The organism is Robiginitalea myxolifaciens (assembly GCF_900115205.1).
Taxonomy (GTDB): domain Bacteria; phylum Bacteroidota; class Bacteroidia; order Flavobacteriales; family Flavobacteriaceae; genus Robiginitalea; species Robiginitalea myxolifaciens.
Genome location: NZ_FOYQ01000002.1, coordinates 285,899 through 343,569, shown reverse-complemented (window position 1 = coordinate 343,569; position 57,671 = coordinate 285,899). Strand labels below are relative to the sequence as shown.

The window sequence follows — 57,671 nt, the reverse complement described above, 5'->3', positions numbered from 1 at the left end:
GCAAAACAATCGAGAATGGGTTGTATCCATCCCTCGCAGACTTCGACATCCGAATTCAACAGGCAATATATGGGCTCTTCCACCGCTTTCAGTGCAAGGTTATATCCTCCCGCAAAACCTTCGTTGCGTTCGTTGCGGATAATTTGCACCTGAGGATAGGCCGATTTGATGAATTCCACGGAATCGTCAGAAGAGGCATTGTCGGCCACGTAAATCTTCGCTCCCTTGCTATGGGCAATTACCGATGGCAGGAACCGTTCGAGCAAGGAACGTCCATTCCAGTTTAGGATTACTACAGCAAGGTCTTCTGAATTCATATACAGCTGCCTGGGCGCGCAAAGTAAATAATAATTTCCCGCATGGTCAGGACTTTCTTGGATTCCCCTGGAAGAGTTCTGCTGCGTCGGGCAACTTTTTCAAAAAATGATAGGCGCCGGCCTCGTGATCCATCTGGCAGTAAAAATGAGTTAGCCCGTTGGTAACCATCAGATAATCAGCATTCGTCTGTATGTTATATCGGGCAATCTGATCGAAGGTCGCCTGGGTTATTGTAACTCCGGGCGCCTTGCACTCCACGAGAACCCGAACCTGGCCCTCAGCATCGCATACTGCCAAATCTACCCTTTTGTGTAGGCCTGCAACGGTTATTTCGCGTTCTACCAGCATCCTGCCTCCGGGATATCCAAGATCGGAAAGCAGGAAATGAATGCAATGCTGTCGCACCCATTCCTCGGGTAATAAGTGCACATACTTTTTACGGATTACATCAAAAACCAGCAGCTTATTTTCCCTATTTTTGATGCGTAGCGGATAGGACGGAAAATTCAATGCTTCCATGCCGCAAATTAGCCACTTTTTTTCCAAATGAACGAGGTAAAACAGCTGATCGCCAATATACGGGAAGGACGACTTGCGCCCTTTTATCTGTTGATGGGAGAGGAGACCTATTATATCGATAAGATCTCGGAGTACATCGCTGAGAATGTCCTCAGTGAGGAAGAGCGTGGCTTTAACCAGGTAGTCCTTTATGGCAAGGATGTCGGGGTTGCGGATATCATCAGCCAGGCCAAGCGTTTTCCCATGATGGCGGAGCATCAGGTAGTCATTGTCCGCGAAGCACAGCATTTGTCCCGTAATATGGAGAAATTCCTTCCTTATGTGGAAAACATGCAACCGAGTACGATCCTGGTCTTGTGTTACAAATACAAGTCGATCGATCGGCGCAAAAAATTAGCCAAGAAAATTACGGAGCACGGCGGGGTGGTTTTTGAAAGTAAGAAGCTTTACGAGAATCAGGTAGCCGATTGGATTCGGAAGGTCCTGTTGGGAAGCGGATATAAAATTTCTCATAAGGCAGCTGCCCTGTTGGTAGAATATCTGGGAACGGATTTGAGCCGTATTTCTAATGAGCTTGAAAAACTGAAGATTATTCTTCCAAAAGGGTCGGAGATAGACCCGGGGCATATTGAACAGCATATCGGAATCAGTAAGGACTACAACAACTTTGAATTGAAGAAGGCGATAGCTACCCGGGATATCCCTAAGGCAACACGGATCATTAAGTATTTTTCAGAAAATCCCCGGGAAAACCCCTTTGTGGTAACCGTGGCCTTGTTACACAATTTCTTCACACAGGTGCTGCAGTATCACGGCCTCAGCGATCACAGCCCAAAGAACGTGGCCAATGCCTTGCGGATAAATCCGTATTTCGTGGGCGAATACCAGGATGCGGCAAGGAACTATCCTATGAAAAGGGTAAGCCGTATCGTATCTACACTTCGTGAAATGGACCTTAAGAGTAAAGGAGTAGGGGCAACGGCATTGAACCCGCAAGACTTGTTGCGGGAGTTGCTTTTCAAGATCGTGTGAATGTCTTTATTTCCGGTCTACACTGAACTTGCCCGGACCTAGCAGGAAAATACAAATAAAGATCCCCAGGAAGAGTAGTGCTTTTTCTTTGACCCCAAATGGATCTGCAGCGTGGACAATCAAGGCAGCCACGGCCATAGTAATGATCACCGGAATAGCGGCCCAGCGTGTTTTCAGACCAATAAGTACTAAAACGGCACAGAGGAATTCTGCGAACACCGCCAGGAAAAGAGAAGGACCAGCGCCAATACCAATAGGATCCCCGAATTGGACGGGGCCTTCTGCAAAGAGCATGCTAAGTTTTGGAATACCATGAGTTAGCATTAAACCGGCACCCGTTACTCTGAGTAACAGGAGTCCAATGTCAGTTTGTAGGGAACTTTTCATAAAAGCATAACGTGGTTTAGTTATTGCTAAATTATCAATAATATGTTAAAACTGATTAATTTTTCTCATAACATTGTTGGTTTCCTCGACAAGTTGATCAGCATTTGCACGGTTAAAAACCAAGGGGGGTTTTATTTTCAGTACTGTGTTTCCAGGTCCGTCCAGGCCGGTAAGGATATGCGCGTTTCGCAATTCATTACACAGATAGGCAGCTAATTCTGTGGCATTTTGCTTTGGACCAGCTAAGCATTCAATGCCGAGAAATAGTCCGCTCCCCCGGACTTCTTTAATCCAAGAGTAATTTGCGGCCAGGCCTTCAAATTCATGGATTAAGTACGCACCGACGTTTGCTGCCTGTTGCTGTAATCCTTCCGCTTCCACAACTTCTAAAACCGCTTTACCGATAGCACAGGAAACGGGATTACCGCCAAATGAGCTGAAAAATTCGGGCCCCTGAGCAAAAGACTCGGAAATTTCCCGGGTTGTAACTACGGCACCTATGGGGTGGCCATTGCCCATTGGCTTACCCAGCACCACCATGTCCGGAAGGACCTGATGCATTTCGAAGCCCCACTTCCATTGGCCCAACCTCCCGAATCCTACCTGGACTTCATCACTGATACAAACCCCGCCAAAGTTGCGTATTTCTGTATATAACGCTTTCAGCAATCCCTCTGGCAAGGGCAGTTGGCCGCCACATCCCATGATGGGTTCGGCGATCAAACCCGACAAGTCGTTTTGGTTCCTTTGGATTAAGTTACGGTAGTTCTCCAGTAAATCCCCGTACCAGGAATCCCAATCCCTATTGGCGGGTTTCTTCGGAAAAGGACCGACTACAGCATTGGGGTACTCCTGATCCTTATGGTGCTTGTAGGGACTAATTTCAATGCCGGATTGTGTATTTCCATGATAGCCACGATCCAGACAAAGCATCTTATTTTTACCGGTGTGCGCCCGGGACATGCGTATCGCCAGGTCGGTGGCCGCACTCCCGGAATTGACGAAGTATACCTGGCTCAGGTGATCCGGAAACCAGGATAACAGGTGTTCCGCATAATCGAGGATTTCATCGTAATAATAACGTGTGTTGGTATTGAGGCGTCTTGAAGTACGGGCTGCAGCTTCGGTTACGTGGGGATGGCAATGCCCCACCAGCATGATGTTGTTATAGGCATCCAGAAAAGTATTTCCTGCAGCGTCAAACATATACTGCATCGCAGCCCGTCGCATGCCGATAGGTTGCTGATAACTAAGAGAAAGACTCTTACCCAAAACCCTTGACCTGCGTTCCTGGTATTCGCCAGCGGAAATAACCTTTTGAGCATGCAATCCTATGGCTTCCCGAAAGACATCGGCAGCCCGTTCCGGGGTGATGCTGATCCACCGGTGTAATAATTTCCGGGCCCCTGCTTCGCTAATTCGAATATATTCGGGGTCTTCACTACTGTCTGCTTTACTTGCAGAGTGGCATAAACTCATGCATAAGCGTCCGGCTATTAAATAGTACAACAAATCCATTTCCTGGCCGAGGAGTGGAAACTGTTGGTGGAATGCCTTTAGTGCGTTAGCGGCAACTTCAAGGGGATTTTCCTTGTCCATCAGCAGGTAAGTGAGCCCAACCGCAACCTCATTGATAGTCCATGAGTAGCACAAATCTCCGAAGTCTATAAGGCCGCTTACCTCATGCCCATTACAAAGGACATTCCAGTCATTGGAATCGTTGTGGATCACAGATTTGCGCAAGGCATATCGGCGGGGGAGGACTTCCTGCTGAAACTGATGCAAGAAATAGGAAATAACCCTACGATCTTCCGGAGCTGCTACAGCTGGCACAAGCGCCTGAACTTTCTCCAGGTGTTGCAGGTCCCAGGAGCGCTCCAGCGCACCAATATTTCCAGGGGGAAGGTCTGCGAGTTGCGCAGTAAGTTCCCCGAGAAAGGCTCCAAAGCTAGCTTGTAGTTCGGGGCTATGGTCGGTCTCCGCGAGGAAAGTCCCGGGAACAAAGCTCAGTAATCGAAAATACTGTTCGCCCAGGTCGAGCAAGGTATTTTCCTGAAGGTCCGGGATAATTACCGGGAACCGCGTGGGCAAAGTCTGCGATAGCCGCCTAAGCATTTGGCTTTCGACCTCCAGTAAATCCTTAACCCATGGTGCTTTGCGGTAGGTTTTGGCAATTCGCAACCCATCCTTAAGTCGAACCTTGAAGGTCCCGTTTTGATATCCCGCCTGGCGTTTGATCTCAAGGGGGTGGATTCCGTATTTTTCCCGGAGGAGTTGTTCAATAATCATTGTGTCAATCCCGATAATGGCACTGGGATAAACTTACGATAATTACCAATTCCAGGTACCGGATTACTATTCCACAACAACAGTAGCTTCTGGATTATTCCAAATGGTGGAATACCTAATTACTTGCGGTTGATACTCGAATTCGAGATTCCGATTATTTTGATTCGCCAGTTCATAACTGCCATCTTCGGCAACGAATTTAAAAGACATACTGCTGTGTCCGGTGTCGACCAGGACTTTGCCGGTGAAGATGCCATCTCCGTCGGGATCAGACAATTCAATAGTTTCATTCCAGGATAGGGGAGGAAGGGACCCGCGAATGCCCACCGCACCAATACTTTCATCCGATCCAGTATCGACCTGGAAATGGATTTCCTTGACATGGGTTTCCTGCACGCACGAAGTGGTAAGTACTAAGGCCAACAAGACGGTAAAGGATATAATTTTTGATTGCATGATATTTTGATTTAGTATTTACAATTAGGATTTGGCAGGGGATAGTTTCTTAGCCAGGAGATAATCAAGGCCAAAGCGACCGCTACCGAGGTAAAGGTTGTATAGGGCAACCCATAGAAAGCCCATTGCCGGAAGCATTCCCCAGGTGCCCATACCCCATTTCTGCATGAAAATCGCCGTAAGCATGGTACAGGTAATTAGGAAGGCTGCGACGCGGGTCTTTAAGCCAAAGGCAAGGAATAAGCCCCCAACCGCCTCACTGAAAGCGCCCATCCAGGCGAAGAATACAGGCATAGCGGCATAAATACCTCCGTAGGTTGCCACATCCTGGGGAAACCAGGCGGCGACTTCGAATAGGTCGAGGTTTTGGCCCTCCGGGGTCCAGGGCATTCCGAATTTACTGGCACCAAAATCTAAGGCCAGTAACATGCCACAGATAAATCGGATTGCGGCAAAAATCAGGTCAGCAAGCCAATGGGGTTGACAGATTGGAGTAATGAGGGATTTCAATAATAGTTTCATATCTAAAGGATTTCTTTCGAAACAAAACTGCGGCATTGCCCGCACCAAGCCGGCTCAGATCATAAGAAAAGGGTCTCAAATACGATTTGAGACGTATTTCAGGAGGATTTCAGGAGGATTTTAAGAGGATTTCAGGGAGTTCAAATAAGACGAAGGAGAATTCCCCTCGAGTTTTTGAAAAACCCGATTGAAAGTGGCTTTGCTATTGAAACCGGACTCAAAGGCCAATCCCAAAAGGGAGTGGTTGCGGTGATCTCCTTGTTTGAGGTGTTCCTTGAAACGGGCAATTCGGTAGCTGTTTACAAAATCGTTGAAGTTCATACCAAACCCCGCATTTATGGTTCGGGAAAGTTGGACCCGTGAGATCCCGAGTTCCGATGCCAATTCCTCCAGGTTGAGATCCGGCCGGAGGAAGGCTTCCCGGGATTCCATGAACTGGGTTAATTCTTGCTTGTCGGTAGCTATGATTTCCTCCCTGGGATACGTCTTGAGGTCGGAAAGGTTAAAATCCAGACCCAAGAGGCGATGCGGGGGAGTAAAGTAGCCCCGGATACCCATATAGAGTATTGCGACGGCTGCAAAGAAGTCCTTCCACCATTTCTGAATCCAGGTTAAGGATTGTATTTGTAAGTCCAGAAATTGCTGGATATTTCCGTAAAGAAAAAGCAGGATATAGATGAATAGAAAGTTCCGCATCCAACGCAATTCCAGGGAGTAGGTATTCGAGAAATAGTGTCTGAGCTTCTTGCGATAGGCATAGTATAATTGAAGGGAGAAGGCGAGGTAAATGGCCTGCTGAAGCGTTTCAATGATTGAGAAAAAGTTGCCCACCGCTCCCATATTCCAGTTTTGCATCAACACGCCATTCTGTTGCGTATCAAATCCGGGTTGACCGCTGTCATAAACCAGAATAAATATGCGGTAGCCTATGAAAACAATTAGCGGAATAAAGTGCAACCAGTCTGTTTTCCGGAATCGGAATGCCGAAGTTGTCACTGCTTTCAGGTAAAGATAAATAAGCGGTCCTACGGCAAAAGTCAGCGGAATCAGGTAATAGTTGATCTTGGTATTTCTGAATGTGTCGTACCATCCCATGAATCCAATGGTGTAGGTGGTGCGATGGTAGCAGGTAATCAACAGCAGGGTGCCCAACAGGAAATCGGATAATAACTGCTTGTTATAGGCCCGATAATACAATAATACCGCCAGAAGTATCCCCTGAGTTACCAGAATCAGGAGCGCGGTACTGTATATATTGAACTCAGGAAATGCGAGCAGGTAAGATCCCATAATCGCAAATCAAGGTAGTAAAAAGAATACTTTTAAAACAGCTTTGGGTACGCTTCAGGCTTGGCCTCGTGGAGTATGCTGTAGACCTTTTCGAAGATATCCTCCGCACTGGGTTTGGAAAAATAGTCTCCATCACTGGCATAGGCCGGACGGTGTGCTTTTGCAGTTAAGGTATGCGGGGGAGAATCGAGATAGCGATAAGCTCCCTGTTCTTCAATCACTTTCTGCAACAAATAGGCTGCGCAACCTCCCGGAACATCTTCATCGACCACGAGGAATCGATTGGTTTTGCGAATACTCTCTTTTACCTGATGCCCCAAATCAAATGGCAGCAGGCTTTGTGCATCAATGACTTCTGCCGAAATCCCTACCTCCTCTAATTCGGCGGCTACCTGGTTCACGATGCGCAAGGTGGAACCGTAGGAAAGGATGGTGATATCCGATCCTTCACGGATTACTTCCACCTGACCAATAGGGGTGCAGAGTTCTCCCAGGTTATTCGGCATTTTCTCTTTCAGGCGATACCCATTAAGGCTTTCAACGATCAGGGCGGGTTCGTCTGATTTCATCAGGGTGTTATAGAAACCTGCTGCTTTCGTCATATTACGCGGTACCAGGAAGTACATGCCACGCAACAAATGGATCAGGCCTCCCATCTGTGATCCCGAATGCCAGATTCCTTCGAGTCGATGCCCCCGGGTCCGTACGATAAGCGGTGCCTTTTGTTTTCCGACAGTGCGATATAAAAGCGTAGCTAAATCATCACTTAAGGTTTGCAAAGCATATAGCATGTAATCCAGATACTGGATTTCGGCAATCGGTCGCAAACCGCGTAAAGCTAATCCGATGCCCTGCCCGATAATCGTTGCTTCCCGAATTCCTGTATCGGCGATTCGCAAGGGCCCGAATTTTTTCTGTAAGCCTTCCAGTCCCTGATTAACATCTCCAATATTCCCACTGTCTTCTCCAAAGATGACAGCCTGAGGATATTGGGTAAACAGTTTCTCGAAATTATCCCGCAGAATTATCCGGCCGTCTACCATTTCAGCATCGTCGGTATACGCCGGAGAAATTTCCGGAATAGCCGTGGCCTTATTGTCCAGTTCAGAATACAAGTGTGAACTATACAGGGGTTGGGTGGAATTGCGGAAGGCTTCGATCCATGCGATTAACTGCTCGCGCTGCGGATGGGATTCGCCAACTAAAAAGCGCACTGCTTTACGGGATGCCACCATCAGGTCCTTCTTGAGGGGTTCCTCAATAGCGATCAGGTCGTTCTTGAGTTTCCGGATGAAGTTCCTGTTAGGGCTCGCATTTGCAGCAGCATCGAGCAGTTCCACCAATTCTTTTTGCTGGGCGCGATGCGGAGCCAAAAATTCGGACCAGGCCTCCTTCTTAGCCAGACGAACTTCCTTCTTAATGGACTTTTCCAATTGCGCCAACTCCTCCTCGGAGACAATTTCATTGGCCAGGATCCATTCCCTGAACTTTAAATTACAATCGTATTCGCGTTCCCAATTCAGTCGTTCTTCCGTCTTGTAGCGCTCGTGAGATCCCGAGGTGGAATGCCCCTGGGGCTGGGTGAGTTCCTGCACATGAATCAGAACAGGGGTGTGGGACTCGCGGGCAATATCGGCGGCATTTTCATAGGCATGGATCAGGGCCGTATAGTCCCATCCCTTAACCCGCATTATTTCGAAGCCAGCTTCCTTTTCGGTTCGTTGGAAACCCTTCAGTATTTCGGAGATATTCTCTTTGGTTGTCTGATATTCTGCCGGAACCGAGATTCCATAAGCATCGTCCCAGACGCTGATTACCATGGGAACCTGAAGGACGCCAGCCGCGTTGACCGTTTCGAAGAAATGACCTTCGCTTGTCGAGGCATTCCCAATGGTGCCCCATGCAATTTCGTTACCTCCATTTGAGAATCCCTCAGAAGGCAGCTCGTTAAGGTGACGGTATAATTTTGAAGCCTGGGCCAGTCCTAACAGTCGTGGCATCTGAGCCGCCGTAGGCGAAATATCAGCGCTGCTGTTCGGTTGTTTGGTAAGATCCTTCCAACTGCCATCTTCATTCAGGCTATAGGTAACAAAGTGACCTCCCATTTGCCTTCCGGCGCTCATGGGTTCCAGACTAATGTCGGTTGTAGCATAGAGCCCGTGAAAGAAGTCTTTGGGACCTAAGAGGTCGAGCGCCATCATAAAAGTCTGGTCGCGGTAGTAACCACTTCTGAAATCCCCATCCCGGAAGGATCGGGCCATTGCGAGCTGTGGCAATTCTTTGCCATCCCCAAAGATTCCGAATTTTGCCTTTCCGGTGAGCACTTCACGCCGACCTAAAAGACTACATTCCCGACTCAGTACAGCAATGCGGTAATCCCGCAGGATTTGCTCTTTGAAGTCGTTAAATGAAATGTCTTTTTCCGGATCTAGTTCCACCTTCATCTTTAGGTAAATTGCGTTGTGGCAAAAGTAGTCAAAACAGCCCTCGATAGCAATGCCGGACTTTGAAATAATTACCGATTATTCAACAAATTTGTTTTAAAACGAAAATTTGTCAAGAATAATGCAAAAAAATGCCTGTGGAGTAAGAATTCGTTAACTAATTAGCCGGGTGGCGCTTAAAACCAACGCCGTGTAAAGAGGCCGGTAAGCGTACGCGGGCTTATGGTAATGATGAATCTGATTCGCTCATCGTAATTGGGTTGCGCAATTTCCCAACCGAGATTGGAGTAGAATGGAAAGTACAGCTCAAAGTAGTCGGTAACCAGATTCAATCGTATTCCAGCGTCATAGACAAATCGGGCATTGCTGCCTGTATTCTTTAGAAATCCAATATCGCCGTAAACTTCGATCCAGCGCCAAAGGTTAAAACTCGCATTACCGGTTAGCATCCAATCATTGGCAAAGGCATCAGGTAACTGGGATTTAAAGCCACCTTCGGCAATTATAATTTGCTGACTGTAAATACCGCTATCCTCAGATCTTCCCAGGTAGTTATAATCGAAAAGGTAATCCGTAGGTCGGTCCAATGCAAAACTAAAGAAGTCCGAATCCGTCTGATTTCTCAGGAAAAGTCCTCCGAACATCCGAAGATTCAATTGTCGGTTACTATTAAATAACCGGCGGTACTCCACGTTGAGTGCTACCTTGGAAAAATCGGATGCGTGCTGCGCATCGGCAAACCAGGAAAAGTAGTTGATAATATGGTTGTCGCGATAGTTGTAGCGCAAATTCAAAACACTGTAATCCGGGTCTGTTTCCAATTCCCCCAAAGTCGGGTCTATATTCCGGAAAACATTGATATATCGCAACAGAAGACTGGACCGTACATTTGAGGTGAGGTCGTCCGGACGCCATCCAAAAGATACTGAAGGGGTAAGGGTAGAATATCTCGAATTTGTTTGAAAGTGGGAGGTGGAACCCCTCAGGCTGTAGTTGGTTACATAAAACCCGCTTTTACCGTGGAAATGCTGATAACGCAAGCTTGCATTTCCGACCAAAGCCCGTTCCCGGGTGGCATAGGTCGGTGCTACATCGAATACAAAAGGACGTTGTAAGAGGGTTTTATTGGTCAGGCGGAGCCCCGGTGAAATCCCATCGTAGATATTGAAATTTGCTACGGGCATGTAAAATATCTGATTGTAATAGGGGTTCTCCGCATCCCTGAAAAACTGGATTTTGAGTTTCTTGTTCCCTGAGAAAAAACCGCCCAGGGTTTTCCAGTTATCCCGCTGGTTGAATTCCGGGATATTCTGGTCGTAATTCAATACCAGTCGTTCCTCCGTACCTCGTGGAATTGCAAACTGAGCCGTGCCTTTGACCCCGGTAAACCAATATTTAGATACTACGGAATCCTCTGCTATCCCGAATAGAGATATGGGTACTTCTACGCCCGTTTTGTTCTTCAGGGTTACATAGAGAGAATCAGGGGTTTTTTCTACCTTCTTGATTTTGTAATCAATCTGATCGGTCGTTGCGACATAGGTATCGAAAAACCAATCGATATTCTTCGGGGCGCCTTCTTTCAGGGTCTTTTCAAAGTCGGCAGCGCGAACGGGTTGCAGGCTGTAGGTCTTGTAGAATTCCTTTATGGCGGCATCGATGTGGCCCTGATTCAGGTAATCGGCCAGGTATTTCATTCCCAGTCCTGCCTTGTAGGTGTTTGCGATCTTCTGATTGAATTTTATCAAGGAATCATTGGAAGTCACTAAGGGCTGATCCGTATTCCTGCGCGCGGCGAACATGTAGAGGAATGAATACTGTTCATTAAAATCCATTTGAGCAAGGGTAAACCGCTTTACCGGCCAGATATCCGCAAGCTTCCCGAGTAGTTTCTGATCCGGATAATACTCCTCCACATACCGTATCATAAGGTAATTCACGATGGCATCACTTACCCATTTCTCTTTTCTCGGATCCAGAAAAATGGTTTCCCGCATATAGCTGGTGAGTGCTGTCTTCAGGAATTTTAATTCGAACTGAAACTGTTCTTCATAAGGCCGGATAAAGGAAGGCAATAAATTCAGGCCGTACAGCGGATTCTTGTCAAAGTCAATCTCGCTGACCAATAGCTGTTCATAGGGAAAATCCCCAAGGTTTTCATGGATAAAACTGGTAATACGGTCTATGGAGATTCCCTGCAATACCTCCGGATATCCCCGGGATTGAATATCCGTAACTACAAACAGGGTAGAAGTGAGGTGTTTTTTGAAGGGTCTCGAACGATTCAAGATAACATCGCAGTTTTTGCGCTGGACACCGCGTAAGGTGGCAAACTGACCACCCGGGTAGGCCGAAACACTCATGTCTACATAATTCGTTCCCAAATACAGCGAATCGGGAAAAATGAAATTGATCTGGGTGTCAGAAATATCTGTGTATAGGTCTTCCAGGTTTTTATTGGAATACAATTTCCAATCCCCATCGTAAACAGCAGGAGTTAAATACCAGTCTTTCAAGTAGAAATCCCCCCTGGGGCTATATCCGTAAGGGGTGTATTTATTAGGGGGAAGTTTTACGGTGTAGGTCAGAAACAAGGTTGTGGAATCGCCTGGAGCTATCGGGCGGTCCAAATCAAAGCGAACCAGGTCCTTACCCGAAAGCCGCTCAAAAGTCACATTACGAAATACTTCGTTTGAACTGTTCAGGATATTTGTGCGGCCGCGCTCATTGTCCTTGGCCAGGTGGAGGGAGCGGTTAAACTCTTCTGCAAAACGGCGGGCAAGAGCGGTATTCTTATCGGAATAGGCATTATTCCAATCGTTGAAGTAGAGTACGTTCAGCGTGTCTTTGGAATCATTCACATACCGAAACTCCTGTTGGATCTCCAGTACTTTGGATTCCTCGACAAGCGTCGCTTTTATGTTGTTGGTATGCTGTGCCTTCACCCCTGAGATTCCCAGGAGTGCTATAAATCCTGCCCTTAGGAGCAAAAAGCATCTACCGGCAGGCCTATCCATTAAAAGTTCGGGCTAAGCATATGGCCTCTATAGAAGGCGTCGACAATATCTACAACTTCCTCAGGAGTATCGACCAGGTGTACCAGATCCAGGTCTTTTTCACTGATGTTTCCGGCTTGTAGCATGGTAGTCTTGATCCAATCCATTAAGCCACTCCAGAATTCCGTGCCTACCAAAATAATCGGGAAGCTTGCGATTTTGGCTGTTTGGATCAGGGTCATGGCTTCAAAGAGCTCGTCCAGGGTGCCGAAACCTCCCGGCATTACCACAAACCCTTGCGAATATTTCACAAACATTACCTTTCGAACAAAGAAATAATCGAAATTCAGACTCTTGTCTTCGTCGATGTACGGATTGTTTTGCTTTTCGAAAGGGAGTTCAATGTTGAGGCCCACTGAGGTGCCCCCATTAAGATGGGCTCCCCGGTTCCCGGCTTCCATTATTCCAGGGCCACCACCCGTTATAACGCCGTAACCAGCCTCAGAAAGCTCCTTGGCTACCTCGACCGCCAACTTATAGTAAGGATGGTCCTCAGGGGTGCGCGCAGAGCCGAAAACACTGATACAGGGGCCAATAGCACTGAGTTTTTCATATCCATTGACAAACTCTCCCATGATCTTGAAGATCGCCCAGGAGTCGTTGGTTTTAATTTCGTTCCAGCCCTTTGGGTGTTTTTCTGCGTGCATATTTTTTTTCTTACTGTAGTAACGTCAAAATTCCGCAAATTTTATGCATTTCCCTGATTTTCTGTCTCAAGGACGCCTTGCGGCTGTAGTTCCTGTTTCAAAAATCGGGCCGTATAGCTCTCGGGATGCTCGCAAATTTCTTCCGGACTTCCTGTGGCGATAATTTTACCACCACCCCGACCACCTTCAAGGCCAATGTCAATGATGTGGTCGGCGATCTTAATCACATCCATGTTGTGTTCTATGATCAGGACTGTATTGCCTTTGTCGACCAGTTGGGTGATAACTTCCATGAGCACGCGGATATCTTCGAAATGCAACCCGGTGGTGGGCTCGTCGAGAATATAAAAGGTATTCCCGGTATCCCTTTTCGAGAGCTCAGTGGCCAATTTAACCCGCTGCGCTTCACCCCCGGAGAGCGTGGTAGATTGTTGTCCCAGGGTAATATACCCCAATCCTACTTCGCGTATGGTACGCAGCTTCCTGTGGATCTTGGGGATATGTTCAAAGAAATTAACCGCCTCATTTACGGTCATTTCCAGTACATCGGCAATGGATTTCCCCTTATAGCGAATTTCCAGGGTTTCCCGATTGAATCGTTTTCCGTTGCAAGTTTCGCAATCCACGTATACATCCGGGAGGAAATTCATCTCAATAACCCGTAATCCACCTCCCTGACAGGTTTCACAGCGTCCTCCTTTTACATTAAAACTAAATCTGCCAGGCTTGTAGCCGCGAATGGCGGCTTCCGGAGTCTTGGCAAACAATGACCTGATTTCGCTAAAAACTCCTGTATACGTGGCAGGGTTAGATCGGGGAGTACGCCCTATAGGAGCCTGGTTGATGTCAATAACCTTATCGATGTGCTCCAGGCCGGTAATGGATTTATAGGGCATCGGCTTTTTGACCCCATTGAAATAGTGGGCATTCATAATGGGGTAGAGGGTCCCATTGACCAGTGTGGATTTACCACTTCCGGAAACCCCGGTAACGCATATCAATTTTCCTAAAGGAAACTCAGCCGTGATGTTCTTCAGGTTATGACCGGTGCAACCTTCCAGGCGTATTGATTTACCGCTACCTGCCCGACGTTGTTTGGGCACTGAAATTTCCCGGGTACCATTGAGGTAATCTGCGGTCAGGGTATGGTGCAGGTGGAGCTCTGACGGAGGCCCCTCGGAAATGATTTCTCCGCCGTGTTTTCCAGCCCTGGGCCCAATATCAATCACATGATCGGCCTCCAGGATCATATCCTTATCGTGCTCAACAACAATTACGGAATTGCCCAGATCTCTCAGGGCTTTAAGGGACTTAATAAGGCGTTGGTTGTCGCGCTGGTGTAATCCGATACTCGGTTCATCGAGGATATAAAGTACCCCAACCAGCTGGGAGCCGATTTGTGTGGCCAATCGAATTCGTTGCGCTTCGCCACCTGATAAGGTGCGTGATCCCCGGTTTAACGATAAGTAATCCAATCCCACATCCAAAAGGAATTTCAGTCGGGTCCGGATCTCCTTGATGATCTCTGCAGCAATTACTTGCTGATCACCCTCTAGCCGTTGATCCAGCTCCTGGAAGAAGCTATATAACTCAGCAATATCGAGCTGTGCTAAATCGGCAATATTCTTTCCATCTACCCGAAAATACAGCGATGATTTTTTCAGGCGGGAGCCATCACATTCCGGACAAGTGACCTTATCCATGTATTCCTTGGCCCACCTGCGGATACTACTGGAATTGCTATCGCGAAACTGGTTGAGGATAAAAGTGGCGATACCCTCGTAGTCTATTTTGTATTGGCGGGTTACCCCAAGGCTCTTACTATTAACTTCGAAACGTTCGTTTCCACCATTGATAATGAGGTCCAAAGCCTCCTCCGGAATCTTGGATATGGGGTCTCCTAAATCAAAATCATAGCGCAAGGCAATAGTCTCCAATTGCTTAAACGCCCAGGACTTCTTAAATGTTCCAAGGGGTGCCAGACCTCCGGCCTTAATGCTGAGCTTCTTATCCGGGATAATCTTTGCGGGGTTTACCTGATGGATATGCCCAAGCCCGTTGCACTCCGGGCACATTCCCTTGGGGGAATTGAAAGAGAACGTATTGGGTTCCGGGATCGGGTAGGAGATGCCGGATTCCGGACACATGAGGTGCCGGCTAAAGTATCTGGGCTCATCACTGCCTTCTTCAAGGACCATTAAAATATCATCCCCGGAATACATGGCCGTCTTAATGCTTTCCTCCAAACGGGATTTGTCCTGGTCTCCGGTTTTGATCGCCAAACGGTCTACCACGATTTCGATGTCGTGGGTTTTGTAGCGGTCTACCTTCATGCCCCGCTCAATATCCAGGATCTCCCCGTCTACGCGGACCTTGAGGAATCCCTGTTTGGCAATTTGCTCAAAAAGCTCCCGATAGTGCCCTTTACGGGACCGAACTACAGGAGCGAGAATATTGATGCGTTTATCCGAATACTGTTCCAGGATTAGCTCTACTATTTGCGCATCGGAATAGCTTACCATTTTCTTGCCAGTATTGTAGCTGTAGGCATCCGAAGCCCGGGCAAATAAAAGGCGTAAGAAATCGTAGACCTCGGTAATGGTACCAACGGTGGAGCGGGGAGACCGGCTCGTAGTTTTTTGCTCAATGGCAATTACCGGGGAGAGGCCGTCTATTTTGTCGACATCGGGTCGTTCTAAACCACCCAGGAACTGACGGGCGTAGGCAGAAAAGGTTTCAATGTATCGCCGCTGTCCTTCGGCGTAAAGTGTGTCGAAGGCCAGGGAAGATTTCCCACTTCCGGAAAGCCCGGTAATAACGACCAATTTTTCGCGAGGAATACTTAAATCAATGTCCTTCAGGTTATGGACCCGGGCGCCTTGAATATGAATATTTTCCTCTGCTGTTCCCATTCTTAAAATCAAAGGTTGCGAAATTACGATATTACACCCTAAATCGAAAGTTGAGCCTACTCCGAATTGTATATCATTGGGGCACTTTCTAACTTAGACCCGAACAAAAATTAAAAATACATGCAGTTACTCGGGATTGGCTCCAGAATTTCTCATCCAGAGCACGGTAAAGGGGTTGTGATCAATGTTAGCAGGAATCATTATTGGATTTCTTTTATGGACTCCGGAGTTGAAACTATTGATCTTGATGAGGGCTTTGAAGTTATCGAAGCCGTATATGATGAAGTCGACAGTGTAAGTTTCACTGAGGTGGAATCTTCTCTGATAGAAATCCTGAGAAAATGGAGTGATGCTACCTCGCTGGTACCGCTCGCCGACAAGTGGCGTGGTGGAACGCTTCTTTTGCAGCCCAAGGACACTACGCTTTCTGCCAAGGAAATCCCGCTGCAAACTTTCTTTCATAAGATTGTAATGGTCAGGGATAGGCTGCGGGTAATGGAGCAAAAAATCAACGCGCACAAAGGACTGGATGATCAGGATAAGGTGGAATTACAACAGTACATTACCCGGATATATGGCAGTTTAACCACCTTCAATGTAATGTTCAAAAACTCCAGTGACAATTTTGTGGGTGAAAAAACGCGGTAAGCAATTCCTATACCGCCTTTCTGATTCCTGAATTCTGATTGGATTCATTTTTCCATACTTCCAGTTCCAAAATGTTGTTGGAATTATTCCAATAGCTCAATTGGCCTTCCCGGACCTGAATTCCATAAGCACGGCCCTGATCGAACACTCCCCAATTCAGATTACCAAACTGGTTTCGGAAATGCCGGGTTAAAAGGGGGAGCACGTTGTACTTTGGTTTTAGGTAACAAATGGGGATTCTATTTTCCTTTCTCAGGAAAACGGCCCGATTTTCGCATTGCAGTTTTTCCTCTTCAACAGCTCGTGCCCAGCGGTTTATTGACAGCTGTAATTCTTTACGCGTGCGGGTTGTAGCTTCAGTATGACCAAAAAGTAAGCAGAGGTATTCCGCGATAATCTGGGCACTTTCCTGCTGTTCCGACAGGAAGGCAAAGTAAATTAACCGGGGGATATGCAACCCCTTACGGGAAAGTGCAATCCAAAATCGCTCAGCTTGTTGCCGCTCGCCGGCTTCTGAATAGTCCTGCCCGAACAGGTTTTCCTGACGCTCCCTGGGGGCCTGTTCAATGCTAAATGGGAAGGAGTTGTTGCCAATGATATCGCTTACTGTAGCGAGATAGCTTTGGAAGCCACCTTCAAAGAGGTAACGTACAGGGGGCTGAACTGCTGGGTTTGATGCTGGACTCATAATTTATGAATTAGGATATAATCCAAAAATATGTAATAATTCCTAATTATGGAAATATTCCAAATATTATTTTGGAATTATTCCGAATTGGCTATCTTTGAAGAAGTCATCTGGGACAAATTCATTAATACAGTATCATGGAACAGGAAATAAGTGGTAAGCGGTTTTCCGAATTACGCCGGGAGCTGGGTTTTACCCAGGCAGAGTTTGCCGAAATGCTTGGGATCTCCAATACCACGGCGGATATCGAAAGGGGAAGGACAAAGATTTCTGGTTTGGTTGTTGCACGCTTGCTCAAGCAGTTTAAAATAAATCCCCTCTGGCTTTTCGGGGAGAGTACCGAGCAATATTTAGAACCTGCAACGGTGAGCGTTATTCCCAAGGTTGTAACCGTTGATTCCTCCGATAATGAAAATATGGTCCTGGTCAATGCCCGGGCGGCGGCCGGATATCCACAAAACATTCAGGATACGAGCTGGTACCGGCAACTTCCGGCTTTTGATTTACCCATCCCTCAGTTCCGCAATGCAACCTATCGCGGTTTTCAGGTGGAAGGGGATAGCATGCTGCCCAACTTACAACCAGACGACTGGGTGTTGGCTAGGGCGGTAGAGTCCTGGGATGAAATCAGCCCGAACCGAATGTATGTAGTGGTGTTGACAGATGCGGTCCTGGTCAAGAAGATAGAGAAATTACCGGGCTCCGATAAATTTCGTCTGGTCTCCCTGAATCCGTCGTATCCCGCCTATGAGATACAGGAATCTCAGGTCCAGGAAACCTGGGAGGTCCGCAGTAAGATTACCTTTAGCCTGGAGGCCACTTCCGATAGCGGCTTGCTTAGGCAGCTTCAACAATCCATGGACGAACTTAAAGAGAAGTTAGCCGCGGGATAAGCTCAAAAACCCGAGGCGGCATCATCTCCCCGCACATCTGCTCCGGCTTCCAGCCGTCCATCTTTGAGAACGCGAATAGCATCGACTTTTCCGATAATTGGGGTTCGGTCCTGATTGATGATATACCCCCTTGTGATCAGGCTATCCTTCAGTGATTCCGGAAATCCTTCCGGTTCAAAGATGATCATATCCGGAAGCCATTGATGGTGAAAGCGCGGAGCTTCCACTGCCTGTTGCATGCTCAGGCCATATTCGTAAACATTCAGGATAGTTTGCGTCACTGCTGTAATTATAGTGCTTCCACCCGGAGTTCCAACAACCAGCCATAATTCCCCGTCTTTTTCCACTATAGTCGGGGTCATGCTACTCAGCATTCGTTTTCCGGGCGCAATACTGTTGGCTTCGGCACCGATCAGGCCAAACATGTTTGGCTCTCCCGGTTTGGCACTAAAATCGTCCATTTCATTGTTTAAGAAAAAGCCTAATTCCTGCACGTAGAGTTTGGATCCATAAGCGCCATTGAGCGTAGTTGTGGCAGAAATCGCGTTACCGAATTGATCTACAATGGAGTAGTGGGTAGTCTCGGAACTCTCATACATTGCAATTTCCCCTTTGCTTATAGTCTCAGACGGCGTGTCTTTTAAGGGGTTGTAGTTTTCCATTCGCTCCTGCAGGTAGTCGGGATCCGTAATCTCGGAGACGGGAATTTCCACAAAATCAGGATCGCCCAGATAATAGTTACGGTCGGCGTATGCGCGTCGCGCGGCCTCAGTAAAGAGTTGAATCCCTGCTGCACTATGATGCCCCATGTCGCTTACGTCATAGGGTTCCATCATTTTGAGGATCTGCTGCATGGTAATTCCCCCACTGCTCGGTGGTCCCATGGAAATTACGTTGAGATCGCGGTATTGGAAGGTTACCGGGTCCCGCCAGACCGCTTCGTACTGTGCCAGGTCTTCCATTGTAATGTACCCACCCCGCTTTTTCATGAACTGAGAGAGCACCTGGGCCGTTTCGCCCATGTAGAATTCGTCTCTGCCTCCCTCTGAAATACGGCGAAGGGTTTGGGCCAGAGCGGCATAACGTAAAGTATCTCCTGGTTTGCAGGAATTGGAAAATACAGTACTATCCCCATTTACTTCCAGGATCTGATCCCGGTAATTTTCGAGGCGGGCGGCTTGTTTCTCCGTGACCACTACGCCCTGTTCGCATAATGCAATTGTAGGGGCCAGTAATTCCTCCATTGGAAGACTTCCAAACTTTTCATGTACAGCAAATATCCCGGCAATGGTACCGGGCACACCAACTGCGGTAGCGCCGATCCGACTTAATTTGGGATCCGGATTTCCAAGGGAATCCAGGTACATATCTCTGTGGGCTGCCAGGGGAGCCTTTTCCCGGTAATCCAGTGTACCCGTTTGTCCGTCGGCCATTCGGTACACCATAAATCCGCCCCCGCCCAGATTTCCGGCAAAAGGGTAGGCGGCCGCCAGGGCGATTTCCGTTGCAATCATCGCATCGAACGCGTTCCCCCCTTTCTTCAACACCTCCATCCCGATTCGGGAGGCCTCGATCCGGGCAGAAACTACCATGGCATTGTTGTGAACCACCCCTGTAGGAGCAGCCTCGGGATTGGTTTTACAAGCATAGTGCAAAAAGGAATAACTGGAAATAAGTGCCAGAAAAAGCACGCGATAAAGCCGATGGAAAATAGGGTTGGTTTGCGTCAAAGCTGTTGGATTTTAAGTTTTGAAAAGGTAACTAATTCAACAAAAAATTCATGGAATTCAGTTTCAAACTCCTCATAGTGCCATTGCAAATCACTGATGGCCTCGTCCATACGACTACGATCACCTGCCCGGCGATCCATTCCCCGAAGCACCTGGGCTATCCCTTCGAGGGAAGCATAACTGAGCAACCAGTTAGAGCTGATCATATAGGGCAGGAAACGTTGGACACCTTTGGGTAGCCCTTTGAAGTTTTCCCGACACAGCCTGTAAAAATCAAGGGTGAACGTTTCCAGGTCCGTATCGTGATAGCGAGACCAGTTACGGGCCAGGAAATGATCGTAGTATATATCTACAATTACACGGCTGTAATGGCTGTGACGCTTGTGCAATCGCTTGCTACTGCTTCGGGCTATCGGATGTGTATCGGTATAGGTATCTATGGCACGATGTAGCAACACCCCTTTTTGAATGCCTTCCTCGTAATCCAGATAGTCTTTGGCCCGGATATGATCTCCGATGAAGTTCCCGATGGTCAAATCCGGATCACCGAAAGAGAGATAAATATGGGCAAGGAAATTCAAGGAATGAGCGCTGTGGTAGGTTTACAATCCGAACTAATGTACGAATTCGTTCCATAAAATATAAGAGCCAGCTATCTTTGCGACGAATCAATACCTATCCTATGACCCTGATCAAATCTATTTCTGGAATTCGCGGGACTATCGGTGGAAACCCCGGTGACAATTTAACCCCGCTAGACGCGGTTCGCTTTGCTTCTGCATACGCCAGCTGGATGCGGGAGCGCTATCCCGGTCGACGGCTTAAAGTAGTACTAGGCAGGGACGCCCGACTTTCCGGGGAAATGATTCAGGATCTGGTTGCAGCTACGTTGATTGGATGTGGGATTGATATCGTTGATTTAGGGCTTTCAACAACTCCTACCGTAGAATTGGCTGTTCCAATGGAGGTTGCCGACGGAGGCATAATCCTGACAGCCAGCCATAATCCCAAACAGTGGAATGCCCTGAAATTGCTCGACTCTCGCGGGGAATTTCTTGATGCTGCGGCAGGGCAACGGATTTTGGAGCTCGCCGAGGCGGAAGCTTTTGATTATGCTACCGTGGACGATTTGGGGCAGAAATCTGTCCGGGACGATTATTTAAAATTACACGTAGACCATGTGCTGGACCTGGAACTTGTAGATGCAGCGACCATCCGCAAGCAGAAATTTAAGGTAGTGGTCGATGGGGTATGTTCTTCGGGAGGTATCGCTATTCCGCTTTTGCTGGAGGCTCTTGGCGTAGAAGTGATTCCGCTTTATTGTGAACCCACAGGTCATTTCCCCCATAATCCCGAACCCCTGAAACAGCATTTGGGAGACATTTGCCGGGAAGTCCAGCAAACCGGTGCGGATTTTGGCATCGTAGTAGATCCCGACGTGGATCGGCTGGCCTTTATCGATGAAACCGGGGAGATGTTCGGGGAAGAGTATACCCTGGTGGCCTGCGCGGATTATGTGCTGAGTCGGACGCCGGGCAATACCGTATCGAATTTATCATCTACCCGAGCATTGCGCGATATTACCGAAAAGCACAATGGAAGCTATACTGCTGCGGCAGTCGGGGAAGTTAATGTGGTGGCAGCCATGAAAGAAACAGGTGCCGTAATAGGAGGTGAAGGTAATGGAGGGATTATTTACCCGGCCAGCCACTATGGCCGCGATGCCCTTGTGGGTACCGCGCTGTTCCTGATGCTCCTCAGTGAAAAGCAGCTGCCTGTTAGCGCGCTAAGAGCCAGCTACCCAGCTTACTTTATGAGCAAGCAGAAGATTGAGCTCGAGCCTGGTCTTGACGTAGATGCCTTATTAGCGGCAATGCACCAGCGCTTTAAAGATGAAGAAGTCAGCGCGGTCGATGGGGTCAAAATCGATTTTGAAGACAGTTGGGTCCACCTGCGTAAATCCAATACGGAGCCTATTATCCGTATTTATACCGAAGCGAGTAGTCAGCAGGCTGCAGATGATCTCGGTGCGAAGTTTATTTCAGAAATCAAGGCTGCCCGGGCGGCCCTTTAGCAGCTGGTTCCTGGCCTTTCTTTCCCCGGTGTTTCCATCGGCGATGTGTCCAGAAGTAATATTCTGGGGCCTTCTGAATGGATTTTTCCACTTCCCTGAAAAAGGCGTCGGTGATTTCGTAGTCTGGTATGGATCGGGGATCTTCGGTCAATACAGTAAAAGTACCTTGGTAAAATCCGCGTTTTAACTTTTCCACCTTCAGATACACCGGCGTAATATTATGTTGCTTGCACATTTCTTCAGCGCCGATATGCAGGGGAACCTCAATGCCCATGAATTTGCCCCAATGACGGGTACGGATAAGCATGGGAGACTGATCACAGATAATCCCGTAACTGCCCACGATGCCTTCTTTTTCGTTTTTGGCAATGATTTTTCGGGTTTCCTTTGTGGTAATCAGGGTTAATCCGAATTCCGCCCGGATATCTCGAACCAATTTGTCGAAATACTTATTGCCAATGGGCTGATAAACTCCGAAACCGAGCGATTTGATCTGGTTGTTTAATGAGAGTACCCATTCCCAACTGGCATAATGGGGGAGCATAACCATTGTACTTTTCCCTTGCGACTCAAGGCTGTGGATAATTTCGAGGTTTGTGAAAGTAAAGCGCTTGATTATTCCGTCATGTCCAATAGCCATGGTTTTGATCATTTCCAGGAACATATCGCACATGTGGGCATAGAATTTCTTTTCGATCTGTTTTTTCTCTGTTTCGGACTTGTCCGGAAAAACTAAGTTCAGGTTCTTTCGAACTACTTTTCTTCGGTAACCAATCAGGTGGAAGAGCAGGAAAAACAGGAAATCCGAGAGTAGATATAGCAACGAAAATGGAAGCCTGGCTATGAGCCAGAGCAGGGGGTATACCAGTAGGAAAACAAGGCGTTGCACACTCAAAATTATGGGCAAATATAGCTATATTTGACCCTATTGCCAGTTTACTTTCCATGCAATTAGACCTCGTTACTTTAATAATCATCGGAGCTAATGTAATTATCAGCCTCAAGGGATTTAACGATAATTATTTTTTCGACCGATACAAGTTTAATGTTAGCGCCATACGGGCAGGGCAGCGGGAGCGATCCATCACTTCGGGATTTCTGCATGTAGATTTCACCCACCTGTTTCTGAACATGTTTACGCTGTATTTTTTTGCAGATGTGGTTATTAACTGGTTCGGCCCGGGGAAGTTTTTATTGATTTACTTCGTGAGTTTGGTCGCTGGGAGCTTACTTTCCCTTTATTTCCACAAGAACGAACCCTATTACAGTGCAGTAGGAGCAAGCGGTGCGGTAACCGGAATTCTTTTTGCCGCCATTCTTTTACAACCCGATATGCGGCTGGCGTTACTGTTTATTCCCATCCCATTCCCGGCCTATGTCTTTGGGATTGCCTATTTGCTCTATTCTATTTACGGAATGCGAACCCGAATAGGGAATATTGGCCATTCTGCGCACTTTGGTGGGGCCATAGGTGGATTTGCCACAGTTTTGTTGTTCCGCCCCAGCCTGCTGAGTACGCAACCGCTTATGGTCGCATTACTCGCACTACCCATTGTTTTGCTGTTTATCCTGCAGCGCGCTGGGAAGTTGTAAACAGGCTACCGCTTACTGGTTATTTCTCATAGAAAACGTCAAGCAGCAAGGAAAATCGACGAAATTTCATACGAAACCATACTTCGATTCGTTAGGGTATTAGCCAAAAATTGAAGATATATGGTCAAACTTGCCAAACTCACCTGGATATTCCCCGTCCTTTTTATAGTGGGATGTTCCGACCAAACTACAGTCTTTCAAGACGATCTCGAGGACGATTTGATCCTCAACACCAATCAAAGTATTCTGGATCAGTCCGTGAGCTTTTCACAAGCCGGTGTGCTGGATATTTATGAGGAAGGTTTCCTCAGTAATCGTAGTAATGATGAAGCGGGGCAGTACCCGCTTACCCTGATTGCTTCTGTTGCGCCTCCGTCGAGCACAGCAGGAGATAATCTTACCGCCTCACACGTTGATCTTTCCGGAGATTACGTGTATGTCGGTTACAATACCGTTGGAAGCACCTATAAAGGCGCAATCGATGTTGTCGATATTTCCGATCCCCACAATCCCCGGGTACGTTCGCGATTAATCTATACCAATGCAGACATCAATGCCCTGAAATACAACAATGGGTATGTTTATATCGTCGGGGGTGTGGACTCGGAAACATCCGTACGGGCCACTTCCAATTCCTTTATTGCCAGAATTGCTGTAAACAGCGGTCGAATGAGTACCACGGGTATCCTCTACGGTTTCCAACAGGGATTCAATGCTACCGACCTGTTATTCAAAGATGGGAACGTTCTCGTTAGTTCTGGAAAGGAAGGAAGCATTACGGCGTATAATGCCGGAACCCTCGAAATAGTAAATGAAGCATATTCTGAAGATGTACGGTCCATGGCGGCCACCTCCAATGGACTTGCTGTGCTGGATGCCGGAACAGGTGTGAGGGTCCTGGATGCCAATTTGGTAGAAACCGGGATGATCCCCGTATCCACTGATCTGGGTGTAGCCACGAAAAAGACTATAGAAGTAAAAGATAATAGTGTTTTGGTTTCCGAAGCTGAGCGCGGTGTAGGGGTGTATGACCTCAATAATGGTAACCTGATGGAGTATCTGGAGATTCCGGTACGACCAGAGGGGGTAGATGCTGCCGATGTGGTGACCAATGCCGTATCCTCCAATGAGGAGGCAATCTTCATGGCCAACGGAGGTGCTGGTTTAAGTCTTTCCCAGGAGGAAAACGGAACTTCTCAAACCGTAGGTATCATTGAGCTGAATGGTTCAGTAAACTATGTGGTCTCACGAGGCGACTATGCTTTTGCTGCTACCGGAGAAGGAGGATTACAGATTATCAAGCTCAACCGTCCATCCAGTTCCCTGGAAGGCGCTTGCCAGAATCTGCCTGAGTACAGGAGCTCTTCGCGCCTGACTGTTAATGCCGGGGAAAATGAAGCCTATAGCGGCTCCCGTCGCCTGCGGAATATTTCAGTAGCTGGTGAGCTGTTGCTTTGTGGAAGCTGGACAGTAAGGGATGGCATTATCCTGGAACCGGACGGTGTTTTACAGGTTTATGGCAACATGACCGTTGCCCGTAATAGCCGGCGACGCGATGTTGTGGTTGCTGCTGGAGCCCGCCTGGTAGTTGAAGGCAATTTCACCCTCTTTGGTGACCTGACACTGGAAGACGGAGCAACCCTCGAGTTCTTGGGAGATGCGTCTACTATTGATGTCTTTGGAGATGTTGAGATTAACGGATCCGCACAAGTCCTGGGAACCTTCAGGGATGTACGCGATAAATTCTAAGGAAAAAGAAAATTAAAAAAGAAACCCGGCCATTGTAGCCGGGTTTTTTTAATCCAATAATTCGGAGATCTTGGCCTCAAGGGCAGGACCTCTGAGGTTCTTGGCGATGATTACGCCGTTTTCATCCAGCAGGAAGCTCGCCGGGATTCCCCGCACATTATACAGGGCTGCTATTTCATCAAAATATCGCACATTAGACACGTGGGACCATACCAGGCCGTCTTGCTCAATAGCTTGTACCCATTGCTCTTCATTGCGGTCCAGTGATACCCCGAACACAGTAAATCCTCTATCCTTATACTTGTGGTAAACCCGCACGATGTTCGGGTTCTCTGCGCGGCAGGGTCGGCACCATCCCGCCCAGAAATCTACCAGGGTGTATTTACCCAGGGCATCCTTTAATGCCAGGGTATCTCCCTGAGGGGTAGGGGCGCTAAACGCCGGCGCTTTGGATCCAATGGCCGTTCTTCCTTCAGATTCTACCAGACGCGCTATTTCCATACCTGCATTGGAACTTTGAATTTCCGCGGTAAGCCCATTGTATAATTCCTTTATAGTGGCCACCGTTTGCGTTTTGTTCTGGAGAATCCGGCTTAAAAGCAGTGCAGATATCAATGCGTCGGGATGCTCCTCCACAAAGGTTTTTTCAAAATCATTCATGCGGGATTGTAGTTCAAAGAATTCTTCCCGAAGCGCTTCCATGGTTGCCGTATCCTTTTGCATCATCGCCTGTTGCATATCGCGATTTATGCTACCCCGGCGTTCCCCCAGTTCCCGGGCGCCGTTAAGGTAACTGGAATAGGCTTCGTTTTGCGGGGATCCCCCGAAACGCACCAGGCGCAGGCTGTCTTTATGGCCTTCTATCCAAATAGCGCCTTCCTCCAGGACGAGGGGAATCGCGCCTTGTTGCCCTTCAACAAAAATGAAGTGCAATTCAGGTATTTCAATATTCCCCTGAAAGACAAATTTACCATCGGTGATTACTGCGGTGTCTACGTCAATGGTGCTGGCATCCGAAAGTTGCTTACGCAGGAATAAACGCGTGTCCTGCGGAAGATCTCCGGCCAGTTCCCCTGTGATTTCATAGGAATTTGGAGCAGCAGTTTCACAGGCTGCTAATAGTAGCAAAAACAGTGACAAAAGGCTGAACAAAGCCAACGGACGGGCTTTGTTGTAATCTTCGTATTTCATAGAAAAAGTTTGCGCCAAGGCAATCAAAATTGATAGCGGATTCCCAGGGCGATGTCGAAATCCAGATTGTCTGAAAATCCGTCGTATCCGATCAGCCCGATTTCAGGCCTGAAATCCAGGGATAATAATAAGGGGATATCAAAATTATACTCGATCCCGATGTTACCTGCTCCAAAAACGAACAGACCGTCGTCATCGTTATCAAAATCCGGATCCGGATCAAAATCCACACTACCCAAACCGCCACCTACACCGTAGTACCAGTTAAAGTTACCATCTAAAGGACGTACCCACTGGTAAAGTCCGGATAATTTAAAAGCGTCGAAGTTTCGGTTATCGCGCCATCCCAGATTAAATTCGAGACGGGTAGCCCGGGTCAGGGACTTTTGGTAAGACAATTCAGCTCCAAATCCATCGCTGTCACCCAATCGCAATCCAAGGGCATGATTCGAGATGGATTGGCCATAGGCCATAGATCCAACGAAGAAACAAAAGACAATTAATAAAGGTCGCATAAATTAAGATTTAGTTCACACCAAAAATAGCCCTAATTTGCCGCTCTTCCCTTAAGAAAAACTTAATTTAGCCCTTAAAATCGTCGACTTGCTTCCGGAAAAATACCTGATCGAACTTCGCGACCTACTTCAAGGCGAATTGCAATGGGATGAATTACAGCGGACCCTATACGCTACAGACGCTTCGGTATATCGAATCAAACCGTTGGGGGTAGCGTTTCCCAAAAACGAGTCCGATATTCAATTGCTCCTGAAATTTGCTGCTACCCATAAAATAGGGCTTATTCCACGTACGGCAGGGACCTCCCTCGCCGGTCAGTGCGTCGGTCCCGGATTGGTGGTGGATGTGAGTAAACACATGACCCGAATCCTTGAGTTGGACGAGGCGAAACAGCAGATTAAAGTGCAACCCGGGGTAGTGCGGGACGAATTGAATGCCTATCTGAAACCTTTTGGGTTGTTTTTCGGTCCTAATACTTCTACGTCTAATCGCTGCATGATTGGCGGAATGGCTGGAAATAATTCCAGCGGAACCACTTCCATTCGCTATGGGGTAACCCGGGATAAGGTTGTCGGTATGAAGATCCTATTGTCAGATGGAAGTCCGGCTACCATCCAACCGCTCGATTCCAGCGAATTCAAGGCGCAAACCGAAGCCCAGGGTTTGGAGGGAGAAATTTATCGCGGACTTGAAGCGATTCTTTCCGATCCCTCCAATGCAGCTTGTATTCGCAGTAAATACCCGAATCCCGAAATACACCGGAGGAATACAGGCTATGCGCTGGATCTCCTACTGGAAACCTCCCCTTTTGGCGCGGAGGAGCCCTTTAACCTGGCACAATTGCTTTGCGGGAGTGAGGGAACCCTGGCGTTTACCACCGAGTTGACCTTACAACTCGATGTCCTGCCGCCGCCTTGCAGTGCCATGATTGTGCCGCATTATGAAAGCCTGGAAGGCTGCCTCAGTGATGTAAAGCCAGTAATGGAGCATGGGCTCTATCTCTGCGAAATGATGGATAAAGTAATCCTGGATTGTACCAAGAACAATAGGGAACACAAGGAAAATCGATTTTTTGTGGATGGCGATCCCGCGGCCTTGCTCATGCTGGAAGTACGTGCGCAGGATGAAACGGAACTTGAGCAGGAAATAGGCAAGGTTTTAAAAACCCTCGAAAAATCGGGTTATTCCTATGCACACCCGGTGCTATATGGCGATCAAATCCAGATGGCTATAAGCCTGCGCAAAGCAGGTTTGGGCTTACTGGGGAATATGATTGGGGATAAGAAAGCCGTTGCCTGTATCGAAGACACGGCAGTAGCGCTAGGCGATTTGAAACCATTTATCATGGAGTTTACCGCGATCATGGATCGCTACAAACAACAGGCAGTTTATTACGCCCATGCTGGAGCAGGCGAACTTCATCTCAGGCCCATACTCAACCTGAAGGAATCCGAGGATGTTATCCTGTTTCGTTCCATAACCACAGAGGTAGCCAAACTAACCCGTAAATACAATGGATCCTTTAGCGGAGAGCACGGAGATGGTATTGTTCGGGCCGAATTTATCCCATTGCTACTGGGAGAACAGAACTACGAGTTGCTCAAGTCGGTAAAAGCGCTCTTTGATCCCAATAGGATACTCAATCCGGGTAAGATTGTCGACGCCCTACCCATGGATCGATCGTTGCGTTACGAGCCGGACCGGGAGGAACCGGAAATCGAAACCCTTTTTGATTTTTCAGACAATCAGGGAATATTGCGGGCCGCCGAGAAGTGTAATGGCAGTGGGGATTGCAGAAAATCACACCAGATGCCCGGAGCAATGTGTCCGAGTTACCAGGCCACAAAGAATGAAAAGGATACCACACGAGGAAGAGCTAACACCTTAAGGGAATTTTTAACCCATTCGGAATCCGCAAACCGCTTTGACCACAAGGAGCTGAAAGAGGTTTACGATCTCTGCCTGAGCTGCAAAGCCTGCGCGCGCGAATGTCCCAGTAATGTAGACGTCGCTACTTTGAAGGCAGAAATGCTGTACCAATATCAGGAGAAAAACGGGTATAGTCTGAGAAGCAAAATGTTTGCTCACAGCACGCGTATCAATGCACTCAACAGCAGGTTCGCAGGACTGAGCAATGCGGTGCTTCAAAGCAAAATAGGGGGTGGGCTGGTTAAAAAATTGATGGGAGTGGCCCCGGAACGCAAATTGCCCGCGGTATCCAATTTTAATTTCAACAGCTACCTCCAAAAGCAATGTAAAGCAAAAGATGTAGCGTCGGCAAGCAAGCCTGGCCAGAAAGTGGCGCTTTACATTGATGAATTTACCCGTTACCTCGATGTGGATCAGGGCCGGGATGCGATTGACTTACTCCTGGCCTTAGGTTATGAAGTTGAGCTGTTCTACGCCGACAGCGGGCGGACCTATATTTCAAAGGGATTTTTGGAAGAAGCACGGGCACTGGCACATAAAAATAAACCTGAACTCCTGCAGTTTGCCCGACAACACACCCCATTGCTAGGCCTCGAACCCTCTGCCATACTTACATTCCGGGACGAATACAAGCGCTTTGGCCTGGAACAGTCAGATATGGAAGCCATAGCAGGAAATTGTTTCCTTATTGAAGAATTCCTTGCAGCAGAAATAGCTTCAGGTAAGCTGAATTCAGAGCTGTTTACCCGGGAAGAACGAACGGTCAAGATCCATAATCACTGTTATCAAAAGGCCTTGTCGGATCAGAAAATTACGTTCGACATCTTGAACCTCCCGGTGAATTATAAGGTGAGCATCATTCCTTCGGGTTGTTGTGGAATGGCGGGTTCTTTTGGTTATGAAAAAGAGCACTACCAGGTGAGCATGCAGGTAGGAAGCTTAAAACTTTTTCCAGCTATTGAAAAAACAGATAAGGAGGTGATCCTTGCGGCCAACGGTACCAGTTGCCGACATCAAATAAACGACGGGACCGGCCGGAAGGCCAAACACCCGGTTACTATCCTCAAAGAAGCCCTGCTTTAGACGACCGACCCAAATTGGACAATAAGCTGCGGATGGTCATGTGTTTTAATTCTTCATCTGCAAAAAAGGCTGGAAGTTTGTCCTCGCTGTAGCGATAGAGCTTCCAACGTTTGAACGCATACTCGAGAGCAGTCAATTTTCCAGACCAGGCGCCGGAATTGATTAGCAGGCAATTTCCCGAACGTGTAACATTCCATTGTTTCCCTTCATGGGCCCACAGACTGCTAATAAGGACGTTGTGGTTTCTGGCAACGGCCAAATCCGTAAATTTTTTGTCTTGTCGTGTGGTATTGGATTTAGCCACCAGTACTTTTCTATTCAGACTTTTTATTCCCCCTGCAAAAAAAGTAACCAATAAAGAATCCCTAATTCCCGCCAGATAGCGAAGCATCGGTATGTTGCGCATAACAACTACCTGTTCCGCTGGTAATATCCAGGTTTCTTGGCCGTGTAAATTTAAAGTTAACTCCCTGGAGAAACGGAATCCCCCCGCCTCGGTAATCCCCAATTTGTGCAAGGCGCTTTTATTTACTTTTCCCACTATATGTACTACGGTGTCACCTTGCGCCATTTTTTGTATCCGCTTAAGGACTTTCCGATGCACTTTATTGAGTTGACTTATATCAGAAATAGAATCGGAAACAAACAAGCCATTGAGGATGAGTGCCTTAGGGCTGATGCTGCTTAGGTAAGATAGCAATTCATTAGCGCGGCAGCGGTCCGTGCCGAGCTTTACCTCAGCCAACAAGGCAATATCTATTTTCCGCTTTTTCAATGGGGTAGTTCTGTTTAGATAAAGTTATTTACCCTATTGGATTACTGGGTTCCCGCGAAGTTGAAGGTTTAAATAACAAAGGGTTATCAAAAGATTAAATACCTTTGGGTTTATGGCAGGAAATACATTTGGAAACGCCTTTCGGCTGATGACTTTCGGGGAATCCCATGGCGCCGGATTAGGCGGAATTATAGACGGTTGTCCGGCTGGGCTGGAAGTAGACATGGAATTGATTCATCGCGATCTTGCGCGTCGCAGGCCGGGTCAATCCGCTATCGTTACCCAACGCAAAGAACCCGATCAGGTTGCGTTCTATTCCGGAATATTCGAAGGGAAGACCACCGGGTCACCTATTGGTTTCCTGATTCAAAACACCAATCAAAAATCCAAGGATTACTCTCATATTGCGGACAGCTACAGGCCCTCTCACGCCGATTATACCTTTGACCAGAAATATGGGTTTCGCGATTACCGTGGAGGTGGACGGAGTTCTGCCCGTGAAACAGTAAGCCGGGTAGTTGCCGGTGCGATCGCCAAACAGTTGATTAGCCCGGTGACCATACAGGGCTATGTAAGTCAGGTGGGCGAGGTCCGTTTGGAGAAGCCGTATAACGAATTGGATTTGTCCCAGGCCGAAAACAATCCGGTACGGTGCCCGGATCCTGAAACCGCCGAACAAATGGAAGCACTCATCCGCGAGGTTCGCAAGGAAGGGGATACCATTGGAGGGGTGGTGAGTTGTGTTATCAAAAATGTACCCAAAGGCTTGGGAGATCCTGTTTTTGATAAACTCCATGCCCGTCTTGGGCACGCCATGCTGAGTATTAACGCGGTAAAGGGGTTTGAATACGGGAGCGGATTCGAAGGGGTAACCATGAAAGGAAGTGCCCACAATGATGCTTTCAATTCCGATGGAAGTACAAAAACCAATTTCAGCGGTGGGGTGCAAGGGGGTATTAGCAATGGAATGGATATTTATTTCAACGTTGCGTTCAAACCTGTAGCCACCTTGATCCAATCTTACGACACCATTGACAAGGAAGGTAAGGAAGTAACGGTTCAGGGTAAAGGGAGGCATGATCCCTGCGTAGTTCCTCGAGCTGTCGCGATCGTTGAGGCCATGGCCGCCCTGGTTATTGCCGATGCCCAATTACTCAACCGACTGGCGAGAAAGTAAGCCGTGAATTGGGGCAAGTCTGCCCAAAATAGTATCTTCCAAATCAAATCAGCCACATGAAAAAACTCGAATTACACTGGCAAATTCTGATCGGGATGCTCCTGGGGATCGTTTTCGGATTTGTTATGACCTACCCCGACTGGGGCGCAGGTTTTGTACAGGATTGGATCAATCCATTCGGCACCATCTTCGTAAAGTTGCTCAAACTTATTGCCATTCCCCTTATCCTCGCTTCGCTCATCAAGGGAATTTCCGATTTAAAAGATATCAGCAAGTTTCGGAACATTGGGTTGCGTACCATAGGCATTTACATCGTAACGACGGTTGTGGCCATTAGCCTCGGCTTGATTTTGGTAAACATTCTCAAACCTGGCGACGGCATATCTGAAGATACCATTGCCAAGCTCACAGAAACCTATGCCTCGGATTCCGGGGTAACATCCAAATTGGAAGAGGCGAGTCGCCAAAAAGATAGTGGCCCTTTACAATTTCTGGTCGATATGGTTCCCGATAACGCATTTCGCGCCGTTAGTGACAATGGCCTGATGTTGCAGGTAATTGTATTTACTATGCTCTTTGGTATTAGCCTGCTACTGATCGGGGAGGAAGCTGCAAAACCCCTGAAAAAATTCTTTGATTCCCTGAACGATGTGGTGCTGAAAATGGTAGACCTCATCATGCTTACCGCTCCCTTTGCCGTTTTTGCCTTATTGGCGAATGTGGTGGTGTCTTCAGGTGACCCGGATTTATTGTTAGCCCTATTGAAATATTCAGGAGTGGTAGTACTCGGCTTGCTGCTCATGATTGTCTTTTACAGCATTGTGGTTTCTTCTTTTACCCGATATAATCCGATCAAGTTCCTCAGAAAGATTTCCCCGGCACAATTGCTGGCCTTTTCCACCAGCTCCAGTGCGGCAACACTTCCCGTTACCATGGAGCGCGTAGAAGAGCATATCGGGGTAGATAAGGAAGTTTCGAGCTTTGTACTCCCGGTAGGTGCTACCATTAATATGGACGGTACCAGTTTGTATCAGGGTGTGGCTGCGGTATTTATCGCCCAGGCGCTTGGCTTTGATCTTTCGCTGGGAGGACAACTAACAATCATACTCACAGCATTACTGGCTTCCATTGGTTCCGCAGCGGTTCCCGGTGCGGGAATGGTAATGCTGGTCATCGTTTTGGAATCGATCAACTTTCCGGCTGATAAGCTGGCCATAGGGCTGGCACTGATCTTTGCGGTAGACAGGCCTTTGGACATGTGCCGTACGGTGGTCAATGTTACCGGGGATGCTACGGTTTCTATGCTGGTAGCTAAATCTGTAGGGAAATTGGGAAAACCCAGGGTTAAAAACTGGGACGATCATTTGGACGAAGTAATTTAGATAGCATGAATATCTGTTTTTTAATGTATCCCTGGGAAGAAATCGACCCGGACAACGATACCAGCCTGGCACTGATTCATGAATGCGTACGCCGAAAGCATGGCGTTGCGCTCTGCAGCCCTGCGAATCTGACCATTCGCAACAGCGTTACCAGTGCGTTTTGTACCGTAGTCAACAAAATGGAAAAGGTTCCGGCCAGCCTGAAATCTTTTTACAAGAAAGCGGAAACCCGGGAGGAAATGTTGCCGCTTGCCGGATTTGATGTCATCTTTATGCGAGCCAACCCACCGCTGGATCCGTTGATGCTCAATTTCCTGGATTCTGTAAAAGACGATGTGTTTATCGTGAATTCCCTGCAAGGGATGCGCGAAGCAAATAACAAACTCTACACGGCTGCGTTCGGAGATACCCACAGCAATATTATTCCCAATACCCACGTATCCAAGAATAAAAAGTATCTGATCAAGCAGATCAATGAGTCCAAATCGGACAAGATGATTCTCAAGCCCCTCAATGGTTTTGGGGGTAGTGGAGTAATCCTCATTGAAAAGTCGGCGATGTCCAATATCAATTCCCTGCTCGACTTTTACATCACCAATAGCGACGGTACTTCGAATTATGTGATCCTTCAGGATTTTATCGAAGGAGCCGAACAGGGCGATGTCCGAATCCTTTTACTCAATGGGGAGCCCATAGGGGCCATGCGACGTATCCCCGGTTCAGGTGATCACCGCTCCAACGTTTCGGCCGGAGGAACGGTAGCCAAGCATACCATGACCAAAGCCGAAAAGGCGCTCTGCAAGCAAATAGGCCCGAAGCTGGTCAACGACGGACTCTACTTTGTGGGTATCGATGTTATCGGGGGTAAACTTGTAGAGGTCAATGTCATGTCTCCCGGAGGAATAACTTACATGAATAAAGTCTACAAGACCAAGATCCAACAAAAGGTTATCGATTTTATCGAGAGTAAGGTAATGGACCGCTTGCAGGCGTTCGACAGATTATCGCGCCTGCGCAAGGAGGTGGAAGAGGCTTAATATCATCTATAATTAGGCTATTTCATGATTCGCTGTACTCCAGAAGATATGATTCGGATGATTCAGGGCGGCATCCCCTTTGAAGCCGTGTCCGATGATTATTCCTTCCAACTGAAAATTGAACACTACGCCCCATATATGTGTGGCGCGGTACACGACGGGAATCAGTTTCGAAAGTCTTTATGGGCCAATTGTACCCATACCGCCTACGAACGTTGGTACGAAGAAGATCCGTGCACCCGTGAAATGGTACTGGACCATCCGATTGTTATCTCAGGACTCGATAGTCGTTTTGAGTATGACCTCAACAGGGGCCCGGACACCTGTATTTTTGAGGATGCCTGGGGAAAACAACTCTGGCATAAACCGCTTTCTGAATCCGAAAGAGCGATAAGCCTGAACAAACACAAACGCTTCTACGAAGTTGTTCATGCCCTGGTTACCAAGCTGGAGGAAATACACGGAATGGTTCTGGTTATTGATATGCATAGCTACAACTGGAAACGCTGGGATCGGGAAGTACCTACCTGGAATTTGGGAACCTCCCGAATAGACCAGGAACGATTTGGGGCGCTGGCCGAATCCTGGAGTGCGCGTTTAGGAGGCATAAGCCTTCCCAATGGTATCGCCCAGACATCCCTGATCAACGATGTCTTTCACGGCAGGGGCTATTTCCTGGGCTACATCACAGAGCACTTCGAGCAGACCCTTGTCCTTGCAACAGAAATCTCTAAGGTGTATTGCGACGAACTAACCGGGATTATTTATCCCGAAGTTGTCCGGGCAGTGCGCAGCGCGTTCCGGGAATTAATACCTTTGCAGCTTCAGGAATTTCAACAGCGTTTCAATTAGGAACCCATCCCTGCAGCATTATATTATGACTGAGGCAAGCCTTCATCCCGATCTTCAATCCAAATATTCCAAGGTTCTGGAAATCGATGCCCATTTGGATCGTCTCGTGCATCGCATTGAACTGTTGCAGTATATCAACCCACTGAATACTGAAAAGGAGAAGCAGCGTTTCTTCGCTTCAAAGTATACGGAAGAACCACATTTTAAGTATCCCAAACTAAAGTTCGACCCGTATAAATTACACCGGTTGTTTTTCTCCCACCGCCTGGATCGTATTGAGGACGATGTAATCCGGGAACTCTATAAGGATGTCATTTATTTCTACGGAAATATGGTCCAGTGTATTGAGACTATTGGCAGCCAAAAACGATTTTATTACAATTCCCTAAGGGTATATGGGACACCCAGGGAACGCGATGTCGAAAATGCGCGCTTTATCCTGCACTTCGACGATGAGCCGGATTCCCTGGCTATGGAAAAACGCCACAGCCCTGATTATGCCGTGGCGTATTTCGAAAAGTTTGCTAAGGACTATGACTTCCCCCTGAATATTCGATTCTCGACACATATGTCGGCCGAGGCCATGGTGAGTAATAGCAGCCGGAGCTTACTGATTAAGCGGAATGCTAAATTCAGCGACAACCAGTTGCTGACTCTGGCCCATCACGAAATAGGCATTCACTTACTCACTACTTATAATGGGCTTACCCAGCCTTTAAAGATATTCTCCAATGGGCTGCCCAAAAACGTGGAGACTCAGGAAGGATTGGCTGTGTTTAGCGAGTATATGGGCGGAGCGCTTACCCTGAAACGCTTAAAGGAGTTGGCCTACAGGGTACTGGCTTCCGATAGCCTGAGCAAAGGATACAGTTTCGCGGATACCTTTGACCTGATTCACAACCAGTACAAGCTCAATCGCGATGCTGCTTTTACCATTACATTACGTGCACACCGGGGAGGTGGATTTACCAAGGACCGCTTGTACCTAAGCGGACTCCGGCGGATCTACCAACGCTATCTGAAGGAAGAACCTATGGACCGCTTGCTTATCGGGAAGGTTAGTCAGGACTACGAGAAGCAGATTGGGTATCTTCAGCAGATTGGACTGGTTACCCCAGGCCCGCACCGTTGCCTGAGCTTCGACAAGAAAAGCAATACCAATACCACCCTGGATTTTATCCTGAATAATCTGAAGTAGGCTTACAGGTCTGTGATCAATTATTTTGGAGGAACGCTACTGCTAAATCTATAATTTCCTCATCGGTAGCGGGAAAGTCAGGTTGAATTTTTTCTCCGAACGCATTTTTTAGTCTGTCAGCTAGGAATACTTGTGTTAAAGCCAAACGGGAGTTGTCACTTAATTGAAAGGTTCCGTTTCCAGTGCTCAACCCACATGTCGGGGTCCCGAAGGAGGAGGTATCCGGCCTGTTGATAAAGGAAATAGCAATGGCCTCTCCTGAACTGGCTGTAGCAACGCTATATAAAACAGCTACTTTTGGGTTTTCGTTGAAGAGAGTATAAGGTTCTTCTAAAGAAAGCACGGGGATATTACCAGTAAATGAAATTCCAGCTTCATAGCTCCAAGAGCGTTCTTCTCCCTCAGGGCCTACAAAATAACCCGCGATACCTTCTCCCAAAATAGGGCCAATCCCTGCGAGCATTGGAAACATATTTCCTCCCGTATTGGGTCGCAAGTCAACAATCCAGCCGATTAAGTCTGGTGAGTCTTTTTCGCGGATAATATTATGGAGATTTTCTGCAAACTCCATTGCCTCAGTACTCTCTGATGAACCAGTAAACCCCCGAACAAAAATATAGCCTATATTATCAGGAATACGATCTAATCCTATCGGATCATTTGGAAAAGGACAGTCTGCTGTTGATGCCGAAATAAACGCCCCATTTCCACGCTCTATGAAACTGTGATTGTCTCCTAACAGTTCTAAGGCTCTTAACATTGAACCTGAACTATAGACCTGATCAATCGTCTGAGCTGCTCCTGCAACTTCAAAAACTTCGTTTCTAAAATCAGTCCAATTTATAGTATTACGATACAAAGCGTTTTCTTCCATAACTTCCAGGACTTCATTCAAATAGTTGCGCGCTTCTGCCGAAATAGTCAGATTCTCAGTTTCATTACCTGGTTCTTCTTCGCTACAAGAAAAGCATAGGAACAGTACAAGTATTAGCTGAAGACATTTATTCATAGCTGCTATTTTTCTTTTAAAATAAGAATTTTCCTTCACTCAAAAGTATAAGAAAGTGATACCTATTCATGAAGAAAATGATCGGGCAGTTTACCTATTTACCTGGAAGCATCCAGAAACTTATTTGCGGTTTCAGGACTGGGGAGCATGCAGGATTCCCTTTTACCATACCACTTGTAGCGATTCCGGGCGATAAAGTCGTACACCACATCGCGTATCGAACGCGGAATCCAGCCGAGCAGCGGCGGCAACCAACGATATCCCTTTAAGTGCCTGGCAATTTCAAGGGCGGCATCGGACTTCAGATAATACGCTACCCCCGGGTCGATAAGGATAATGGAATCTACTTTTTCTGTATCAATTCCCCTAGCTCTCATAAGTGATTCGGCTTCCTGACTTTGTAAGGAGGCCAGCAGGAAAACATCCCCCTTTTCTCGCTTTAAAATACGCTGTACCCAGGTGTTGCAGAGGTTGCATACCCCGTCGAACAGCACCACTTTTTTTCCAGGTAGAATTTCCATGATGCAAAGATAGGGCGGAACATAGAAACAATCCCGTTCTCAGAACTAAGTCCGGAGTTTGGAGAAAAGTAAGTCTAGGTTACAGGGAATTTAGAAATTCGACTAAATCTGTTTCCTGCTCCAGACCAAGTTTCTTTTTCAGTCGGTACTTTGACTTTAGAATGCTATCCGGAAGTACGTTCATGGTTGCGGCAATTTCCTTGGTAGTCAAATTCATTCTTAAGAAGGCAGCCAGACGTATTTCCTTTTCTGTGATTTTATCCGCCAGGGTTTTTAGCTTTTGGTCAAAATCATTGTGAACTTCTGAAAAATAGGTTTTGAAGGTTTCCCAATCGCGATCGCTGGCTTTTTCCTTCTTGAGAAGCATCGCGATGCGCCGGAATTCCATTTTGAACTTTTCCGGGCTTTGTCTCAGGGCTTGTAAGTTCTCCTGGAGTTCCTCAAGGAAGGTATTCTTCTGAACCAGGTGTAAGGTCTGGCTGGCTAGTTCCTTCTTCTTATGTTCAATCTCATTTTGATAGATCTCCTCTTGCTTTTCCCGCGCTATGCGATTCCTTTTAATACGTTGCCTGAAACCGAAAAATAATCCTCCGGCAACCGCCAAAAAGGAGAACATCCCTCCGGCATAGATGGTTTTTTTTAGGGACTCGGCCTTCTTTTGGGCATTTAGCGTCTTTATTTCTTCTTTTTGTAAAGCCAAATCAGCTGCGTTTCTTTCTGACTCATAGCGAATTTCTAAGGCACTGATTTGTTCTGCTCTTTCTTTATTAAAAATCGAATCGTGTTTTTCAAAGTGGACTCTTCGATATTCGTAAGCCTCTTCAAACCGTCCCAGAGCGGCAAGCGCATTGGCGATGTTGATATAATCGCCAACATTTCTGGCGAGGGTGCCTGTTTCTACGGATAGCGCTTGCGCTGTTTGAAAATAAGTCAAAGCGGCGTCATAATTTTCCTCCTTCATGGCCACTTTTCCCAAATTTCTGGTGGTGAGGGCCTCAAACATTTTAAGATTATGACGTTTATTGATTTCATTAGCCCTCAAGTAATTGGCTTTAGCTTTTCCAATATTGTCCATTTGAAAATATAAGGCCCCTAGGGAATTGATTCCCCGGGCTTCATTGCGATGGTCTTCTTTTGAATTATAGTAATCGATTACCTTGAGATATTCGGATTCGGCCTTTTCATATTCACCCATATCCCCATAATTCCCAGCCAAATTTCCTCTTGCAATATATTCCGAGCGTTCTAAGCCATGTTCAATGCTTAATTCCAAAACCTCTTCATAATATTGGGTAGACCGATCCAGGTTCCTCATTTCCATTTGAATGACTCCCAAATTCCCCAAGGATGCAACGATGTCACCTACGGGCATCCCCAGTGCTCTTTTTATTTCCAGCGATTTAAGATGCGTATTGGTAGCCTCTTCGTATTCGCCGAGATATTTTAAGACTACTCCCTGCGTATTCAACACCCGGCTAAGTTCCATTTCCATACCCAAACTGTCGTATAAGGCAATGGAATTCTGTAATGCCTCCCGGGCTTTATAATAATCCGATTTATAGTACTGCGCTAAGCCTTCTGCGCTATATGCCTGGGCGATCAGGGAAGCATCCCCGCTTAGTTTAGCCTCTTGTTCCAGCGAATCTTTGAACAAGGCTGCCTGCTCGGGGTTATTCCGCATGGCGCTTTTAAAGCTTTTATACAGGAAATTAGCGCGGACGGTATCTGCCTTCTGTGCGGAGAGTTGCAAAGAAAACAGGCATAAAACCCAGATATAGTGCTTCGTATTCATAGTTGTTCGTTTCATAAGGAGGCTAAAAACTCGTTTAATTCAGTCTCTTTGTCCAATCCTAATTTCTTTTTAAGGCGATACTTGGATTTTAGAACACTCTCCGGGAGAACATTCATGGTGGCTGCTATTTCCTTGGTGGTCAGATTCATCCTCAAAAAAGCGGCCAGACGAATTTCTTTTTCGCTGATACTATCCGAGAAAGTCTTTAGCTTTTGGTCAAAATCGTTGTGGACTTCTGAAAAGTAGGTTTTGAAGGTTTCCCAATCCCGATCACTGGCTTTTTCTTTTTTTAAAAGCATCGCAATTCGTCGGAATTCCATTTTAAACTTTTCCGGACTTTGCCTGAGCGTCTGCAGGTTTTCCTGTAATTCCTCCAGGAAGGTATTCTTCTGTACCAGATGTAAAGTCTGGCTAGCCAGTTCCTTTTTTTTGTGTTCGATCTCTCTTTTGTAGATCTCTTCTTGTTTTTCGCGGGCAATGCGATTCTTCTTTATCCGCTGGCGGAAGCCAAAAAACAAGAGGCCTGAAATAGCTACAAATGAAACCATGCCACCCGCGTAGAGGCTTTTTGAAAGGCTATCCGCTTTCGACCGCAGCGTTAGTGTTTCAATTTCTTTGGCCTGCAAGACCAGTTTAGCCTCCTTGCGTTCTGTCTCATGCAAGGTGTTTAATTCGGCCATTCTTTGGGCATTTTCTGAATTATAGATCGAATCATTTAGGACTGTGAATTCTTCAAGGGCATCCAGAGATTCTGTTAGCCGCTCCTGACCCTGATATAGCTTGCTCATAAGTCGGTAAGCATCGCGCTGTACTTCGAGGGCATCGGTCTGTTTGGCTTTACGTAGGGCTATTTCGTTATTACTTAAGGCTGCTGAGTAACGTCCAGCTTTAAATTGAAGTTGGGCCAGTGATTGCAGGTAAATTGCACTAGACAATACATTTCCGAGACTGTCGGATAGCGCAATAGCCTGCTGATAATAAGTTGTACTTTGATCGGTGGAGCCATACTTTTCATAATACTTACCCAAGCCAAAGAGCGCATTTTTTTTAAATGAAGGCGCATTAAGCTCCTCCGAAATGGACAGGCTTAGTTGTAGGGCTTCCAAGGCGTCATTTTTTCTTGCTGCTTTATTGAGTAGCATATAAGCGTAATTGTTTAGGGCCTGACTGAGAAAATGCTGATTATTCGATTCTTTAAATGCTTCGATAGCATTCGCTACATACTTGATTGCATTTACAGTATCATTAATTTTCAGATAAGCCCTTGAAATATTGAGTTCAGAGATATTTACATCGGAAGGCCTACCATACTCCTGATACAATTTGTTTGCTTTTAAATGACTTTCGAGCGCAATCCGGTAGTTTGCGCGATCATATTCCATATTCCCTAATAGTTCCAAACAACTGGCAACACCAGCAGAATCCTGAACTCTTTCGAAATTGGCCTGAGCACGCTCATTATAGCTATAAGCACTATCGAATTGGCTCAACAGGCGATGGTTCATGGCTATATTGATTTCCATAGCCGCAGCTGGAGCGTATTCTTCATGTTCATAACTAAGTGCCAGGGCCTTTCCATAATACCAATTCGAGGAATCTAGTTGATCGAAGTAGGAAAATGCTATACCGGTACGTTGGTACCCCGTATGCAAAATGGCAGGGTTATTCAGAGATTTTCCCAGGTTGATTAACCTTTTGGAATAGTCTAATGATTTCTCCACATCATTATTAATATGCGCCCTCCATAAGTTAACCAGAACAGGGGTCTGCGATGAATCTCTGGGAAGACTTTTCAGTAGTTGTTCCAAACTGTCGATCTGTTCCGGGGAACTTCCATATTGTCCAGAGACAACAACGCTGAAACAGAGAAAAAAGAATAATATGAATGAGCGCATAACCAGTATCATTTGGTTTAATCTGGAAAAAAGGTACTAAAACGAGAGGCTAAAAGGAAGGAGCTGCTGGAATTGAAAAATTCATGGATCACTGAATTTGTCCATGTCATACATCCAATCTGTCTTTGATAGTATTTATTTAAAATGTTGTATATCAATGTAATAAAGGGAATTAATTATTAGTTCGTACTTAGTCTGTCCATGGTTTGTTTTTACAAAAAATAAAATGACTGTCCATACTTTGTCCATGGACGAAATTAGGTGCGGGCTGTAGTTGCAAATAGTTTTGAGGAGTTGAATCAATAAAACTATTTCAATTATGAAAACAATTGCTTACTTCAAAAACCGTAAAGATTCCAATTACCTTTTAGCCAGAATGTTCTTATTAGTTCTTCTGATTGTAACTGCTTCTTGTAGTAAGGACGAGGACGAAGAGGTACCGACTCCAGACCCTGATGCACAGTACCGAGTTGAATTGGTTAAAATCCGTGCCACGGATATTTCAGGCGAAGGGAACGACGCGTTGGAAATTTATGGGGAGATCGATGCCTCTCTTAATATCGGGACAACGTCTGATTCACGAGAAATGTGGTCCGCAGACCAGGCAAATAACATCTCCGTAACTGAGAACGATTCTCAGATCATTGGAACAGTGACCTTTACTGTGGGGCCAGACAACGTAAATAGTGCCTCCATCGTGGTAGCAGGAGATCTGTTAGAATTTGATGGGGGTGACTTTGTAGAGGACATGGGCGAAGAATCCACTACTATTTCCCTGTCCTCTATTTCGGGCGCTCAAGAATTCCAACTGACCTTTTCGAATGGTGATGGCGATCAGGTGGTCGAACTCACCTATCGAGTTTCCAAGCTTTAATTCTTGTTTAGTTAATTCTTTGAATTACAGGCAACCGGCCGTTCAGGTAGTTGTAGATTCAACAACTTGATGCCGGTTGTTCTAAAGCAACAACTGTGAAAACGCTTAGATTCCTACTTTTTCTGATACCTCTGACGACCTTAGGTCAGGAAGCCAAACGATTTACCCTAGCCAGTGCAGGCTACAGTACCACAATCGCTGTAGGAGGGGTAAACTACTTCCTGCTTCAAAGCGTCGGACAAGGTAGTGTCATTGCTACGTTTTCCAATGGTCAATCACAGCTGCGCCAGGGCTATATCCAGTCCTTGCCGGTGATACTACTGGGTGGTGACCCAAATGGTCTGGAGGCTGTTATTTGGCCTAACCCTTTTGTAAATGGGGTGGTGGCCCGAATGGAACAAGGCCTTGAGACTCCGGTACAGATGCAATTATTCGACATGTCTGGGCGCTTGATCTACGACCGCGAGTATGAAACAGATGCCCAGCTAAGTATTCCTTTGCTAAATCTCTCTCAGGGCACATATTTTATAAAGCTCATTTCAGATCGCAAAGCTGTAACCCGACAATTGATAAAATTGTGAGACGGCTAATCCTTACGCTTTGTTTTGTGTTCTGCATGTACGGGGCTTCCGCACAGGAATTGTATGCAGAAATTGGGCAGGCCATATCCTCCTTTGCCTATTCCAATTCATCAGGGGGTACGCTAGAGAACCTCAATTCGAAAGCAACCCAATATTTGTCTGCAGGACACACTTTCCTGCTGAAAAAAGATGGCTTAGGAATTCAGCTGGGAGGAAGTATTCGAAATTATGGAGCAATCGGTAGTGATCCGCTGCTCGACAACTACTTTGAATGGGATGTAACCTACGTTGGAATGGATGCGGGACTCAGTTATGAATTCTTCCAGCAACGGGCATTCCGATTTTATTTACGATCCAGTATTTCATTGGAATACCTGCTTCGCGGGACACAGACCTTGAATAATCAGGTGTTCAATCTCTCAGGCGAAGACGAATTTGAAAATATGCTTTTGGTGCCGAGAATTGGTATAGGATTGCGCTATCCCATTTCGAATAAGGCAGCATTAAACCTCACATATACCTACGGGCGCAGTTTCTCACTCACAAATTCCACCCCGCAGGACAACGAACAACTAAACATCAATGTACATCAGATAGGGCTGGGGATTTCCATTTTACTACCCGGCTGCAATTGTGCTTTTAATCGCTATTGATATGAAACATAAAATACTATTTACGCTACTGCTACTCTTCGGCTTTGCCCTGCAGGGTCAGGTCGAGGGGATAACATACCAGGCCGTGCTGGTAGATAATAATCCTGGCGAGATTCCGGGAGTTGATGTTCCTGCAAACAGTGTCCCGGAGCGGGACATTACGGTCCGCTTTAGCATTTTAGAGGCTACAGGGGATATTACATTTCAGGAAATCCAGCCTACACGAACAGATGCCTATGGCACCATTAGCCTCACCATAGGGCAGGGAGAACAAACGGCTGAGAGCATTGTTGTTTTTGAATTAATCAACTGGGATGGTCCAAAAACACTGCAGGTGGATATCGATATACAGGGAGGTCAGAATTTCATTCCATTCAGCAGCCAACCCCTGACGTATGTGCCCTATGTCCGACATAGAAATCTGATTGCAGACGGGGTAACCAATCTGAACAACGATTTTTATGTAAATAATGAGAGTCAGGCCCTTTTGTCCGGGGATCTTATCGTTCAACAAGACACCCGGGTACAAACCTTTACGGCCTTTGAGGAATCCAATTTCAATGGCCGTGTGACCATAGAGGCCCCAATGGCCACAAGCAATCAATCCGATATTGATGCCTATCCGTTGCGAATTACAGGCAGCGATCACGGAATGGCCATTGAGCTCAATGATAGAAATCCTGAGCGCACAACCAATTTTGTATCCTTTTGGGATGGAAATGGTACTCCCGTCGGGAGGATTGAAGGTTTTCAGGCCTTAACCGATGTCAGTCAGAATTTTATTCTGGAGGTTTTGTTTTCCAATGAGCCAGATGTAGACGAGGCCAAAGAACAGGAAGACGACGATACAGCGCCACCAGCGCCAGCGCCCGATGCCTTCGATATTTATCTAAATAATGATTACGGGTTTAATCTGCTGATTGAGTACATCGATTTACTGGAGGCTTCAGCCACGTTCGGGTGGAATTTAGGGGCATGTATCGGAGGGCTAGCTGTTTTAGGGGATTGTGACGACGCTGCCTGGTCTTTTCTTTCACTTATCGTTCAGGGTGTTCAGCTTTCATTGTACATCGATTATCACGATACTAACGTAGGGGTAGCATTTGAATCCGGCGGGGCAGACTACGCAGAATGGCTCCGAAAAGCAGATCCTAAAGAGAGTCTCACCTTTGGCGAAGTTGTAGGCGTGCGTGCCGGTGAGATTTCCACACGCTTCACGGAAGCAGACAGGTTCATGGTAATTTCCAGAAATCCGATCGTTTCCGGAGCAATGCCCAGCAGCGGACAGGAACACCTGTTTAAGCAAGTTGCCTTTATTGGCCAGGTTCCCGTAAAGGTATTGGGGACAGTTAATAAGGGAGACTTCATCCTGCCATCGGGCAATGGGGATGGGCTGGCCATAGCGGTTCCAGCCGGGGCGCTACGCCTTAATGATTACAAACGAATAATCGGGGTTGCCTGGGAGGAGTATAACGGTCCAGAAATGGTATCCTATATCAATACAGCAGTGGGTCTCAACACCAATGAGCTTGCCCTTGAACTGAGCAAAATGCAATTGCTGTTGAATCGCATGCAGGACCATATGTCCACATTGGATCCAAATTTTGAACCGGAATACTTCGATATAAACGCAATTTCTGTGAGCGGGGATAATACTTCTGCGGCTTCACGGACACCTTCCCAGCAAATGATGCAGCAATACGGTTTGGATAAGGGAAATACCGCGGATAAACTAAAGCAAATGCAAGCCATTATGCAGGCGGAAGACCAGGCAACCCCTAATTTCTCTTTCGCGCAAATCCCTTTTCTGGAGGAAGTCCTGGCCAATCCAACGCCTGAGAATATCCAGAAATACACCGAACGCAATGAGAAGGCACTCGAAAAATTAAAAGGGATGATGGCACGAGCCAGAAATTGAGTCAGGAGGGAGCGTTGGGACTATTACCGGGGGTGGCTATTTCCCGGCCTCTACCAATTCCAATTGGTCCAGGCTCGCCTCGGTGGTGAAGATGCCATAATTGACAAGGGCGCGTCCTTTTTCGATTTTGTCAATGCTACCAACGCTTTTGCTATCCTGCAGGCGTACACGATCGCCCACCTTTAAGATGGGACGGGGTTTCGGTTTTTCCTTTTTGGCTTCCCGTGTTTTTTCGACCTTTTTCTTCCGTCGGATTTTGGCAACTTCCTGTTCAGCAGCTTTGCTGGCCTGTTCCTTTTTCTTGCGTTCGGCCTGCTGCGTTTTTGCGGATTGCTTCTTGCGTTTACTATTCTCGGTCTCCACAATACGCAGGAGCTCTGAGATCAACGGGCGTTTCTTCTTGCTTTGGAAATAGGATTCGGCTGCTTTGTCGACTTTGGTTCCCAGGTGAATCATTCGCTGGTTATAGTCGTAGAGTTCCTGGTAGCTGCTGAGTTTGGCCTGGATTTTTTCATTGAGTACTTCCAGGCGTTCCGCTTCGGCCTTGGCCTTCGTTTCTTCCTCCTGTAAGCGGTCTTCCGTACGCCCAAGGTTCGTGCGTTCCTTCTGTAGTTTGGCAATACTGGCGTCAAAGCGCACTTTCCCACGGCTAACCTTTTTCTTGGCCTTATTGATCAGACTGTAAGGGATGCCATTTTTCTGGGCAACCTCAAAAGTAAAGGAGCTCCCGGGTTGGCCCAATTCCAGCTGAAAGGTAGGTTCCAGGGTACGGGAATCAAATAACATGTTTGCATTGGTGGCATGCGGTAATTCATCGGCCAGCGCCTTTAGGTTGGCATAGTGGGTGGTGATTACTCCATAGGCTTCTTGCTCATAAAAATTCTCCAGGAAGGTTTCGGCAAGCGCACCGCCCAATTCAGGATCACTCCCGGTTCCGAACTCATCGATCAGAAACAAGGTCTCGGCATCGCATTTGCGCAGGAAGCGATTCATGTTTTTGAGGCGATAGGAATAGGTGCTCAGGTGATTTTCTATAGATTGATTATCCCCAATATCGGTGAGGACCTGACCAAATAAACAGCAACTGGAACGCTCATGGACGGGGATTAAGATTCCCGCCTGCAGCATGAGTTGTAAAAGACCTATAGTTTTTAAGGTAATGCTCTTCCCACCGGCATTGGGTCCGGAAATCACAATGATCCGATTCTCGGCGTGCAATTCTACGGTTTGCGGCCAGGTCTTTTTCCCGCTTTTGCGATTGCTTTCCAGGAGTAGGGGATGGTAAGCGTCTCTGAGGAATAGCCTTTTGTTTTCATTGATCTCCGGAAGGATTCCGTTGATCACGCGCGCATACCCAGCTTTGGCCGCGCAGACGTCTACTTCGGTCATCACTTCCTGATAGGCAGCCAGCTCTTCCGTATACGGTCGTAACGTTTCCCCCAATTGCCGCAGAATCCTGCGAATCTCCTCAGTTTCTTCCAATTCCAAATGCTGGACTTCCTGTAAGAGGCGCATGGTAGTCTCGGGTTCGATATATACGATGCTACCTGTTTTGGAGGTGCCAAGGACATTGCCCTTGACCTTACGCCTATGCATGGCCTTGACGGCAAGTACCCTTCGGTTTTCCACTAGGGATTCCCGGATATCATCCAGAAAATCTGCTTGCAGATAGCGACTTAAGGCCGAATTAAAACTTTTCTGCAGCTCAGATCGCGCCCGGGCCAGTTGTTTGCGCAAGGTAGCCAGGGTATCTGATGCATCGTTGCGAATTTCCCCGTGTTTATCGATAATCGCACTGATCTGATCTTCGATATCCTGTTGGTGCGTTACCCGGGAAAGCAGCTGTAGCAACTGGGGGTAGTATTCCTGAAATTTCTCAAAAAAGCGCTGATGCGTTCGAACCGTTGCGGTCAATGACTGCAGTCGGCGAAAAGCATCGACCTCGAGAATACTATTGGAAATAGGTAATAATTCCAACGCATCATCTATAGGATCGAACTGGTGGGCTGGAATTCGATTCTCATTTTCAAAGGAGCTTAAATACTCCGCCGTCTGATCGAGGGCCGCCCGTAAGGCTTTTTCACTTCGATAGGGACTCAGTCCCTTTGCCAGTTCTTTTCCAGGCAGTGTACGGCAATAACCAGATACAATGTCCAGTATCCTTGAGAATTCGAGATCCTCAAGGGTTTTCTTACTCACCTGCCTGAATCGTGAAGCCATGGCCGCAAAGTTACGCATTACCAAGGTTTGGCTTCAATGCTTATTTTAGATTTTATTCTGACCCGACCATGGATGTTACCATTTCTGAATCCTGGAAACCCTTACTACAGGAGGAATTCGATGCGCCTTACTTTGCAGAACTCGCCGATTTCGTGCGAAATGAATACCGGAATCACCAATGTTACCCCAGGGGGAAGGACATCTTTGCGGCTTTTGCCCATACCCAGCCGGAGAATCTGAAAGCGGTAATTATTGGTCAGGACCCCTATCACGGACCCGGCCAAGCCCATGGATTATGCTTTTCCGTGCAGGACGGAATAGCCCATCCACCTTCCCTGATCAATATATTTAAGGAATTGCAAACCGATGTGGGCGCTGACTATCCTAAAAGTGGTAACCTGGAGCGTTGGGCCCAACAGGGTGTCTTGCTGTTGAATGCCACCCTTACCGTTCGTGCGGGAAATGCAGGAAGTCATCAGGGCAAGGGATGGGAGCGCTTTACGGATGCGGTGATTAAAAAGATATCGGCATCACAGGACGGGATTATCTTTTTGTTATGGGGAGGGTTTGCGAGAAAAAAGGCTTCCCTTATTGATGCCAGTCGGCATCATTTGCTGCACTCAGGCCATCCTTCCCCCTTAAGTGCAAATCGAGGTTATTGGTTTGGAAACAAGCACTTTAGTAAGTCTAATGAAATCCTCCTATCCAAAGGGCAAGCCCCAATAGACTGGTAGTTTATGTTTATGCCAGCAAATCCTCCGGACTCAGGCGTTTCTTCAACAAATTAAGCTGGTCGAGGATTGCGATGGCTTGCTGCAGTGCTGCTGTAGAAATTTGCTGCTGGCTCCAGGATGTGAGCTTCATCCATTCGCGGATGGCTTCCAATTCTTGCCCATAGGTATTGGAAAGGGTTCGGTCAATACTCGGGATCTCCAAAAATTCTTCCGTATAGGTATTGATTATCCGCAGAACAGACTGGACCAAAGGACGATTCCCGTCCAAAAATTCGCTTCGTCCGGCGATTACAAAACAGGGCCAGGGTGTGGGGCACACCCCAATGCGTCTGAAAATCTGCTGATCTACCAGGGGTTGGGTGGTAAAGCGTTCCCAAAGGAAGTAATCCGCGGTAGCATCAGTAAGTGCCGACACCGCACCGTCTAAGGTATTTACCACTTCGAACTGTAGATCTGCTTCAGACCAATCTTGCTGAGAAGCATTTACGTACGCCATCAAGTGGCTACCGCTTCCAAAACGGCTAATCGCCGCCTTCGTTCCCCGGAGATCTTCAAGGCTTTTATATGGACTATCAGACCCAACATGAATTCCCCAGAGCAGGGGGGAGGCCACGTATAACTGGACAATTTTTGCGTCCAGGCCGTCGGCTACTGCTTTGAGCAGGCCATCCGTGAGGATAATCGCCAGGTCGGCTTCCCCATCGGCGAGCATTTTACTCATTCTACCACTGCCTTCCGGGATATCGGTCCATTGAAGGTCGATCCCCTGTTTGGCAAAAGCACCATCGTCCAGGGCCAGCTGCCAGGGGTAATTAAAATGTTCGGGAACTCCGATTACGCGTATTTGATCCACAGTATTAGGTTGCAAATTTTGAAAGAGCGGTCTCAATAAGCCGATTAATCGTTTGTTCCGGATTCTTTGAAAACGCCCCGGTTATCCGATTAGCCAGGATGGCGCTAATAGACAAGGGTTGGTGTCCGAGCAAATGCGCCATCCCATAGATGCAGGCGGTTTCCATCTCCATATTCAGGATTTGACTTTCACCAAAGCGAAAAGTTTCCAAAGCGTGCATCAGGTTTGGATTCCTGGGATTCAGGCGAAGCATACGTTGTTGCGGCGCATAAAATCCGGGTTGGGTGGTCGTAATCCCGGAGGCTATATCGGGGTCATCGTACTGCTTCATTAGTCCTGAGTCTCCAGCAAAGGCATAGCATTCAGGCATCCATTTTGCTTGCTCAACATGGGCGTTAAAAGCGTTTATTACCGAGGTACTTGAGATCATGTTGGTCCTGGCAGCCGCTGATTGATCATAGAAGTTAAGCAGCCCGTCGAAACCTATAGCCCAGTCGGTCCGGACAATACTGTCTAAAGGCAAATCTCTTTGTATTCCCCCAGAAGTCCCCAAGCGAATGAGCCTGATAGAGCGCAGCTCCTTCTGGATTTCCCGGGTTTCAAAATCAATATTAAATAGCGCGTCGATCTCATTGAGGGCAATATCAATATTACCTGCTCCCATACCTGTCGAGAGTACACTGATTCGCTTCCCGGTCAGGGTTCCAGTATGGGTTACGAATTCCCGATTGGTCTTCGTTAATTCAACCGTATCAAAGTGTCTGGATACTAAGGGAACACGCGCCGGATCTCCCACAAGAAAAACGGTGTCAGCCAGATCTCCAGGGTGCAACGCGAGATGATAGATGGATTGATCGGAACGGAGAATGAGTTCGGAAGGCCCGAGCGGCATACTATAACTTTAAGATGCGATTGGCCTCGGTATTGTAGAGGAAATTATATTTCAGGGCGCCCCCCAGGTAGGATTCGGGATTTCGCAGCTCGGAATAGAAGCTTGTTCTATTCTCCAGCACTTGCTTCCCTTTTTGCGTAAGTCTTGCCGGTTTATAGGATTGAAATAACGGTCTAAGGTTCGTAAGCATACGCTGATACTGGGAATCCCCGTAACCATACCAGCCCTGATTCCTAAGGACCTGGCCAATAAGCGCTTTCTTCGACGCGGGCTTATCTCTTTCTGCGATAGCCAGAATACGATGTTCCATTTCGTTCAGGCCATTGCGGATAGAGGGAAACCGCCGTAAATGCGCTTCAATAGCTGGCTTCAGATATTCGAATTGATAATTTTCGTAATCGGTTAGGTTTTCCAGACGAATCGGATTATCACTGCAATACAATTGCCACACGTAATCGGCGTACTCGATATCGTCCTGGGACAATTCCAGCCGGCTTTCGAACAATTCCCGAATCTCATCATTTTCTAATTCTCCCAGTCCCAACAATACGTCTGAATCGCGCTGGTATCCACTGCATACCAGTGTAATACGGGCATGACGGCGGTGGGTTTTGAGCCAACTAATGACCGCCAACATATTTATCTGGCAAAACAGGTCGTACTCAAACCAAAGAATGATCTCCTCCTGCTGCTTGTGATTACAGAGTGAGCGATATTCCTTTAATGTTTTTTCGATGAACCAGGATTTGGAAACCTTGTAGTTTTTGTGGAGGAATTCAAAACGCGTTTTCCAAAACGTTTCACTCCCCACATTGGTCTCCGTCTTCCCCTCACACAGCATCTCACGCCACGTGATAACGTCCCCTTTAAACTTAAGCTGTTCTAACCTTTGGGTAAAAGCATCCCCGTTAGTAATGTGTAATTGGGAACTCATCGGATGAAGACGTTAGGGGTTTGACCTTTAAAAATAACATTTCGTCGATTAAAACAAAAAAAATTAACACGAGAACTCGCACTAACCTCCAACTCGTTTCACCCGAAAGCCCTGTTTTTGAAGCCATTCCATAATCCGGTCACGATAATCACCCTGAATAATGATTTCTTCGTTTTTAAAGGAGCCTCCAACCCCTAATTCCTTCTTCAACTCCCGGCTGAGTTTCTTAAAATCGGAAGTAGCGCCAGTATACCCAGCCAAAACCGTTACTATACGGCCGTTGCGTTTCTCAAATTTGCATTGGATGGGATCCTCCTGCATCCAGAAATCCGGCCCTTTGTCCTCGGTCTCTTCTGAAGACGCTTCTGGGACATGATCGGGAAACAAGTTCTTTAGCTGATCGGATAGATCCATAGTGGTGCAGGGTTACTTTTTGGTAAGTCCTAATTCCACCAGACGCTCCTGTAGGTAGGCTCCGGCAGTGATATCCTCGAATAACCTGGGATTATCTTCATCTATGCAGTGTTCCAGGCAATTCAGTGGCATCTCGCTGATGGGATGCATGAAAAAGGGGATGGAATACCGGGAAGTGCCCCAAAGTTCCCTCGGAGGGTTTACAACGCGGTGTATCGTCGATTTCAGGCGATTGTTAGAAAGGCGTGATAACATGTCCCCGACATTGATCATCAATTGATCCGGACGGGCAATAGCATCGATCCAGGCACCTTCGTGGTTTTGGACTTGGAGGCCCTTTCCGTGTGCACCCATTAATAAGGTGATCAGATTGATGTCCCCGTGGGCCGCAGCGCGCACTGCATCCTTGGGTTCAGATTCAATAGGAGGGTAGTGGATTGGCCGTAATATGGAATTGCCGTTGTGTATGTAGTTATCGAAATAATGCTCCTCGAGAGACAGGCGTAAGGCCAGGGCCCGAAGTACGTATTGTGCTGTCTTTTCAAGCATTTGGTAGGTTTCCCTTCCCGCCTCGTTAAATTCCGGGACCTCGGTTACGGTTACATTCTCAGGATAGGTAGCCGCTAATTCCGGATCGTCCTCCACATACTGCCCAAAATGCCAGAATTCCTTGAGATCTCCGGCGGTGCGGCCTTTTGCATGTTCCTTCCCGAAAGAAGTATATCCCCGCTGTCCTGCGATTCCGGGAATCTCATATTTCTTTTTAACCTCCTCCGGTAAGGCAAAAAAGCGCTTGACCGAGTCGTAAAGACGTTCGACCAATTCATCAGAGAGGAAATGCCCGCTAAGAGCAACAAATCCGATATTCTCGAAGGCTTCGCCAATTTCCCTGACAAAGCGGGCTTTGTCCTCAGGATTGCCGGAAGTGAATAGCTTTAAATCTACGCTGGGTATCTTATTCATAGGTGGAAAACTTACTCCCTCAAAAGTAAGAAAATAATAGCCTGCTTCTAGCCGATTCCTTAGATTTGAATACGCGAATACAGCCTGGCCCATTAGACCAAAAACAATGGATTATACCCCTTACGAATTCCCAAAAGATACTTTGTTGTCGCTCTACCAGCGCATGTTGCTTCCCAGGATGATCGAGGAAAAAATGCTGATCCTGCTTCGTCAGGGCAAGGTTTCCAAGTGGTTTAGTGGTATTGGGCAGGAAGCCATAGCCGCAGGGGTTACCGCAAGTTTGGAGCCGGATGAATACATTCTTCCGATGCACCGGAATCTCGGGGTATTCACAGGCCGTGATATTCCACTTACCCGGCTTTTCGCGCAATGGCAGGGCAAGGCCGAAGGGTTTACCAAAGGCCGTGATCGAAGCTTTCACTTTGGAACACAGGATTATCGCATTGTGGGTATGATCTCGCACCTGGGACCCCAATTGGGTGTTGCCGATGGTATTGCATTAGCGGATCTGCTCCAAAAGCGAAAAAAAGTTACGGCTGTTTTTACCGGAGAAGGAGGTACGAGCGAGGGGGATTTCCACGAAGCCCTGAATATTGCCTCAGTCTGGCAGTTGCCGGTATTGTTCTGCATTGAGAACAATGGGTATGGACTCTCAACGCCAACCTCAGAACAATATAACTGTGAAAACCTGGCCGATCGTGGAGCTGGCTATGGTATGGAGGCTCATATTATTGACGGAAACAATATCCTTGAGGTATATCAAAAGGTGAGCGAATTGGCAGCCTCAATGCGGGAAAAGCCACGTCCTGTTCTCCTGGAGTTCAAAACCTTCCGCATGCGTGGGCACGAAGAGGCCAGCGGGACCAAGTACGTGCCAGACGAATTAATGGAGGCCTGGGCAGAGCGCGATCCGGTTGAGAACTATGAAAAATTCCTCAAGGAAACCGGTGTTTTGAGTGATATTCTTGAAGTGCGAACCCGTAAGGAATTTACCGAGCGTATTCAGGATTCCCTGGATACTGTTGGGAGTTATGATGCGGTTGAGTTTTCTGAGGAGCAGGAACTCGGGGATGTTTATCGAAGCTTTGATATACAGGAAATCCATCCTGCAGGTAATGCGGCCGAAATACGTTTTGTAGACGCTGTTTCTCAGGGACTACGCCAGGCTATGGAACGCCATGAAAACCTGGTGATCATGGGTCAGGATGTCGCGGAATACGGCGGAGTATTCAAAGTTACAGAAGGTTTTGTAGACGCTTTCGGCAAAGCGCGTGTGCGCAACACGCCCATTTGCGAGTCGGCGGTGGTTTCTGCGGCCATGGGCCTGTCTATCAATAGTATGAAAGCGGTTGTTGAAATGCAATTCGGGGATTTTGTTACCTCCGGGTTCAATCCGATCGTAAACTATTTGGCCAAGTCCCACTATCGTTGGAATCAACAAGCAGACGTGGTTATCCGAATGCCCTGTGGCGCCGGAGTAGGGGCCGGGCCCTTCCATTCTCAAACCAATGAGGCCTGGTTTACCAAAACCCCTGGTCTTAAAGTAGTTTACCCAGCCTTTCCCGCCGATGCCAAGGGATTGCTTACAGCGTCAATTGAGGACCCGAACCCGGTGTTGTTTTTTGAGCACAAAGGATTGTACCGATCCCTTTATGGCCAGGTAGCCGAAGCCTATTATACCATCCCGCTTGGTCAGGCCGCCCGTATCCGGGAAGGCAATCGCCTTAGTCTGATCACTTACGGAGCAGGAGTGCACTGGGCCATGGAAGCCCTGGACGAACTGGAACTTACCGATGTGGACTTAATTGATTTGCGTACCCTTTGCCCCTTAGATATCGATACGGTATTCCACTCTGTACGCCGTTGTGGTAAAGTGCTGCTTCTTCAGGAGGACAGCCTATTTGGGGGGATAACCTCGGATCTATCGGCGCTGATTGCGGAACACTGTTTCGAATCCCTGGATGCGCCTATCCGTCGGGTAGCTTCCCTGGAAACCCCAGTGCCCTTCGCGGGTAATCTGGAAGCCGGATACCTGCCCAAAGCACGATTGCGTGGGGCATTAACGGAGTTACTGGCCTACTAATCCTTCGATAACCCTTCCAGACGAACGGAACAACAAGTTCCGTGTTCTTCATCGAAAATCGGGTGACCTATAAACTAATTGCGTTTCCAATACGTAAATAGATAGAACCTTAAATCAACACTTATGAATCGAGCCATTATGCTTATGGCGGGAATAATGCTACTGTTGACCTCTTGCTCCATTTCCAAGGATGTAAGGGCACAGCGCAACCTGCTCAGCGGTACATGGACCCTCACGGACATTACCTATGAAAATAATCAGGGATCTTTCGATGCCCTCCTCTTCGGAGATGCCAATGCCATTTGCTTTGAAGACAGTCAGTGGTTTTTCCGCGACAACAACAGTACCGGACGCTATACTATAAAGCAGGGTAGTCTTTGTCAGGGAGGAGATCGCTTCTTCCGCTGGTCCATACAAAGTCCTGAAGCCAATTACAAATCCCGGTTTCAATTCAAATTTATCGACGAAAAACTAAAGGATATTACGGGGCAGGGGTATAGCCTGGTTATCGAATCTCTGTCGGCGAGCGAAATGAAAATGGCCTCCAATGTCCAGGTAGACGGGGAGCCTATCCGTATTATCTATCACTACACCAAAAATCAATAAAATGAAATCAATTATATATAAAGGGCTTAGCCTCCTGCTTGTAGCAAGTTTGGCGCTGGGATGTGGCGCGGTCCAAAATGCAAATAACAAGCAGAAAGGTGCTGTAATCGGTACGGCCGGAGGCGCCGCCATAGGAGGCGTTATCGGGAACAATGTCGGGAAAGGAAATACCGTACTCGGCGCTATTATTGGCGGGGTTGTCGGTGGAGTTGCCGGTGGATATATCGGGGACCGTATGGATCGCCAGGCCGAACGTATCGAAGAAGAGGTGCCAGGGGCCGAAGTTACCCGAGTAGGCGAGGGGATCAATGTTACCTTCACCGAAGACGCCGGGGTGTATTTTGACACTAACCGCGACGAGGTCCAGGGGACTTCAGCCGAGACGCTTAACCGCCTTGCAGGTGTGTTTGAAGAGTATCCAAAAACCATTATACTGGTAGAAGGTCATACCGATAGTGCAGGAAGCGAGGAATACAATATGGATTTGAGTCGACGCCGTGCGCAATCGGTGGCGGATTATCTGATTTCCCAGGGGGTTGATGCCTCGCGTTTTACAGTAAAATGGTATGGTGAAGCTCAACCCAGGGCAGATAACAGCACCACAGAAGGAAAGGCGAAAAACCGTCGTGTGGAATTAGGTATCATTGCAAGTGACGCCTTGAAAGAAGAAGCTAAAGAGCAAACCAAAGGATAGTTTTCCTGTACCTGAAAAAATGAAAATCCCGGCAAGTCCGGGATTTTTTTGTGCTTAGGCGTAACTTATGCCAATGCAGGAGTACCAGGTTGCAGTTATTGGAGGTGGGCTTGCTGGCTTAACAGCGGCTATTGCGCTCGGTAAAGCGGGAATCACCACCCTCGTTATTGAACGACATGAATACCCAAGGCACAAGGTGTGTGGCGAATACCTATCAGGGGAAGTAGTACCCCTTCTGAAAGCGCTAGGTGTTCCGCTTCAGGATGCTCAAACAATCAAAAGATTTAATCTGGTGGGGCTCTTTGGGAAGGAAGCCCACTGTAACCTCCCGCTTGAGGGTATTGGCATAAGCCGCTATGCCCTGGATTTCCGTATGATGGAAGTAGCCCGGCAAAATGGAGTCGAAATTTTACATACTAAGGCTACGGCACTCTTGCCCGAGGATAAGGGCATAGAAATAGTCACTGGCGCTGGCAGGATCAGCGCTCGTATCGCCCTGGGCTGCTGGGGCAAGCGCAGTCTTATGGATCGGCAGACCAATCGGGAGTTCTTACGCAAAAAATCTCCCTGGATGGGCCTGAAGATGCATTATGAGGGTGTAGATTTTCCAGCGGACACCGTTGGGCTGTACACTATTCCGGGGGGATACGGAGGATGTTCATTAACGGAGACAGGTGCTTTGAATTATTGCATGCTGCTGGACCAAAACCAATTCCGCATCTATGGAGATCCGGATACGGCTTTGGAGGCGTCCATAGCCGGGAATCCTAAATTGAAACTACTTTTACAGGGAGCCAAACCATCCTTTCAGAAGCCACTGTCCATTGCTGAGATCGCTTTCGGACAAAAGGATTTAGTTCAAAAGAATGTTCTTTATTGTGGAGATGCGGCTCAACTCATCCACCCGCTTTGTGGCAATGGTATGGCCATGGCCATACATGCCGGATATATGGCCGCGCAGGCCATTGCCGATCAATTCAATAAGCAGGATTTTGATTTTGACGAACTATCTCGTGTTTACCAGTCTAACTGGCACCGTACCTTTAACCGGCGTCTGAGGTGGGGAAAAACACTACAGTCCTTGGTAACCAAACCACAGGGCTTACGTCTGGGGATTTCCACAACACGGCTCCTGCCCGGACTACTTGAAAAAGTTATTGCGCAGACCCAGGGGCGCGTTATTCCCGTTAATCGCATTGAACAAATCTCAAAACAATAACCTGTTGTTAACCTTTAAACATCGCGTTGATATCCCGGAATTAATGGATAATCCGGAATTGGACTGCACGGAACTACGAAATGCCTACAGGGACTTAGAACGCGTAAATACATTTTTGGGCGGGCACAATAGCAGCCTTAAGGCACTTAAAAAAATGATGACGCCTTCAATTACCACGATAATTGATATGGGCTGTGGAGACGGGTCGTTTTTGAGGGTAGTTGCCGATTATTGCCGAAAAAACCAACGGCGCATTCATCTGATCGGCTGGGACAACAATCCAAAAAGTCTGGCCCTGGCCCGAGAGCACGAAAAGGATTATCCTGAGATTGCCTATGAGCTTCAGGATGTCTTAAAACCGGGGAAATTACCAGATAACTGCCTCATTACCTGCAACCTGTTCTTGCATCATTTTAATACGGAAGCCGT

At 47.3% G+C, this 57,671-nt stretch carries 50 protein-coding genes (2 of these 50 running past the window's edge); 22 read left to right on the top strand and 28 right to left on the bottom strand.

Annotation, left to right across the window (positions count from 1 at the left end):
* Together BM318_RS09685 and BM318_RS09680 are read right to left on the bottom strand one after the other, a co-directional pair.
* Positions 1–317 carry the 5' end (the start) of a glycosyltransferase family 2 protein gene (locus BM318_RS09685; protein WP_092982420.1) on the bottom strand. The gene continues 694 nt to the left of window position 1, outside the view, so 317 of the gene's 1,011 nt are visible here — the first part of the coding sequence; its start codon is at positions 315–317; its stop codon lies off the left edge, out of view.
* 46 nt (positions 318–363) lie between these two features.
* Positions 364–837, bottom strand: a complete 474-nt coding sequence (locus BM318_RS09680) for a type I restriction enzyme HsdR N-terminal domain-containing protein (protein ID WP_092982419.1) — start codon at positions 835–837, stop codon at positions 364–366.
* 27 nt (positions 838–864) lie between these two features.
* Between BM318_RS09680 and holA the strand changes: the two genes are divergently transcribed.
* Positions 865–1,869, top strand: coding sequence for a DNA polymerase III subunit delta (gene holA, locus BM318_RS09675; protein ID WP_092982418.1), 1,005 nt, complete (start codon positions 865–867; stop codon positions 1,867–1,869).
* Between the two features lie 6 nt (positions 1,870–1,875).
* On the opposite strand, the gene BM318_RS09670 is transcribed toward holA, so the two are convergent.
* From BM318_RS09670 to uvrA, 9 genes are all read right to left on the bottom strand, one after another.
* A complete protein-coding gene (locus BM318_RS09670) occupies positions 1,876–2,256 on the bottom strand; it encodes a DoxX family protein (protein WP_092982417.1) in 381 nt (126 codons plus the stop codon).
* Positions 2,257–2,301: 45 nt separating this feature from the next.
* Positions 2,302–4,545, bottom strand: coding sequence for an aminotransferase class III-fold pyridoxal phosphate-dependent enzyme (locus BM318_RS09665; RefSeq protein WP_092982416.1), 2,244 nt, complete (start codon positions 4,543–4,545; stop codon positions 2,302–2,304).
* 66 nt (positions 4,546–4,611) lie between these two features.
* The gene (locus BM318_RS09660) at positions 4,612–5,001 is read right to left on the bottom strand and encodes a hypothetical protein (RefSeq protein WP_092982415.1); all 390 of its coding nucleotides are present in this window, start codon (positions 4,999–5,001) and stop codon (positions 4,612–4,614) included.
* A gap of 24 nt (positions 5,002–5,025) precedes the next feature.
* The gene (locus BM318_RS09655; RefSeq protein ID WP_092982414.1) at positions 5,026–5,523 is read right to left on the bottom strand and encodes a DoxX family protein; all 498 of its coding nucleotides are present in this window, start codon (positions 5,521–5,523) and stop codon (positions 5,026–5,028) included.
* 120 nt (positions 5,524–5,643) lie between these two features.
* Complete coding sequence (locus tag BM318_RS09650) at positions 5,644–6,813, bottom strand: helix-turn-helix domain-containing protein (RefSeq protein WP_092982413.1); 1,170 nt, start codon at positions 6,811–6,813, stop codon at positions 5,644–5,646.
* A gap of 32 nt (positions 6,814–6,845) precedes the next feature.
* Positions 6,846–9,257: an alpha-ketoacid dehydrogenase subunit alpha/beta gene (locus BM318_RS09645; protein WP_092982412.1), complete on the bottom strand. Its 2,412-nt coding sequence runs from the start codon at positions 9,255–9,257 to the stop codon at positions 6,846–6,848.
* Between the two features lie 176 nt (positions 9,258–9,433).
* Positions 9,434–12,274 (bottom strand): gluzincin family metallopeptidase, encoded by a 2,841-nt coding sequence (locus tag BM318_RS09640; protein ID WP_394333337.1) that lies wholly within the window; start codon positions 12,272–12,274, stop codon positions 9,434–9,436.
* Positions 12,274–12,960, bottom strand: a complete 687-nt coding sequence (locus BM318_RS09635) for an LOG family protein (RefSeq protein WP_092982411.1) — start codon at positions 12,958–12,960, stop codon at positions 12,274–12,276. The genes BM318_RS09640 and BM318_RS09635 overlap by 1 nt, the downstream gene beginning before the upstream one ends.
* A 41-nt stretch (positions 12,961–13,001) precedes the next feature.
* Positions 13,002–15,872: an excinuclease ABC subunit UvrA gene (gene uvrA / locus BM318_RS09630; RefSeq protein WP_092982410.1), complete on the bottom strand. Its 2,871-nt coding sequence runs from the start codon at positions 15,870–15,872 to the stop codon at positions 13,002–13,004.
* Positions 15,873–15,992: 120 nt separating this feature from the next.
* Between uvrA and BM318_RS09625 the strand changes: the two genes are divergently transcribed.
* A complete protein-coding gene (locus BM318_RS09625; protein ID WP_092982409.1) occupies positions 15,993–16,520 on the top strand; it encodes a hypothetical protein in 528 nt (175 codons plus the stop codon).
* A 7-nt stretch (positions 16,521–16,527) separates the two neighbouring features.
* On the opposite strand, the gene BM318_RS09620 is transcribed toward BM318_RS09625, so the two are convergent.
* Entirely contained in the window at positions 16,528–17,208 is a 681-nt protein-coding gene (locus BM318_RS09620; protein ID WP_092982408.1) for a DUF4130 domain-containing protein, read from the bottom strand.
* 137 nt (positions 17,209–17,345) lie between these two features.
* On the opposite strand from BM318_RS09620, the gene BM318_RS09615 reads away from it, so the two are divergent.
* Positions 17,346–18,101, top strand: a complete 756-nt coding sequence (locus tag BM318_RS09615; protein WP_092982407.1) for an XRE family transcriptional regulator — start codon at positions 17,346–17,348, stop codon at positions 18,099–18,101.
* A 2-nt stretch (positions 18,102–18,103) separates the two neighbouring features.
* Here BM318_RS09615 and ggt read toward each other — a convergent pair whose 3' ends face one another.
* Together ggt and BM318_RS09605 are read right to left on the bottom strand one after the other, a co-directional pair.
* Positions 18,104–19,792, bottom strand: coding sequence for a gamma-glutamyltransferase (ggt, locus tag BM318_RS09610; protein WP_394333343.1), 1,689 nt, complete (start codon positions 19,790–19,792; stop codon positions 18,104–18,106).
* 35 nt (positions 19,793–19,827) lie between these two features.
* On the bottom strand, positions 19,828–20,412 hold the full coding sequence (locus BM318_RS09605; RefSeq protein WP_092982406.1) for an acyl carrier protein phosphodiesterase: 585 nt from the start codon (positions 20,410–20,412) through the stop codon (positions 19,828–19,830).
* 101 nt (positions 20,413–20,513) lie between these two features.
* On the opposite strand from BM318_RS09605, the gene glmM reads away from it, so the two are divergent.
* On the top strand, positions 20,514–21,905 hold the full coding sequence (gene glmM / locus BM318_RS09600) for a phosphoglucosamine mutase (protein ID WP_092982405.1): 1,392 nt from the start codon (positions 20,514–20,516) through the stop codon (positions 21,903–21,905).
* Here glmM and BM318_RS09595 read toward each other — a convergent pair.
* Positions 21,880–22,794 (bottom strand): lysophospholipid acyltransferase family protein, encoded by a 915-nt coding sequence (locus BM318_RS09595; protein WP_092982404.1) that lies wholly within the window; start codon positions 22,792–22,794, stop codon positions 21,880–21,882. The genes glmM and BM318_RS09595 overlap by 26 nt on opposite strands.
* 56 nt (positions 22,795–22,850) lie before the next feature.
* Here BM318_RS09595 and BM318_RS09590 point away from each other — a divergent pair, with 56 nt between their 5' ends.
* Together BM318_RS09590 and BM318_RS09585 are read left to right on the top strand one after the other, a co-directional pair.
* On the top strand, positions 22,851–23,498 hold the full coding sequence (locus BM318_RS09590; RefSeq protein ID WP_092982403.1) for a rhomboid family intramembrane serine protease: 648 nt from the start codon (positions 22,851–22,853) through the stop codon (positions 23,496–23,498).
* 120 nt (positions 23,499–23,618) lie between these two features.
* The gene (locus tag BM318_RS09585; protein WP_092982402.1) at positions 23,619–25,247 is read left to right on the top strand and encodes an LVIVD repeat-containing protein; all 1,629 of its coding nucleotides are present in this window, start codon (positions 23,619–23,621) and stop codon (positions 25,245–25,247) included.
* A 48-nt stretch (positions 25,248–25,295) separates the two neighbouring features.
* Here the strand turns inward: BM318_RS09585 and BM318_RS09580 are convergent, their stop codons facing one another.
* Positions 25,296–26,438 carry a TlpA disulfide reductase family protein gene (locus BM318_RS09580; protein WP_092982401.1) on the bottom strand — a complete coding sequence of 381 codons (1,143 nt, stop codon included), beginning with the start codon at positions 26,436–26,438 and terminating at the stop codon, positions 25,296–25,298.
* Between the two features lie 23 nt (positions 26,439–26,461).
* Positions 26,462–26,953, bottom strand: a complete 492-nt coding sequence (locus BM318_RS09575) for a hypothetical protein (protein WP_092982400.1) — start codon at positions 26,951–26,953, stop codon at positions 26,462–26,464.
* An 88-nt stretch (positions 26,954–27,041) separates the two neighbouring features.
* On the opposite strand from BM318_RS09575, the gene BM318_RS09570 reads away from it, so the two are divergent.
* Positions 27,042–29,966, top strand: coding sequence for an FAD-binding and (Fe-S)-binding domain-containing protein (locus BM318_RS09570; RefSeq protein WP_092982399.1), 2,925 nt, complete (start codon positions 27,042–27,044; stop codon positions 29,964–29,966).
* Here BM318_RS09570 and BM318_RS09565 read toward each other — a convergent pair.
* Positions 29,947–30,741 (bottom strand): hypothetical protein, encoded by a 795-nt coding sequence (locus BM318_RS09565; RefSeq protein ID WP_092982398.1) that lies wholly within the window; start codon positions 30,739–30,741, stop codon positions 29,947–29,949. The two genes, BM318_RS09570 and BM318_RS09565, sit on opposite strands and share 20 nt — an antisense overlap.
* Positions 30,742–30,853: 112 nt before the next feature.
* Here BM318_RS09565 and aroC point away from each other — a divergent pair, with 112 nt between their 5' ends.
* From aroC to BM318_RS09540, 5 genes are read left to right on the top strand one after another with little or no spacing between them, the layout of a single operon-like run.
* Positions 30,854–31,918 (top strand): chorismate synthase, encoded by a 1,065-nt coding sequence (gene aroC / locus BM318_RS09560; protein WP_092982397.1) that lies wholly within the window; start codon positions 30,854–30,856, stop codon positions 31,916–31,918.
* A 56-nt stretch (positions 31,919–31,974) separates the two neighbouring features.
* Complete coding sequence (locus tag BM318_RS09555) at positions 31,975–33,300, top strand: dicarboxylate/amino acid:cation symporter (protein ID WP_092982396.1); 1,326 nt, start codon at positions 31,975–31,977, stop codon at positions 33,298–33,300.
* A gap of 5 nt (positions 33,301–33,305) precedes the next feature.
* A complete protein-coding gene (gene gshB / locus BM318_RS09550) occupies positions 33,306–34,337 on the top strand; it encodes a glutathione synthase (protein ID WP_092982395.1) in 1,032 nt (343 codons plus the stop codon).
* Positions 34,338–34,361: 24 nt separating this feature from the next.
* Entirely contained in the window at positions 34,362–35,189 is an 828-nt protein-coding gene (locus tag BM318_RS09545; protein WP_092982394.1) for an N-formylglutamate amidohydrolase, read from the top strand.
* Between the two features lie 25 nt (positions 35,190–35,214).
* Positions 35,215–36,387, top strand: a complete 1,173-nt coding sequence (locus tag BM318_RS09540) for a peptidase MATCAP family protein (RefSeq protein WP_092982393.1) — start codon at positions 35,215–35,217, stop codon at positions 36,385–36,387.
* Between the two features lie 16 nt (positions 36,388–36,403).
* Here the strand turns inward: BM318_RS09540 and BM318_RS09535 are convergent, their stop codons facing one another.
* The 4 genes from BM318_RS09535 to BM318_RS14430 form a co-directional block, all read right to left on the bottom strand.
* Positions 36,404–37,435, bottom strand: coding sequence for a S41 family peptidase (locus BM318_RS09535; RefSeq protein WP_245759799.1), 1,032 nt, complete (start codon positions 37,433–37,435; stop codon positions 36,404–36,406).
* A gap of 59 nt (positions 37,436–37,494) precedes the next feature.
* A complete protein-coding gene (locus BM318_RS09530; RefSeq protein ID WP_092982391.1) occupies positions 37,495–37,917 on the bottom strand; it encodes a thiol-disulfide oxidoreductase DCC family protein in 423 nt (140 codons plus the stop codon).
* 79 nt (positions 37,918–37,996) lie between these two features.
* Positions 37,997–39,709: a tetratricopeptide repeat protein gene (locus BM318_RS09525; protein WP_177218291.1), complete on the bottom strand. Its 1,713-nt coding sequence runs from the start codon at positions 39,707–39,709 to the stop codon at positions 37,997–37,999.
* A gap of 11 nt (positions 39,710–39,720) precedes the next feature.
* Positions 39,721–41,604 (bottom strand): tetratricopeptide repeat protein, encoded by a 1,884-nt coding sequence (locus BM318_RS14430; protein WP_177218290.1) that lies wholly within the window; start codon positions 41,602–41,604, stop codon positions 39,721–39,723.
* 376 nt (positions 41,605–41,980) lie between these two features.
* Between BM318_RS14430 and BM318_RS09515 the strand changes: the two genes are divergently transcribed.
* From BM318_RS09515 to BM318_RS09500, 4 genes are all read left to right on the top strand, one after another.
* Positions 41,981–42,478, top strand: coding sequence for a hypothetical protein (locus BM318_RS09515; RefSeq protein ID WP_143099958.1), 498 nt, complete (start codon positions 41,981–41,983; stop codon positions 42,476–42,478).
* Positions 42,479–42,573: 95 nt separating this feature from the next.
* On the top strand, positions 42,574–43,059 hold the full coding sequence (locus BM318_RS09510) for a T9SS type A sorting domain-containing protein (RefSeq protein ID WP_092982387.1): 486 nt from the start codon (positions 42,574–42,576) through the stop codon (positions 43,057–43,059).
* Positions 43,056–43,712, top strand: a complete 657-nt coding sequence (locus BM318_RS09505; protein ID WP_143099957.1) for an outer membrane beta-barrel protein — start codon at positions 43,056–43,058, stop codon at positions 43,710–43,712. Before BM318_RS09510 ends, BM318_RS09505 begins: the two co-directional genes overlap by 4 nt.
* 1 nt (position 43,713) lies before the next feature.
* Positions 43,714–45,630: a hypothetical protein gene (locus tag BM318_RS09500; protein WP_092982385.1), complete on the top strand. Its 1,917-nt coding sequence runs from the start codon at positions 43,714–43,716 to the stop codon at positions 45,628–45,630.
* Positions 45,631–45,666: 36 nt separating this feature from the next.
* On the opposite strand, the gene BM318_RS09495 is transcribed toward BM318_RS09500, so the two are convergent.
* Positions 45,667–47,868 carry an endonuclease MutS2 gene (locus tag BM318_RS09495; protein ID WP_245759798.1) on the bottom strand — a complete coding sequence of 734 codons (2,202 nt, stop codon included), beginning with the start codon at positions 47,866–47,868 and terminating at the stop codon, positions 45,667–45,669.
* 50 nt (positions 47,869–47,918) lie between these two features.
* Here BM318_RS09495 and ung point away from each other — a divergent pair, with 50 nt between their 5' ends.
* Complete coding sequence (ung, locus tag BM318_RS09490) at positions 47,919–48,584, top strand: uracil-DNA glycosylase (RefSeq protein WP_092982383.1); 666 nt, start codon at positions 47,919–47,921, stop codon at positions 48,582–48,584.
* A 7-nt stretch (positions 48,585–48,591) separates the two neighbouring features.
* Here ung and BM318_RS09485 read toward each other — a convergent pair whose 3' ends face one another.
* The 5 genes from BM318_RS09485 to BM318_RS09465 all read right to left on the bottom strand — a co-directional run bounded on the left by BM318_RS09485 (position 48,592) and on the right by BM318_RS09465 (position 52,640).
* Positions 48,592–49,437: a substrate-binding domain-containing protein gene (locus BM318_RS09485; protein ID WP_092982382.1), complete on the bottom strand. Its 846-nt coding sequence runs from the start codon at positions 49,435–49,437 to the stop codon at positions 48,592–48,594.
* A gap of 4 nt (positions 49,438–49,441) precedes the next feature.
* A complete protein-coding gene (locus BM318_RS09480) occupies positions 49,442–50,329 on the bottom strand; it encodes a nucleoside phosphorylase (protein ID WP_092982381.1) in 888 nt (295 codons plus the stop codon).
* A 1-nt stretch (position 50,330) separates the two neighbouring features.
* Positions 50,331–51,263 carry a DUF1835 domain-containing protein gene (locus BM318_RS09475; RefSeq protein WP_092982380.1) on the bottom strand — a complete coding sequence of 311 codons (933 nt, stop codon included), beginning with the start codon at positions 51,261–51,263 and terminating at the stop codon, positions 50,331–50,333.
* 81 nt (positions 51,264–51,344) lie between these two features.
* Complete coding sequence (locus BM318_RS09470) at positions 51,345–51,677, bottom strand: translation initiation factor (RefSeq protein WP_092982379.1); 333 nt, start codon at positions 51,675–51,677, stop codon at positions 51,345–51,347.
* A gap of 12 nt (positions 51,678–51,689) precedes the next feature.
* A complete protein-coding gene (locus BM318_RS09465; RefSeq protein ID WP_092983476.1) occupies positions 51,690–52,640 on the bottom strand; it encodes an isopenicillin N synthase family dioxygenase in 951 nt (316 codons plus the stop codon).
* Positions 52,641–52,746: 106 nt separating this feature from the next.
* On the opposite strand from BM318_RS09465, the gene BM318_RS09460 reads away from it, so the two are divergent.
* The 5 genes from BM318_RS09460 to BM318_RS09440 all read left to right on the top strand — a co-directional run.
* The gene (locus tag BM318_RS09460) at positions 52,747–54,723 is read left to right on the top strand and encodes an alpha-ketoacid dehydrogenase subunit alpha/beta (protein ID WP_245759797.1); all 1,977 of its coding nucleotides are present in this window, start codon (positions 52,747–52,749) and stop codon (positions 54,721–54,723) included.
* 123 nt (positions 54,724–54,846) lie between these two features.
* Positions 54,847–55,329, top strand: coding sequence for a lipocalin-like domain-containing protein (locus tag BM318_RS09455; RefSeq protein ID WP_092982377.1), 483 nt, complete (start codon positions 54,847–54,849; stop codon positions 55,327–55,329).
* Between the two features lies 1 nt (position 55,330).
* Positions 55,331–56,023 (top strand): YiaD family glycine zipper/OmpA-like lipoprotein, encoded by a 693-nt coding sequence (locus tag BM318_RS09450; protein WP_092982376.1) that lies wholly within the window; start codon positions 55,331–55,333, stop codon positions 56,021–56,023.
* A gap of 73 nt (positions 56,024–56,096) precedes the next feature.
* Positions 56,097–57,242, top strand: coding sequence for an NAD(P)/FAD-dependent oxidoreductase (locus BM318_RS09445; RefSeq protein ID WP_177218289.1), 1,146 nt, complete (start codon positions 56,097–56,099; stop codon positions 57,240–57,242).
* Between the two features lie 4 nt (positions 57,243–57,246).
* A protein-coding gene (locus tag BM318_RS09440; protein ID WP_143099956.1) for a methyltransferase domain-containing protein crosses the window boundary here: on the top strand, positions 57,247–57,671 show its 5' portion. The gene runs 271 nt beyond the window's last position; only the first 425 of its 696 coding nucleotides appear in the window; it begins with the start codon at positions 57,247–57,249; its stop codon lies off the right edge, out of view.

Excerpts from the sequence above, each read along its gene's own strand:
- BM318_RS09680 (WP_092982419.1), bottom strand. The coding sequence starts at position 837 with ATGGAAGCATTGAATTTTCCGTCCTATCCGCTACGCATCAAAAATAGG.
- holA (WP_092982418.1), top strand. The coding sequence starts at position 865 with ATGAACGAGGTAAAACAGCTGATCGCCAATATACGGGAAGGACGACTT.
- BM318_RS09670 (WP_092982417.1), bottom strand. The coding sequence starts at position 2,256 with ATGAAAAGTTCCCTACAAACTGACATTGGACTCCTGTTACTCAGAGTA.
- BM318_RS09665 (WP_092982416.1), bottom strand. The coding sequence starts at position 4,545 with ATGATTATTGAACAACTCCTCCGGGAAAAATACGGAATCCACCCCCTT.
- BM318_RS09660 (WP_092982415.1), bottom strand. The coding sequence starts at position 5,001 with ATGCAATCAAAAATTATATCCTTTACCGTCTTGTTGGCCTTAGTACTT.
- BM318_RS09655 (WP_092982414.1), bottom strand. The coding sequence starts at position 5,523 with ATGAAACTATTATTGAAATCCCTCATTACTCCAATCTGTCAACCCCAT.
- BM318_RS09650 (WP_092982413.1), bottom strand. The coding sequence starts at position 6,813 with ATGGGATCTTACCTGCTCGCATTTCCTGAGTTCAATATATACAGTACC.
- BM318_RS09645 (WP_092982412.1), bottom strand. The coding sequence starts at position 9,257 with ATGAAGGTGGAACTAGATCCGGAAAAAGACATTTCATTTAACGACTTC.
- BM318_RS09640 (WP_394333337.1), bottom strand. The coding sequence starts at position 12,274 with ATGGATAGGCCTGCCGGTAGATGCTTTTTGCTCCTAAGGGCAGGATTT.
- BM318_RS09635 (WP_092982411.1), bottom strand. The coding sequence starts at position 12,960 with ATGCACGCAGAAAAACACCCAAAGGGCTGGAACGAAATTAAAACCAAC.
- uvrA (WP_092982410.1), bottom strand. The coding sequence starts at position 15,872 with ATGGGAACAGCAGAGGAAAATATTCATATTCAAGGCGCCCGGGTCCAT.
- BM318_RS09625 (WP_092982409.1), top strand. The coding sequence starts at position 15,993 with ATGCAGTTACTCGGGATTGGCTCCAGAATTTCTCATCCAGAGCACGGT.
- BM318_RS09620 (WP_092982408.1), bottom strand. The coding sequence starts at position 17,208 with ATGAGTCCAGCATCAAACCCAGCAGTTCAGCCCCCTGTACGTTACCTC.
- BM318_RS09615 (WP_092982407.1), top strand. The coding sequence starts at position 17,346 with ATGGAACAGGAAATAAGTGGTAAGCGGTTTTCCGAATTACGCCGGGAG.
- glmM (WP_092982405.1), top strand. The coding sequence starts at position 20,514 with ATGACCCTGATCAAATCTATTTCTGGAATTCGCGGGACTATCGGTGGA.
- BM318_RS09590 (WP_092982403.1), top strand. The coding sequence starts at position 22,851 with ATGCAATTAGACCTCGTTACTTTAATAATCATCGGAGCTAATGTAATT.
- BM318_RS09585 (WP_092982402.1), top strand. The coding sequence starts at position 23,619 with ATGGTCAAACTTGCCAAACTCACCTGGATATTCCCCGTCCTTTTTATA.
- BM318_RS09580 (WP_092982401.1), bottom strand. The coding sequence starts at position 26,438 with ATGAAATACGAAGATTACAACAAAGCCCGTCCGTTGGCTTTGTTCAGC.
- BM318_RS09575 (WP_092982400.1), bottom strand. The coding sequence starts at position 26,953 with ATGCGACCTTTATTAATTGTCTTTTGTTTCTTCGTTGGATCTATGGCC.
- aroC (WP_092982397.1), top strand. The coding sequence starts at position 30,854 with ATGGCAGGAAATACATTTGGAAACGCCTTTCGGCTGATGACTTTCGGG.
- BM318_RS09555 (WP_092982396.1), top strand. The coding sequence starts at position 31,975 with ATGAAAAAACTCGAATTACACTGGCAAATTCTGATCGGGATGCTCCTG.
- gshB (WP_092982395.1), top strand. The coding sequence starts at position 33,306 with ATGAATATCTGTTTTTTAATGTATCCCTGGGAAGAAATCGACCCGGAC.
- BM318_RS09545 (WP_092982394.1), top strand. The coding sequence starts at position 34,362 with ATGATTCGCTGTACTCCAGAAGATATGATTCGGATGATTCAGGGCGGC.
- BM318_RS09540 (WP_092982393.1), top strand. The coding sequence starts at position 35,215 with ATGACTGAGGCAAGCCTTCATCCCGATCTTCAATCCAAATATTCCAAG.
- BM318_RS09530 (WP_092982391.1), bottom strand. The coding sequence starts at position 37,917 with ATGGAAATTCTACCTGGAAAAAAAGTGGTGCTGTTCGACGGGGTATGC.
- BM318_RS09525 (WP_177218291.1), bottom strand. The coding sequence starts at position 39,709 with ATGAATACGAAGCACTATATCTGGGTTTTATGCCTGTTTTCTTTGCAA.
- BM318_RS14430 (WP_177218290.1), bottom strand. The coding sequence starts at position 41,604 with ATGCGCTCATTCATATTATTCTTTTTTCTCTGTTTCAGCGTTGTTGTC.
- BM318_RS09515 (WP_143099958.1), top strand. The coding sequence starts at position 41,981 with ATGTTCTTATTAGTTCTTCTGATTGTAACTGCTTCTTGTAGTAAGGAC.
- BM318_RS09500 (WP_092982385.1), top strand. The coding sequence starts at position 43,714 with ATGAAACATAAAATACTATTTACGCTACTGCTACTCTTCGGCTTTGCC.
- BM318_RS09495 (WP_245759798.1), bottom strand. The coding sequence starts at position 47,868 with ATGCGTAACTTTGCGGCCATGGCTTCACGATTCAGGCAGGTGAGTAAG.
- ung (WP_092982383.1), top strand. The coding sequence starts at position 47,919 with ATGGATGTTACCATTTCTGAATCCTGGAAACCCTTACTACAGGAGGAA.
- BM318_RS09480 (WP_092982381.1), bottom strand. The coding sequence starts at position 50,329 with ATGCCGCTCGGGCCTTCCGAACTCATTCTCCGTTCCGATCAATCCATC.
- BM318_RS09475 (WP_092982380.1), bottom strand. The coding sequence starts at position 51,263 with ATGAGTTCCCAATTACACATTACTAACGGGGATGCTTTTACCCAAAGG.
- BM318_RS09470 (WP_092982379.1), bottom strand. The coding sequence starts at position 51,677 with ATGGATCTATCCGATCAGCTAAAGAACTTGTTTCCCGATCATGTCCCA.
- BM318_RS09465 (WP_092983476.1), bottom strand. The coding sequence starts at position 52,640 with ATGAATAAGATACCCAGCGTAGATTTAAAGCTATTCACTTCCGGCAAT.
- BM318_RS09460 (WP_245759797.1), top strand. The coding sequence starts at position 52,747 with ATGGATTATACCCCTTACGAATTCCCAAAAGATACTTTGTTGTCGCTC.
- BM318_RS09455 (WP_092982377.1), top strand. The coding sequence starts at position 54,847 with ATGAATCGAGCCATTATGCTTATGGCGGGAATAATGCTACTGTTGACC.
- BM318_RS09450 (WP_092982376.1), top strand. The coding sequence starts at position 55,331 with ATGAAATCAATTATATATAAAGGGCTTAGCCTCCTGCTTGTAGCAAGT.
- BM318_RS09445 (WP_177218289.1), top strand. The coding sequence starts at position 56,097 with ATGCAGGAGTACCAGGTTGCAGTTATTGGAGGTGGGCTTGCTGGCTTA.